General features: G+C 73.1%; 52 protein-coding genes and 3 pseudogenes (2 of these 55 running past the window's edge). 28 read left to right on the top strand and 27 right to left on the bottom strand.

Annotation, left to right across the window (positions count from 1 at the left end):
• From AB0472_RS25325 to AB0472_RS25310, 4 genes are all read right to left on the bottom strand, one after another.
• Window positions 1-645 carry the 5' portion of a hypothetical protein gene (locus AB0472_RS25325; RefSeq protein ID WP_366359233.1) on the bottom strand. It extends 159 nt beyond the left edge of the window, so the window shows 645 of its 804 coding nt (coding positions 1-645); it begins with the start codon at window positions 643-645; its stop codon lies beyond the left edge, outside the window.
• Between the two features lie 90 nt (window positions 646-735).
• Window positions 736-1896: an oxygenase MpaB family protein gene (locus AB0472_RS25320; protein ID WP_366359231.1), complete on the bottom strand. Its 1161-nt coding sequence runs from the start codon at window positions 1894-1896 to the stop codon at window positions 736-738.
• A gap of 106 nt (window positions 1897-2002) precedes the next feature.
• Window positions 2003-3055 carry a polyprenyl synthetase family protein gene (locus AB0472_RS25315; protein WP_366359229.1) on the bottom strand — a complete coding sequence of 351 codons (1053 nt, stop codon included), beginning with the start codon at window positions 3053-3055 and terminating at the stop codon, window positions 2003-2005.
• On the bottom strand, window positions 3048-3323 hold the full coding sequence (locus AB0472_RS25310; RefSeq protein WP_366359227.1) for a polyprenyl synthetase: 276 nt from the start codon (window positions 3321-3323) through the stop codon (window positions 3048-3050). Before AB0472_RS25310 ends, AB0472_RS25315 begins: the two co-directional genes overlap by 8 nt.
• A gap of 571 nt (window positions 3324-3894) precedes the next feature.
• On the opposite strand from AB0472_RS25310, the gene recA reads away from it, so the two are divergent.
• The 4 genes and pseudogenes from recA (at window position 3895) to AB0472_RS25290 (ending at window position 7154) form a co-directional block, all read left to right on the top strand.
• Window positions 3895-5028: a recombinase RecA gene (gene recA, locus AB0472_RS25305; RefSeq protein WP_366359225.1), complete on the top strand. Its 1134-nt coding sequence runs from the start codon at window positions 3895-3897 to the stop codon at window positions 5026-5028.
• A gap of 4 nt (window positions 5029-5032) precedes the next feature.
• Window positions 5033-5842 (top strand): recombination regulator RecX, encoded by an 810-nt coding sequence (gene recX, locus AB0472_RS25300; RefSeq protein WP_366359223.1) that lies wholly within the window; start codon window positions 5033-5035, stop codon window positions 5840-5842.
• 97 nt (window positions 5843-5939) lie between these two features.
• Window positions 5940-6221: pseudogene (locus AB0472_RS25295) on the top strand (ABC transporter permease); the annotation flags it as partial.
• Window positions 6222-6479: 258 nt separating this feature from the next.
• Entirely contained in the window at window positions 6480-7154 is a 675-nt protein-coding gene (locus tag AB0472_RS25290; protein WP_366359221.1) for a sugar ABC transporter substrate-binding protein, read from the top strand.
• Here AB0472_RS25290 and AB0472_RS25285 read toward each other — a convergent pair.
• From AB0472_RS25285 to AB0472_RS25250, 8 genes are all read right to left on the bottom strand, one after another.
• A complete protein-coding gene (locus AB0472_RS25285) occupies window positions 7151-7606 on the bottom strand; it encodes a rhodanese-like domain-containing protein (RefSeq protein ID WP_366359219.1) in 456 nt (151 codons plus the stop codon). The two genes, AB0472_RS25290 and AB0472_RS25285, sit on opposite strands and share 4 nt — an antisense overlap.
• Complete coding sequence (locus tag AB0472_RS25280; RefSeq protein WP_366359218.1) at window positions 7603-8151, bottom strand: cysteine dioxygenase; 549 nt, start codon at window positions 8149-8151, stop codon at window positions 7603-7605. Before AB0472_RS25280 ends, AB0472_RS25285 begins: the two co-directional genes overlap by 4 nt.
• A gap of 72 nt (window positions 8152-8223) precedes the next feature.
• On the bottom strand, window positions 8224-8295 hold the full coding sequence (locus tag AB0472_RS25275) for a putative leader peptide (protein WP_311737274.1): 72 nt from the start codon (window positions 8293-8295) through the stop codon (window positions 8224-8226).
• 93 nt (window positions 8296-8388) lie between these two features.
• On the bottom strand, window positions 8389-10032 hold the full coding sequence (locus AB0472_RS25270; RefSeq protein ID WP_366359216.1) for an FAD-dependent monooxygenase: 1644 nt from the start codon (window positions 10030-10032) through the stop codon (window positions 8389-8391).
• A 235-nt stretch (window positions 10033-10267) separates the two neighbouring features.
• A complete protein-coding gene (locus tag AB0472_RS25265; protein ID WP_366359214.1) occupies window positions 10268-11179 on the bottom strand; it encodes an amino acid ABC transporter permease in 912 nt (303 codons plus the stop codon).
• The gene (locus tag AB0472_RS25260; RefSeq protein WP_362598307.1) at window positions 11176-11841 is read right to left on the bottom strand and encodes an amino acid ABC transporter permease; all 666 of its coding nucleotides are present in this window, start codon (window positions 11839-11841) and stop codon (window positions 11176-11178) included. The genes AB0472_RS25265 and AB0472_RS25260 overlap by 4 nt, the downstream gene beginning before the upstream one ends.
• A gap of 168 nt (window positions 11842-12009) precedes the next feature.
• Window positions 12010-12846 carry a glutamate ABC transporter substrate-binding protein gene (locus AB0472_RS25255; RefSeq protein WP_366359212.1) on the bottom strand — a complete coding sequence of 279 codons (837 nt, stop codon included), beginning with the start codon at window positions 12844-12846 and terminating at the stop codon, window positions 12010-12012.
• Between the two features lie 132 nt (window positions 12847-12978).
• Window positions 12979-13755, bottom strand: a complete 777-nt coding sequence (locus tag AB0472_RS25250) for an amino acid ABC transporter ATP-binding protein (RefSeq protein ID WP_366359210.1) — start codon at window positions 13753-13755, stop codon at window positions 12979-12981.
• Window positions 13756-14070: 315 nt separating this feature from the next.
• On the opposite strand from AB0472_RS25250, the gene AB0472_RS25245 reads away from it, so the two are divergent.
• Window positions 14071-14757, top strand: a complete 687-nt coding sequence (locus AB0472_RS25245) for a response regulator transcription factor (protein ID WP_366359208.1) — start codon at window positions 14071-14073, stop codon at window positions 14755-14757.
• A 9-nt stretch (window positions 14758-14766) separates the two neighbouring features.
• Window positions 14767-16164, top strand: a complete 1398-nt coding sequence (locus tag AB0472_RS25240; RefSeq protein ID WP_366359206.1) for a HAMP domain-containing sensor histidine kinase — start codon at window positions 14767-14769, stop codon at window positions 16162-16164.
• A 129-nt stretch (window positions 16165-16293) separates the two neighbouring features.
• On the opposite strand, the gene AB0472_RS25235 is transcribed toward AB0472_RS25240, so the two are convergent.
• The gene (locus tag AB0472_RS25235; protein WP_366359205.1) at window positions 16294-17292 is read right to left on the bottom strand and encodes a TAXI family TRAP transporter solute-binding subunit; all 999 of its coding nucleotides are present in this window, start codon (window positions 17290-17292) and stop codon (window positions 16294-16296) included.
• 163 nt (window positions 17293-17455) lie between these two features.
• On the opposite strand from AB0472_RS25235, the gene AB0472_RS25230 reads away from it, so the two are divergent.
• Window positions 17456-17890: a MazG nucleotide pyrophosphohydrolase domain-containing protein gene (locus AB0472_RS25230; protein WP_366359203.1), complete on the top strand. Its 435-nt coding sequence runs from the start codon at window positions 17456-17458 to the stop codon at window positions 17888-17890.
• Between the two features lie 7 nt (window positions 17891-17897).
• Here the strand turns inward: AB0472_RS25230 and AB0472_RS25225 are convergent, their stop codons facing one another.
• The 4 genes and pseudogenes from AB0472_RS25225 to AB0472_RS25210 form a co-directional block, all read right to left on the bottom strand.
• Window positions 17898-19379, bottom strand: coding sequence for a hypothetical protein (locus tag AB0472_RS25225; RefSeq protein ID WP_366359201.1), 1482 nt, complete (start codon window positions 19377-19379; stop codon window positions 17898-17900).
• A 254-nt stretch (window positions 19380-19633) separates the two neighbouring features.
• Window positions 19634-19993: a DUF6204 family protein gene (locus AB0472_RS25220; RefSeq protein WP_366359199.1), complete on the bottom strand. Its 360-nt coding sequence runs from the start codon at window positions 19991-19993 to the stop codon at window positions 19634-19636.
• Between the two features lie 65 nt (window positions 19994-20058).
• Window positions 20059-20610, bottom strand: a complete 552-nt coding sequence (locus AB0472_RS25215; RefSeq protein WP_366359197.1) for a histidine phosphatase family protein — start codon at window positions 20608-20610, stop codon at window positions 20059-20061.
• 130 nt (window positions 20611-20740) lie between these two features.
• A pseudogene (locus AB0472_RS25210) lies at window positions 20741-20926 on the bottom strand (IclR family transcriptional regulator C-terminal domain-containing protein); the annotation flags it as partial.
• On the opposite strand from AB0472_RS25210, the pseudogene AB0472_RS25205 reads away from it, so the two are divergent.
• Together AB0472_RS25205 and AB0472_RS25200 are read left to right on the top strand one after the other, a co-directional pair.
• A pseudogene (locus AB0472_RS25205) lies at window positions 20903-21031 on the top strand (4-hydroxy-2-oxovalerate aldolase); the annotation flags it as partial. The pseudogenes AB0472_RS25210 and AB0472_RS25205 overlap by 24 nt on opposite strands.
• A 37-nt stretch (window positions 21032-21068) precedes the next feature.
• Window positions 21069-21902 (top strand): isocitrate lyase/phosphoenolpyruvate mutase family protein, encoded by an 834-nt coding sequence (locus AB0472_RS25200; RefSeq protein WP_366359195.1) that lies wholly within the window; start codon window positions 21069-21071, stop codon window positions 21900-21902.
• A 7-nt stretch (window positions 21903-21909) separates the two neighbouring features.
• Here the strand turns inward: AB0472_RS25200 and AB0472_RS25195 are convergent, their stop codons facing one another.
• Window positions 21910-23169, bottom strand: a complete 1260-nt coding sequence (locus tag AB0472_RS25195; protein ID WP_366359194.1) for an NADH:flavin oxidoreductase/NADH oxidase family protein — start codon at window positions 23167-23169, stop codon at window positions 21910-21912.
• Between the two features lie 108 nt (window positions 23170-23277).
• Between AB0472_RS25195 and AB0472_RS25190 the strand changes: the two genes are divergently transcribed.
• On the top strand, window positions 23278-23871 hold the full coding sequence (locus tag AB0472_RS25190; RefSeq protein WP_366359192.1) for a TetR/AcrR family transcriptional regulator: 594 nt from the start codon (window positions 23278-23280) through the stop codon (window positions 23869-23871).
• Window positions 23872-23901: 30 nt separating this feature from the next.
• On the opposite strand, the gene AB0472_RS25185 is transcribed toward AB0472_RS25190, so the two are convergent.
• Window positions 23902-25446: an NAD(P)/FAD-dependent oxidoreductase gene (locus AB0472_RS25185; protein WP_366359190.1), complete on the bottom strand. Its 1545-nt coding sequence runs from the start codon at window positions 25444-25446 to the stop codon at window positions 23902-23904.
• A gap of 297 nt (window positions 25447-25743) precedes the next feature.
• Between AB0472_RS25185 and AB0472_RS25180 the strand changes: the two genes are divergently transcribed.
• Window positions 25744-26496 (top strand): SDR family oxidoreductase, encoded by a 753-nt coding sequence (locus AB0472_RS25180; RefSeq protein WP_366359188.1) that lies wholly within the window; start codon window positions 25744-25746, stop codon window positions 26494-26496.
• A gap of 25 nt (window positions 26497-26521) precedes the next feature.
• On the opposite strand, the gene AB0472_RS25175 is transcribed toward AB0472_RS25180, so the two are convergent.
• The gene (locus AB0472_RS25175; RefSeq protein ID WP_366359186.1) at window positions 26522-27421 is read right to left on the bottom strand and encodes a LysR family transcriptional regulator; all 900 of its coding nucleotides are present in this window, start codon (window positions 27419-27421) and stop codon (window positions 26522-26524) included.
• Window positions 27422-27693: 272 nt separating this feature from the next.
• Here AB0472_RS25175 and AB0472_RS25170 point away from each other — a divergent pair, with 272 nt between their 5' ends.
• Window positions 27694-28392: a sigma-70 family RNA polymerase sigma factor gene (locus AB0472_RS25170; protein ID WP_366359184.1), complete on the top strand. Its 699-nt coding sequence runs from the start codon at window positions 27694-27696 to the stop codon at window positions 28390-28392.
• Window positions 28389-28622 carry a hypothetical protein gene (locus AB0472_RS25165; protein WP_366359182.1) on the top strand — a complete coding sequence of 78 codons (234 nt, stop codon included), beginning with the start codon at window positions 28389-28391 and terminating at the stop codon, window positions 28620-28622. Before AB0472_RS25170 ends, AB0472_RS25165 begins: the two co-directional genes overlap by 4 nt.
• Before the next feature lie 33 nt (window positions 28623-28655).
• On the opposite strand, the gene AB0472_RS25160 is transcribed toward AB0472_RS25165, so the two are convergent.
• A complete protein-coding gene (locus AB0472_RS25160) occupies window positions 28656-29792 on the bottom strand; it encodes a beta-propeller fold lactonase family protein (protein WP_366359180.1) in 1137 nt (378 codons plus the stop codon).
• Window positions 29793-30025: 233 nt separating this feature from the next.
• Between AB0472_RS25160 and AB0472_RS25155 the strand changes: the two genes are divergently transcribed.
• Window positions 30026-31543 carry an amidohydrolase gene (locus AB0472_RS25155; RefSeq protein WP_366359179.1) on the top strand — a complete coding sequence of 506 codons (1518 nt, stop codon included), beginning with the start codon at window positions 30026-30028 and terminating at the stop codon, window positions 31541-31543.
• A gap of 182 nt (window positions 31544-31725) precedes the next feature.
• Here AB0472_RS25155 and AB0472_RS25150 read toward each other — a convergent pair whose 3' ends face one another.
• The 3 genes from AB0472_RS25150 to AB0472_RS25140 all read right to left on the bottom strand — a co-directional run bounded on the left by AB0472_RS25150 (window position 31726) and on the right by AB0472_RS25140 (window position 34399).
• Window positions 31726-32457, bottom strand: coding sequence for a histidine phosphatase family protein (locus tag AB0472_RS25150; RefSeq protein ID WP_366359177.1), 732 nt, complete (start codon window positions 32455-32457; stop codon window positions 31726-31728).
• A 164-nt stretch (window positions 32458-32621) separates the two neighbouring features.
• Window positions 32622-33734, bottom strand: coding sequence for a histidine kinase (locus AB0472_RS25145; protein ID WP_366359175.1), 1113 nt, complete (start codon window positions 33732-33734; stop codon window positions 32622-32624).
• Window positions 33731-34399: a response regulator transcription factor gene (locus AB0472_RS25140; RefSeq protein WP_366359173.1), complete on the bottom strand. Its 669-nt coding sequence runs from the start codon at window positions 34397-34399 to the stop codon at window positions 33731-33733. The genes AB0472_RS25145 and AB0472_RS25140 overlap by 4 nt, the downstream gene beginning before the upstream one ends.
• Before the next feature lie 246 nt (window positions 34400-34645).
• Between AB0472_RS25140 and AB0472_RS25135 the strand changes: the two genes are divergently transcribed.
• From AB0472_RS25135 to AB0472_RS25120, 4 genes are all read left to right on the top strand, one after another.
• Window positions 34646-35662 carry a serine hydrolase domain-containing protein gene (locus AB0472_RS25135; protein WP_366359171.1) on the top strand — a complete coding sequence of 339 codons (1017 nt, stop codon included), beginning with the start codon at window positions 34646-34648 and terminating at the stop codon, window positions 35660-35662.
• Between the two features lie 62 nt (window positions 35663-35724).
• Complete coding sequence (gene miaB, locus AB0472_RS25130; protein WP_366359169.1) at window positions 35725-37251, top strand: tRNA (N6-isopentenyl adenosine(37)-C2)-methylthiotransferase MiaB; 1527 nt, start codon at window positions 35725-35727, stop codon at window positions 37249-37251.
• 43 nt (window positions 37252-37294) lie between these two features.
• Entirely contained in the window at window positions 37295-37585 is a 291-nt protein-coding gene (locus AB0472_RS25125) for a hypothetical protein (protein ID WP_366359167.1), read from the top strand.
• A 10-nt stretch (window positions 37586-37595) separates the two neighbouring features.
• On the top strand, window positions 37596-38309 hold the full coding sequence (locus AB0472_RS25120) for a class III extradiol dioxygenase subunit B-like domain-containing protein (RefSeq protein ID WP_366359165.1): 714 nt from the start codon (window positions 37596-37598) through the stop codon (window positions 38307-38309).
• A gap of 87 nt (window positions 38310-38396) precedes the next feature.
• Here AB0472_RS25120 and AB0472_RS25115 read toward each other — a convergent pair whose 3' ends face one another.
• Together AB0472_RS25115 and AB0472_RS25110 are read right to left on the bottom strand one after the other, a co-directional pair.
• Window positions 38397-38684 carry an antitoxin gene (locus AB0472_RS25115; RefSeq protein ID WP_366359163.1) on the bottom strand — a complete coding sequence of 96 codons (288 nt, stop codon included), beginning with the start codon at window positions 38682-38684 and terminating at the stop codon, window positions 38397-38399.
• A 34-nt stretch (window positions 38685-38718) separates the two neighbouring features.
• Window positions 38719-39030 carry a hypothetical protein gene (locus AB0472_RS25110; RefSeq protein ID WP_366359161.1) on the bottom strand — a complete coding sequence of 104 codons (312 nt, stop codon included), beginning with the start codon at window positions 39028-39030 and terminating at the stop codon, window positions 38719-38721.
• Window positions 39031-39213: 183 nt separating this feature from the next.
• Between AB0472_RS25110 and miaA the strand changes: the two genes are divergently transcribed.
• The 6 genes from miaA to hflX all read left to right on the top strand — a co-directional run bounded on the left by miaA (window position 39214) and on the right by hflX (window position 47553).
• On the top strand, window positions 39214-40152 hold the full coding sequence (gene miaA, locus AB0472_RS25105; RefSeq protein ID WP_366359159.1) for a tRNA (adenosine(37)-N6)-dimethylallyltransferase MiaA: 939 nt from the start codon (window positions 39214-39216) through the stop codon (window positions 40150-40152).
• A 107-nt stretch (window positions 40153-40259) separates the two neighbouring features.
• A complete protein-coding gene (locus AB0472_RS25100; RefSeq protein WP_366359269.1) occupies window positions 40260-40772 on the top strand; it encodes a hypothetical protein in 513 nt (170 codons plus the stop codon).
• Between the two features lie 167 nt (window positions 40773-40939).
• Entirely contained in the window at window positions 40940-41827 is an 888-nt protein-coding gene (gene dapF / locus AB0472_RS25095) for a diaminopimelate epimerase (protein ID WP_366359157.1), read from the top strand.
• 296 nt (window positions 41828-42123) lie between these two features.
• Window positions 42124-44271 (top strand): HD domain-containing protein, encoded by a 2148-nt coding sequence (locus AB0472_RS25090; protein WP_366359155.1) that lies wholly within the window; start codon window positions 42124-42126, stop codon window positions 44269-44271.
• Between the two features lie 69 nt (window positions 44272-44340).
• Window positions 44341-45846: a M1 family metallopeptidase gene (locus AB0472_RS25085; protein WP_366359154.1), complete on the top strand. Its 1506-nt coding sequence runs from the start codon at window positions 44341-44343 to the stop codon at window positions 45844-45846.
• A gap of 213 nt (window positions 45847-46059) precedes the next feature.
• Entirely contained in the window at window positions 46060-47553 is a 1494-nt protein-coding gene (gene hflX, locus AB0472_RS25080) for a GTPase HflX (RefSeq protein ID WP_366359152.1), read from the top strand.
• A 146-nt stretch (window positions 47554-47699) separates the two neighbouring features.
• On the opposite strand, the gene AB0472_RS25075 is transcribed toward hflX, so the two are convergent.
• Window positions 47700-48923 (bottom strand): hypothetical protein, encoded by a 1224-nt coding sequence (locus tag AB0472_RS25075; RefSeq protein ID WP_366359150.1) that lies wholly within the window; start codon window positions 48921-48923, stop codon window positions 47700-47702.
• A gap of 476 nt (window positions 48924-49399) precedes the next feature.
• Here AB0472_RS25075 and AB0472_RS25070 point away from each other — a divergent pair, with 476 nt between their 5' ends.
• The 4 genes from AB0472_RS25070 to AB0472_RS25055 form a co-directional block, all read left to right on the top strand.
• Entirely contained in the window at window positions 49400-51040 is a 1641-nt protein-coding gene (locus AB0472_RS25070; protein WP_366359149.1) for a diaminobutyrate--2-oxoglutarate transaminase family protein, read from the top strand.
• Between the two features lie 578 nt (window positions 51041-51618).
• Window positions 51619-53595, top strand: coding sequence for an IucA/IucC family protein (locus tag AB0472_RS25065; protein ID WP_366359147.1), 1977 nt, complete (start codon window positions 51619-51621; stop codon window positions 53593-53595).
• Window positions 53596-53672: 77 nt separating this feature from the next.
• Window positions 53673-54446: a GNAT family N-acetyltransferase gene (locus tag AB0472_RS25060; protein ID WP_366359145.1), complete on the top strand. Its 774-nt coding sequence runs from the start codon at window positions 53673-53675 to the stop codon at window positions 54444-54446.
• Between the two features lie 202 nt (window positions 54447-54648).
• Window positions 54649-55923, top strand: the 5' portion of a protein-coding gene (locus AB0472_RS25055) for an ATP-dependent DNA helicase (protein WP_366359143.1). The gene runs 714 nt beyond the window's last position; only the first 1275 of its 1989 coding nucleotides appear in the window; its start codon is at window positions 54649-54651; its stop codon lies beyond the right edge, outside the window.

Genomic DNA, 55923 nt, shown 5'->3' with positions numbered 1-55923 from the left:
CGCGTGCAGCGGCTTGAGCGGGGCCGTCGAGTCGTACGCCGCCTCCTGGTGGCCGGTCCGGACGAGCACCACCCCGCGCGCGATCATCGCCGCCCCCGAGGCCAGCGCCACCAGCAGGACCGCGAACCCGGAGCGCACCGCGAGCGCCATGCCCACGGGACCGGCCGGCCGGTGCCGGAAGGTCGCCACCGCGAAGACGGTGAGCAGCACCACCAGGACCCCGCCGCCCACCGCGAGCATCATGGACACCGCGGTGTCGAAGGGCGTCTCCATGTCGAGGTGCGAGGGCACCCGACGCCAGGCCTGCAGGGTGATCCCACCGACCTCCACCACACAGTCGGCGGCGAACACGAGCAGCAGGACGCTCCGCAGCCGCTCCCCGACCCGCAGGTAGGAGGTGACCCAGGTGACCGCCATCAGCGTCAGCCCGAAGGAGAGCCCGAAAGTGACGGGCTTGCGCCAGGAGACCGGCCCGTACCAGGGGCCGCCGTCGACCGCGAACACCACCAGATGCGCCAGGCCGGAGAGGACGAGGAGTACGCCGGTCGCGTGACAGAGGCGCTCGGCGGGGCGTACCCGGGCCAGGACCCCGGCCGGCGTGTTCGCCGGTGGCCCATGGGGCGGACTCTGCAGGGAGGAGGACATGCGCCCAGCCTCCCGGCGCCCGTCCGCCCGGTCGTCGTCCGGCCGAAGACACCCGCCGTACGCCTCGCGGAGTAGAGGACGCCGGGGCGATCAGGAGACCGTGGCGGCCGGCGGGGTCCACCGCCGGGTGCGCGGGACCGTGCCCGCGACGCCGTAGTCCTTCTTCAGGTGCTCGGGGATGGCGTAGTGCATGACGCGGCCACGGGTGAGCGAGGACAGTTCGAGGGCGGTGGTGAGGTGGCCGAGGCGGTCCAGGGCCCAGGCGCCCAGCGGGGAGCGGTCCTCGATGGTCTCCAGGACGCCGAGGAGGTGCGGTACGGCCTTGACGACGGTGTCCCACGGGGTGCGCGGCACCTCCAGCCAGTCGGCGCAGGTGTCGCCGACCAGGTGGCGGATCAGGGCGGAGACGATCGGGTCGAAGAAGGTGCCGGGGACCACCTCCTCGTACAGGTCGATGAGCTGCCGGGTCAGGACCGCGCCCTCCTCGGAGGGACCCATGTGCCGGACCATGTACAGGTCGAGGAAGGCGCGTGCCTCTTCGAGGGTCTTCGGGACGGCCTCCTGGTCGACGCCGAGCATGGCGCCCACCACCCGCCACGCGTAGTAGTACGCCTCGGCGCCCTCCGTGGACAGGTGGATGCCCAGCCGGTGCAGGCTGTCGAGGACCAGCATGGAGAAGAACATCTGGCCGCCGATCATGTCCTCCTGGCAGATCGGCGTGCCCAGCGTCTCGGTGTCCCAGCGGTTCTCGCGCTTGAGGTGGTGCCGGATCGAGGCGTGCAGCAGACGTACCTTCTGGGCGGCCGGGACGAAGCGGCTGCCGGCCTCGAAGGCGTCGGGGCGCATGAGGTAGACGGTGAACTGACCGGTCTCCGCCATGCGCTTGGACGGGTACTTCAGCCCGTGGGTGGCCGACAGCAGCCGCGCCACGCGCGGGACGACGTAACAGGCGGGCATGGCGGCGAAGGAGAGCGCGGTCGAGATGTGCACGTTGTTGTCGATGAAGAACAGCCGGGCCTTCTCCATCTCGCCCCAGTCCACCCAGGACGGCGGCACCCGGGTGGCCTCCAGGTACTCCCGCGCCACGTCGGGCAGCCCGTCCGGCAGGGGGGCGCCGGCGGTGGAGACATAGCGCATCAGGGTGTTGAAGGTGCCCACCTCCCCGCGCTCGAAGAGTGCGGCGACCGTGGCGTCGGCGAGTTCGTCACCGGCGTGCCGCAGGGTGTCCAGCGAGGCCTCGGTGTGGATCACGGCAGGGCTCCTTGTCGTCGCGGGTCGTCGCGGGTCGTGCGGGTGGCGCGGTTGGCGTGGGTGGCGTGGGTCCGCCACAGGCGTCGCGGGTGGGGTCCGGGGCGGGTCAGGACAGGCGGGTCGCGGCCGAGTGGGCCAGCGCGGTCAGGGCGCCGGCGGCGGGGGCCGGCGCGTTCAGTCCGTGGAGGGCGTCGAGCGCTTCCGCGACCCGCGCGCCGATCATGTGCTCGATCCGGTCGGGTGCCCCGAGCCGGCACATCACCTCGCGGACCGCGTCCAGGCCGTCCGCGTCCAGGTCACGGCGGCCGAGCAGCGCGCCCAGCCGCTCCCGGTCGTCGGCACGGGCGAGGCGCCAGGTCTCCGCGAGCAGGGCGGTGGGCCGGTGGCCGCGCACGTCGTCGGCGTTGGCCTTGCCGGTGTGCTCCGGTGCCCCGAACAGGCCGAGCAGGTCGTCGCGGAGCTGGAAGGCCTCGCCCAGCGGCAGTCCGTAGGCGGAGTACCCCTCGCGCAGCCGCTCGCCGGCCCCGGCCAGGGCGCCGCCGATCAACAAGGGCTGCTCGACGGTGTACTTGGCGGTCTTGTAGCGGATCACCTTCAGCGAGGCCGTGGTGTCCGGACCGGCTCCGGTGCGCAGGATCTCCAGGCACTCGCCCGCGATCAGCTCCCTGGCCAGCACCGACCACAGGGGGCGGGCCCGGGCGAGGTAGGCGGCGGGCAGCCCGCAGGTCGCGAACAGCTGCCCGGCCAGTGACATCAGCAGATCGCCCACGAGCATCGCCAGCGACCGCGCGGTGTCGTCGGCGCGCGGACGGTCCTGTACGGCGGCACGCAGGGCGATGTGCGGGGTGGGGCGGCCGTGCCGCAGGGGGCTGTCGTCGATGAGGTCGTCGTGGACGACGGCGGCGGCGTGCACCAGTTCCATGGAGGCCGCCGCCCGCACCAGCGCGTCGCTGTCCGGCTGGCCCGCCGCACGCCAGCCCCAGTAGCAGAACGCCGCCCGCAGCCGTTTGCCGTTCGCGGCCGCCCCCTCCAGCTGCTCCGCCACCGGGGCCAGCAGCGGGTCGACCGCCGTGAACAGGTCGGCCTCCTCGGCGACGAACCGGCGTAACACCTCGTCGACGCGGTTCTTGAAGGCGGGCGGATCCCAGCGGTCAGTCATCGCCGGCGGTCCGCCGGGCCAGGGCGTGCCGGGCGAGGATCTCCAGATGGGCCGGGGGCACGGCCGCGTACCGGTCCAGGACCAGGCGCCCCCGTGCGGTGAGGTCGTGCTCGGCCTCGGCCGCCAGCGCGCCGGCGTCCGATCGGCGCAGCAGCCCCCGTAGCGTCCCGAAGGCGGTGCCCACCGTGCTCACCGCCAGGTCGGCCAGTCCCGCCGCCAGCAGCACGGCCTGCTCGTCCAGACCGCGTCGTTCCGTTTCACGTGTCATGCGCTCTCCCACCCACGGCACCCAGGGGCGGCGCTCTCCTCGGCCGCCTCTTCGAGCATCGCGGCACGATGGGCGCGGGCAGGCGGGAACTCACGATCGGGTGAACGCCTCGCCGGGTGGTGCGGGGCTCCGTGGTGCGGTTCCGCTTCCGGCTGCCGCCCCCGGCGTGCCGCGAGCTCCGGCACGCGTGCCGCGTACGCGCCCGGAGGCCGTGGGGCAGCGGCGGAGGGGCAGCGGGGGGAGGGGGAGGAGGGGGAGGAGGGGGAGGAGGAGGAGGGAGCGGCGAGGAGTGGGTGAGGAGTCGGCGAGGAGCGGGTGAGCGGTGGGTGAGCACCCTGCGGGGAAGTGGCGGGAGCACCGCGTGGTGCGCTTGACACGAAAATCGAACATCCATTCTTATGGAGGCTCCGGAACGGCTCACGGTGGGGATCTCAGCGGCGATTCGGCGCGGTTTCGGCGGATATGTCCCCGAGTTGTCCACAGGTCGAACCGGCGTCGGGGCGCATTGTCAGTGGCAGGCGTTAGCGTCTTTGACGTGAAGCGATCGACTCAAGCAAACCGGGTGGAACCCATGGCAGGAACCGACCGCGAGAAGGCGCTCGACGCCGCGCTCGCACAGATTGAACGGCAATTCGGCAAGGGCGCGGTCATGCGCATGGGCGACCGGACGAAGGAGCCCATCGAGGTCATCTCGACCGGGTCGACCGCGCTCGACGTCGCCCTCGGTGTCGGTGGCCTGCCGCGCGGCCGCGTCGTGGAGATCTATGGCCCGGAGTCCTCCGGCAAGACGACCCTGACCCTGCACGCCGTGGCCAACGCGCAGAAGGCGGGCGGCCAGGTCGCGTTCGTGGACGCGGAGCACGCCCTCGACCCCGAGTACGCGCAGAAGCTCGGCGTCGACATCGACAACCTGATCCTCTCCCAGCCGGACAACGGCGAGCAGGCCCTGGAGATCGTGGACATGCTGGTCCGCTCCGGCGCCCTCGACCTCATCGTCATCGACTCCGTCGCCGCGCTCGTCCCGCGCGCGGAGATCGAGGGCGAGATGGGTGACAGTCACGTCGGTCTCCAGGCCCGTCTGATGAGCCAGGCGCTGCGGAAGATCACCAGTGCGCTCAACCAGTCCAAGACCACCGCGATCTTCATCAACCAGCTGCGCGAGAAGATCGGCGTGATGTTCGGCTCCCCGGAGACCACGACCGGTGGCCGCGCGCTGAAGTTCTACGCCTCGGTGCGACTCGACATCCGCCGCATCGAGACCCTGAAGGACGGCACCGAGGCAGTCGGCAACCGCACCCGGGTCAAGGTCGTCAAGAACAAGGTGGCTCCGCCCTTCAAGCAGGCCGAGTTCGACATCCTCTACGGCCAGGGCATCAGCCGCGAGGGCGGCCTGATCGACATGGGCGTGGAGAACGGCTTCGTCCGCAAGGCCGGCGCCTGGTACACGTACGAGGGCGACCAGCTGGGGCAGGGCAAGGAGAACGCGCGCAACTTCCTCAAGGACAACCCCGACCTGGCCAACGAGATCGAGAAGAAGATCAAGGAGAAGCTGGGCGTCGGCGTCCGTCCGGAGCAGCCCGCCGCCGAGCCGGGCGCGGACGCGGCGGTCACCGCCGCGGCGGCCACGGACGACGCGGCGAAGACGGTACCGGCCCCGGCCGCCGCCAAGGTCACCAAGCCCAAGGCCGCCACCGCCAAGAGCTGACGCCGTGACACGACGAACCGACTGGGCCGACCATGAGTACGCGTTCCCCGGTGTCCCCCGGGGGAGGGGCACCGGGGGCGACCCGGGCTCCGCCGGGGACGGTGACGAGGCCTACGGCACGGTCGGCGCCGACAAAGGGGGATACGGCAGGGACGGCACGTACGGCGACGGCCCGGACAGGCCCCGCGGGCACGGGTCACCCGGCCGTGGCTCGCGGAAGCCCGGGACGCGCCGCCGGCTTGGTTTCGGGGAGCCGTCCGGTGAGGACGGGGGTTCCTCCTCCTCGTCGAGGGCCGAGCAGGGGGAACCTCCAGCGGACCCGGCTGAGCGGGCGCGGGCGATCTGTCTGCGCCTGCTCACCGGGACCCCGCGCACCCGGAAGCAGCTCGCGGACGCCCTGCACAAGCGGGAGATCCCGGACGACGTCGTCGAGGAGGTGCTGTCCCGGTTCGAGGAGGTCGGGCTGATCAACGACAGTGCGTTCGCCGACGCCTGGGTGGAGTCCCGCCACCATGGCCGGGGACTGGCCCGGCGCGCGCTCGCCCAGGAACTGCGCACCAAGGGCGTCGACCCGGCGCTCATCGACGAGGCCGTCGCCCGGCTCGACTCCGAGCAGGAGGAGGAGACGGCCCGCGACCTCGTCGCCCGCAAACTCCGCTCCACCCGAGGCCTCGACCGCGACAAGCGGATCCGCCGCCTCGCCGGCATGCTCGCCCGCAAGGGGTACTCCGAGGGCATGGCCCTCCGGGTCGTCCGGCGGGCGCTGGAGGAAGAGGGCGAGGACACGGAGTTCCTGGAGAGCGGGGACTTCTGACGGGGCGACAGCCGCCACGGGAGTGGGGTTGACCTTCCGTCAGGACACCGGACCACCGCAGTGCCCCGGGCCCTGCGTGTCGACGACGGTGTACGTCATGACGCTGCTGCGCTACGCCCTCAAGACCGTCCGTGCCTGTAAGGCCGGTTTCCTCGGCGCCTTCCTCGCCCTGCTCTGCGCGGCCGCCCTGATCACGGCCTGCGGCACCCTCCTCGACACCGGCCCGCGCGGCACGATCCGCGCCGAGCGCTACGCGGCGACCCCGGTCGTGGTCTCCGCCGACCAGTACGTCCGCCGGACCACGGTCAAGCACCAGCACGGCAAGACCAAGGTCAAGCGCAAGGCGGAACCCATCGCCGAACGCGCCTGGCTGCCGGCCGACTTGGAGGCCGGACTCGCCCGTACGCCCGGTGCCGCCCGGGCGCGCGGCTCAGGCCGGCCGGTGCCACCCGCCGCCAGGTGCTTCGGATGCTGCGCACCGAGGTGCTGTCCGTGCTGACACTCGCCACGGCGCTGCTGCGCGTTCGACTCGACCCAGGCGAGCGGCGACGACGGCCCGCTGGTGATTCGGGTTCGTCAACGGGGGATCCACCCACTTCCACACCTGCCTGCAGCGGGCCGTGGTGAGAAGGTGGGCGTGATCATCATCCAGACGGTCAGTACCGATGCCCTGGAGAAGGGCATCGCCAAGGCCCGAAGCGCCCACATCCCCGTCTTCCTGACCTCGGTCGACGCCGATCCCTCCGCCATCCCGGGGGCGGTGGTCGTGGACCTGAAGGAGATGGGCGAGCTGGACGCCCGGTGGGTGGCCGACGACGCCGCCGGACGCCGGGTGCGGGTCGGAGTGGTCGCCGGGGCGCCCGGCGCGGCCTCCGACCTGCTCGTCGGCGGGTTCACCGAGGCGCTGCCGGCCAACGCGAAGGTGGTCGCCGACCAGCCTGGCATGTTCGACGCGGCCGAAGCGAAGAACGTCGCCGCGAGCATGATCAAGGCCCATCCCGACCTGGACTACGCGTTCGTCGCCAACGAGGAGATGGCCTTCGGTGTGCGCAAGGCGTTCGACGCGGCGGGGGCCACGGGTGTGCGGACAGTCACCGTCAACGGCACGGACGAGGGCCTGGCGGCCCTCAGGGACGGACGGTTCGTCGCCACGGTCTCCAACCCGGCCGCCGACATGGGGCAGTTGGCGGCGGGAAACACGATCGCCCTGCTGCGTGACGAGAAGGTGGACAAGATCGCCAAGGCGCGGATCCGGCTGGTCACCAAGGACAACGCGGATCTCGCGCCGCTGTACTGTCCCACGGACGACTAGGACGACGGCGAAGAGCTGGACGGCTCAGACGGCTCGGACGGCTGGGGTGTGACGGGCAGTCCCGCCGTCTTCCATGCCTGGAAGCCGCCGATCAGGTCCGTCGCCCGGTGCAGGCCCAGCTGATGCAGGGAGGCGGCGGCCAGGCTGGAGGCGTAGCCCTCGTTGCAGATCACCACGACCTGGAGGTCGTGGCCGGTGGCCTCCGGAGTCTTGTGGCTGCCCTGTGGGTCCAGGCGCCACTCCAGTTCGTTGCGCTCGATGACGAGCGCACCGGGTATCACCCCGTCCCGCTCGCGCAGCGCCGCGTAGCGGATGTCGACGAGCAGGGCCTCGCCGGTGTGCGCGGCGTCGTACGCCTCCTGCGCCTCGATGCGCCGGTAGCCCGCGCGCACCCGCTCCAGCAGCTCGTCGATCCCCACCGGACGCGGCTCCACGGGTTCGGTGCCGTTCACTGCCAGTCCTCGGGGCGCTCGACCTGCTCCAGGCGCAGCACCTGCCCGGCGCGGCTGTAGCGGCGGATCCGCGGCAGCGGCGGGTAGTAGGCGTGGACGGAGACCGCGTGGTGCTCGGTGGACTCGTTGAGCACCTCGTGGACGTGGTCGCGGCCGAAGGAGCGGCCCTTCCCGGCCGGCAGCCGGCGCTCGCGGTCGACGCCCTCGGAGAGTTCCAGGGTCTTCCAGCCGTCGGTGGGCAGCCGCGTGGCCAGCGAGTTCTCCTTCAGCTCACCGGCGGCGGTGAGGAAGGCGCCGACCGACTCGGCGTGATCGTGCCAGCCGGTGCCGGTGCCGGGCGGCCAGCCGATCAGCCACGCCTCGCTGCCGGCGGGGCCGTCGAGCCGTACCCAGGTGCGGCCCTCGGGGTCGAGCGGGAGCGAGGCGATCAGCTCGGCGTCGGCGGCCGTACGCCGGACGAAGTCGAGGAGGTCCGCCTGGGTGGGCGCGGCGCCGGGTGCGGGGGCGGACGAGGAAACGGAGGACGACGAGAGAGAGGCAGACACGTGCACCGATCCTGATGAGGGTTCGCAGAAGCGGGCGCAGACGGCGCCCGGAGAGAGAAGAGGAATGCGAAGTCAGCAGGACGGAAGACACACGCAGCCCGCATAGCGGACCAGGTCCACATGGACCTTCCGCCACAGGCGCACAGTGGTGTCGTTCACGATGCGGAGTACACCACGCCGGTGCGGGCCGGTCAACTCACCGTCAGCATGTGGACCGTCGGCACGCGGACCGCCCGGTCACCGCGTGGCGGAGCCGGCCTCCGCCCCCGCCTCCGCACCGGCCCTCGGTTCCGCCTGCTCGCTCCTCTCCCGGTCCTTGCCGCCCAGCGTCGCCTCGGCCGCCGCGTACAGGTCGGCCGGGCGGACCCCGTTGAGGGCGGTGACCAGGTGGCCGTCGGGGCGCACGAGCAGCACCGTGTGGGCCGGGGCGCCCGGGTAGGCCTCGGCGACCAGCAGCTCGGCGGGGTGCGGCAGCGCGGTCACGGCCGCCGCGAGCCGGGGCATGATCCCGGCGGAGACCCAGTGCTTGCGGTCCCACACCCCCGTACCGGGCGCGATCAGGACGACGAGCAGCGCGCCGCGGCCGAGGCGGGAGCGCAGCTGCACGAAGGTGCCGTCCTCCGCGGTGACCCGGACATCGGTGACCGGTGTTCCCGGCGGGGTGTCGACCGGGATCTCGTGCTCCAGGTGCCGGGGGGCGAGGGGTGAGTCGGCGTACGCCCCCGGCGCACCGAGCGGACCGTGCCCCAGGTGACCTTCGGTGAGGAGGGCGTCGTGCCCCCGGGACGCGCCGGGGACGAACCCGCGCAGCCCGCCACCGCCGCGCAGCACCGGCAGCGCCTGGTCGGCGGCGCGCAGCCGGGCGGCGACCACCGCGCGCCGCTCGGTCTGGTAGCTGTCGAGGAGCGCCTCGTGCGGGCCGTGGTGCCAGGCCGGGGCCAGTTTCCAGGCGAGGTTGTCGACGTCGCGCAGCCCCTCGTCGAGGCCGTGCGTCCCCAGCGCGCCGAGCAGGTGCGCGGCGTCCCCGGCGACGAACACCCGGCCCACCCGCCACCTGCGGGCGAGGCGGTGGTGCACGGTGTGGACGCCGGTGTCGAGCAGGTCGTACGGCGGTGTGGTGCCGCCCGTCCAGCCCGCGAGGGTCTCGCGGATCCGGGCCACCAGCAGCTCGGGCGTGACGAGGTCCTTGCCGGGCGGCAGCAGCCAGTCCAGGCGCCACACGCCGTCCGGGAGCGGGCGGGCGGTCACCTCCCCGGCCGAGGGCCCGGACGTCCGCCACGGCGGGGTCCGATGGAGCAACGCCTGACCGGGCCAGGGAAGTTCCGTGCGCAGCGCGGCGACCGCGTGCCGTTCCACCGCGGTGCGGCCCGGGAAGCGGATGTCCAGGAGCTTGCGCACGGTCGAGCGGGGTCCGTCGCAGCCCACCAGGTAACTGCCACGCCACCAGGTGGCCCTGGGGCCGCGGGTGTGCGCGGTGACTCCGGAGCGCTCCTGTTCGACGGCGTCCAGGCGGCTGTCGGTGGCGATCCCGACCAGCGGTTCGTCGGCGATCGCGGCGCGCAGGGCGTTGGTCAGCACGTGCTGCGCGAGGTGCAGCGGGGACGGCTCGTCGGCGTCGTCGAAGACGACCTCGCGCAGCACCTGGCGGCGCCGCATCGACCGCCAGCCGGTCCAGCGGGTGCCCAGCTCCTCCAGCGGGGCGCCGGACAGGCGTGTCACCAGGGCGGCGGTGTCCTCGCGGAGCACCACCGTGCGCGCCGGGCGCGGCTCGTCGTTGCCCGGGCCCTCGTCCAGGACGACGGACGGCACCTCCTGGCGGGCCAGCGCCAGGGCGAGCGTGAGCCCGACGGGCCCCGCTCCGACGATGATCACCGGGTCCACGGCGCGGCGCCCCCTGCCCGTACGTACGTCCCGACGGACACAGTTGAACAGATTGTTGGAGCAGGGTGCACGATCACAGAACGTATGCAACAGACTGGGCGGCAGCGGGTCAAGCGGCGCACCCGGGGACACGTCAGCATGGCGGGCGCGCGGAGGTCGTGATGCGGGCGAAAACGGTGGAGGCAGCGGTCGTGGGACCGCTGCCTCCGTGTGGGTCGTTCGGGTCGACCGGGAGTCAGGCGTCGGCTCCGCCCGCCCCGGACGCGACGGTGCCGCCGATCTCCGCCGCGTTCAGGTCGTTGACGTCCTCGGCGCCCAGCACCGCGCCGGTGCCCCGCTTGCTGCGCCGCAGCCGCTTCTCCAGCCAGGAGGCGAACGTGGTGAGCGCGAGGTTCAGCACGATGAAGATGACCCCGACGACGACGAAGCTGGGGATGACGTTGGCGTAGTTGGCGGCCAGCGTGCCGCGTGCCGTGAGCAACTCCGTGAACTGCAGCATCACACCGCCCAGCGCGGTGTCCTTCACGACCACCACGAGCTGGCTGACGATGGCCGGCAGCATCACGGTGACCGCCTGCGGCAGCAGGATGCCGGTCATCGTCTGCCCCTTGCGCAGCCCGATCGCGTACGCCGCCTCCGTCTGCCCCTTGGGGAGCGCGAGGACGCCGGCCCGCACCACCTCGGCGAGCACCGAGGCGTTGTAGAGCACCAGGCCGGTGACGACCGCGTACAGCGGCCGTTCGTCGCTGCCGACGTCGGTGGAGCGGACGTAGAACTCGTTGGCGAACAGCATCAGCAGCAGGACCGGGATCGCGCGGAAGAACTCCACGACCCAGGCGGCCGGTATCCGCACCCAGGCGTGGTCGGACATGCGGGCGATGCCGAAGACCGCGCCCAGCGGGAGGGCGATGACCATGGCGAGCGCCGCGGCCTTGAGCGTGTTGCCGAGGCCCGGCAGCAGGTACGTGGTCCACGCCTCGGAGGTGGTGAACGGCTGCCAAAGGTCCCACTTGAGCTGGCCCTTGTCGTCCATCTTCTGCCAGACCCACCAGACCGCGAGGGCGAGGAGCAGGACGAAGGCGACGGACAGGACCACGTTGCGCCGCTTGGCGCGGGGCCCGGGGGTGTCGTACAGGACGGAGCTCATCGCTTCACCGCCAGGCGCTTGGCGAGCCAGCCGAGGAACAGGCCGGTCGGGAGGGTCAGGACGACGAAGCCGAAGGCGAAGACCGCGCCGATGGCCAGCGTCTGGGCCTCGTTCTCGATCATCGTCTTCATCAGGGCGGCGGCCTCGGCGACGCCGATCGCGGCCGCCACCGTGGTGTTCTTCGTCAGCGCGATCAGGACGTTGGCCAGCGGGCCGATCACCGCGCGGAAGGCCTGTGGCAGCACGATCAGCCGCAGGCTCTGCGAGAAGTTCAGCCCGATCGCGCGGGCCGCCTCGGCCTGCCCGACGGGCACGGTGTTGATGCCCGAGCGGATCGCCTCGCAGACGAAGGCCGCGGTGTAGGCGGTCAGGCCGAGCACCGCGAGGCGGAAGCCCTGGACCTTGAAGTCGGAGGCGCCCAGCGTCATGCCGAAGATGTCGGCGAGGCCGAGCGAGGTGAAGATGATGATGACGGTCAGGGGGATGTTCCGGACGATGTTGACGTAGGCGGTGCCGAATCCGCGCATCAGCGGGACCGGACTGACCCGCATCGCGGCCAGCAGGGTGCCCCAGACCAGGGAGCCGACGGCCGAGAGGACGGTCAGTTCCACCGTCGTCCAGAACGCCCCTAGGACGTCGTAGCCTTGAAGAAAGTCGAACACGATTTCCCGCGCTTCCGGGTGTGTGGCGTACGTGGAGGGCATGGCGCGCCGCCGCCGGGGAAGCGGTGGCGGCGGCGCGCGCGAGGAACCGCGCGATGGGCTGCCGGGTCCCTGCGTCGGCGGATCCCCGCACCCGATGCGGGGGCGGGTTCCGCTGTGCGCGAAGCCTTACTTGACGATCACGCCGATCTTCGGGGCGGGCTCGTTCTTGTAGTCGGCCGGCCCGAAGTTCTTGGTGACGGCCTTGTCCCAGGAGCCGTCGCCGACCATCTTCTCCAGCGCCTTGTTGATCTTGTCGACGGTGGTGGAGTCGCCCTTCTTGACGCCGATGCCGTAGTTCTCGTTGCTCAGCTTCAGACCGGCGAGCTTGAACTGGCCCTTGTACTTGTCCTGCGCGGCGAAGCCCGCGAGGATCGAGTCGTCCGTGGTCACCGCGTCGACGGAGCCGCTCTGCAGGCCGGCGATGCACTCCGAGTAGGTGCCGACCTCCTTGAGGTTGGCCTTCGGGGCGATCGTCTGCTGGATGTTCTGCGCCGAGGTCGAACCCGTCACGGAACACAGCTTCTTGCCGTTGAGGTCCTCGCCCTTGGCGATGGTCGAGTCCTTCTTGACCAGCAGGTCCTGGTGGGCCAGCAGGTACGGGCCGGCGAAGTCCACCTTCGCCTTGCGCTCGTCGGTGATCGAGTAGGTGGCCGCGATGAACTTCACGTCGCCGCGCGCCAGGGCGTTCTCCCGGTCGGCGCTCTTGGTCTGCACGAACTCGATCTGGTTCGGCTTGTAACCGAGCTGGCCGGCGACATAGGTGGCCACGTCGACGTCGAAGCCGGAGAAGGAACCGTCGGGCTCCTGGAGGCCGAGACCGGGCTGGTCGAACTTGATGCCGACCTTGATCTTGCCGCCGCCCGAGGAACCGCTGTCGTCCTTGTCGCCGCTGCCGCACGCCGTGGCGGACAGGGCGAGCGCGAGCACGGCGGCCGAGGCGGCGGTGACCTTGCGGAGCTGCATGATGAACATCCCTCGTTTTGGTGAAGACGGCTGTGGAGACGGCCGTGGAGACGGCTGTGCGGACGGCTGTGCGGGCGTCAGCGGGGACGTCCGTGGAGACGTCGGTGAAAAAGAAGCGGGGCCTGCCGTGCCTCAGTGGTGCAGGATCTTCGACAGGAAGTCCTTGGCCCGGTCGCTGCTCGGGTTGCTGAAGAACTGGTCCGGGGTGGCCTGCTCGACGATCCGGCCGTCGGCCATGAAGACCACCCGGTTCGCGGCCGAGCGGGCGAAGCCCATCTCGTGGGTGACCACGATCATCGTCATGCCGTCCCTGGCCAGCTGCTGCATGACCTCCAGGACCTCGTTGATCATCTCCGGGTCGAGAGCCGAGGTCGGCTCGTCGAAGAGCATGACCTTCGGGTCCATGGCCAGCGCCCGTGCGATGGCGACGCGCTGCTGCTGGCCGCCGGAGAGCTGCGCGGGGTACTTGTCGGCCTGGGCGCCCACGCCGACCCGGTCGAGCAGGGCGCGGGCCTTCTCCTCGGCCTGCTTCCGGTCCGCCTTGCGGACCTTGACCTGCCCGAGCACCACGTTCTCCAGCACCGTCTTGTGCGCGAAGAGATTGAAGGACTGGAAGACCATGCCGACGTCGGCGCGCAGCCGGGCCAGCTCCCTGCCCTCCTGGGGCAGTGGCCTGCCGTCGATGGTGATCGATCCTGAGTCGATGGTCTCCAGGCGGTTGACGGTGCGGCACAGCGTGGACTTGCCGGACCCGGAGGGCCCGATCACCACCACGACCTCACCGCGGGCGATCGTCAGGTCGATGTCCTGGAGCACGTGCAACGCCCCGAAGTGCTTGTTGACGTTCTTCAGGACGACCAGTTCGCCGGTCGCGGCCACGTCCTGCTCGGCCACCGATACTTCGGTCATCGCTTTCGGGCTCCGTCCTCCTCGGTTTCGGAGGAATGTATTGAGAGCGGATGACCAGCGTCATTACATCTGAGCGAGATCTGAGCATCACGATCCGGTAGCAGCCGGACACGGGTCGTAGCTCGGGCCGTGGCCCGGGTATCGGCCGCGTAACGGAACCCGCCCGTCACCGGAACCCACTTGACGCCGTCGGCGTCCATCAGCGTGACTGCTCCTCGTGCACGCGCGTGCACGCTTTCTACAACGCGTGGGTTCAGCGCAGGCGAGCCGACGACGAACCACGACCGTACGACCGCTGAACCGGAGGGGGCCGGGATGAGACTGCTGCTCGTCGAGGACGACAACCACGTCGCCGCCGCGCTCTCCGCTGTCCTGGCCCGGCACGGGTTCTCCGTCACCCACGCCCGCAGCGGCGAGGAGGCACTCCGCGCCCTCGTCCCCGAGAGCGACGGCTACGACGTCGTCCTGCTCGACCTCGGCCTGCCCGACCAGGACGGCTACGAGGTGTGCGGCAAGATCCGCAAGCGCACCAGCACCCCGGTCATCATGGTGACGGCCCGCTCCGACGTCCGCTCCCGCATCCACGGCCTCAACCTCGGCGCCGACGACTACGTGGTGAAGCCGTACGACACCGGGGAACTGCTCGCCCGGATCCACGCCGTCAGCCGGCGCACCCACCACGAGGACGGCCAGGGCGGCGGCGACAGCGCGCTGCGGCTCGGCGCCGTCCGCATCGAACTGCCCACCCGTCAGGTCAGCGTGGACGGCAAGGTCGTCCAGCTCACCCGCAAGGAGTTCGACCTGCTGGCGCTGCTCGCCCAGCGGCCCGGCGTGGTCTTCCGCCGGGAGCAGATCATCAGCGAGGTCTGGCGCACCAGCTGGGAGGGGACCGGCCGCACCCTGGAGGTGCACGTCGCCTCCCTGCGCGCCAAGCTGCGCATGCCCGCGCTCATAGAGACCGTACGTGGCGTGGGCTACCGGCTCGTCGCCCCGGCCGGGTAGCGGGGACGGGTGCGCACCCGCCTCCTTCCGCTGCTCATCGTCCTGATGGCGGCCGTGCTGCTCGCGCTCGGCGTTCCGCTCGCCGTCAGCACGGCCTCCGCGCAGCAGCAGCGGGTCGTCGTCGACCGCATCGACGACACCGCGCGGTTCGCCGCCCTCGCCCAGTTCGTGACCGACACCCCCACCACCGCGCGCCCCACGAGCACGGACGACCGCCTGGAGACCCTCCGCCGCGAACTCGCCAGCTACTACGGCGTCTACGGCATCCGTGCGGGCGTCTTCTACCGGAACGCGTCCTCCATGGCCAACGCGCCCGACGACTGGGTGCTGCCGACGACCGGAGAGGTCCGGGAGGCCTTCGACGAGGCCCTGCTCAGCCGTCGCAGCCACGATCCCGCGCAGGTGTGGCCCTGGCAGCGCAGCCGGCTGGTGGTGGCCTCACCGGTGATCCGGGACGGCGACGTCGTCGCCGTGGTGGTCACCGACTCGCCCACCGGCCCGATGCGTTCCCGCACCCTGCGCGACTGGCTGGTCATCGGCGCGGGCGAGTGCACGGCGATGCTGCTCGCCGTCGGCGCGGCGCTGCGGCTGACCGGGTGGGTGCTGCGGCCGGTAAGGGTGCTCGACGCCACCACGCACGCGATCGCCAGCGGCCGCCTCAAGTCCCGGGTTGCGGCGGCCGGCGGCCCGCCGGAACTCAGACGGCTGGCCCGGGCGTTCAACGAGATGGCGGACAACGTCGAGGACGTGCTGGAGCAGCAGCGGGCCTTCGTCGCGGACGCCTCCCACCAGCTGCGCAACCCCCTGTCCGCGCTGCTGCTGCGCATCGAGCTGCTCGCCCTCGAACTGCCCGAGGACAACGAGGAGATCGCCTCGGTCCGTACCGAGGGCAAGCGGCTCGCACAGGTCCTGGACGACCTGCTCGACCTGGCGCTGGCCGAGCACGCGGAGGCGGAGCTGATGACGACCGACCTCGGCAGGCTGGCCGAGGAGCGGATCGCCGCGTGGGCGCCGGCCGCCGCGGCGAAGGGGGTCCGGCTGACCGGGGACTGCACGCCGACCACCGGGTGGGCCGACCCGGTCACACTGTCCAGCGCACTGGACGCGGTGATCGACAACGCGGTGAAGTTCACGCCGGAGGGGGGTGCGGTGGAGGTGACCGTGAGTGCCGCGGGTGGCGTGTCGACGATCGTGGTGACCGATACCGGGCCGGGGCTGACGGACGAGGAACTCGCGCGCGTGGGGGACCGGTTCTGGCGGAGCGGGCGGCATCAGAACGTGAAGGGGTCGGGGCTGGGGCTGTCGATCACGCGGGCGTTGCTGGCTACGGGAGGAGGGGCGATCGGTTACGAGCACCGTGAGCCGCAGGGGTTGCGGGTGACTGTGTCCGTGCCGCGAGGCCGGTGAGAGACGGGTGGGCGCGGTGGTGTCTCGGGTGCCGGTGCGTGGGGGTTGCTCGCACAGTTCCTCCCCAGCCTTCGGCCGGGGGTACCCCCAGCGCCCCTTTCGGGGCGCTGCGGTCGGGGTGCTGCACAGCTATGGCTTCACCGAGCGGTAGTAGCGGCGCGCGCCCTCCTGCAACGGCAGCGGGTCCGTGTAGATCGCCGTGCGCAGGTCCACCAGCTGGGCCGAGTGGACGTGGTTGCCGATGTCGTCGCGGCTCTTGATGACCGTGCGGGTCACCCACTCGGTGAGCCGCGGGTCGACGTCCTTGCGCGTGATCAGGACATTGGACACCGCGATCGTGGGCACCGTCGTGCCCTGCTGCACGGACGGGTACGCCGACTCCGGCATGTTGGTCGCCCGGTAGTACAGCGAGGCCGCGCCCTCCGTGTGCAGCCTGCCGACGAGGCTCTCGCCGATCGGGACGAACGTGAAGCTGAACTGCTTCGCCAGGTCCAGCAGCCCCTTGGTCGGCAGGCCGCCCGACCAGAAGAACGCGTCGATCTTGCCGCGCCGCAACTGGTCGGGGCCGGTGTCTATGCCGTCGGACACCGGTGTGATGTCCTTCGCCGGGTCCACCCCTGCGGCCCTGAGCACCCGGTCGGCGATCAGCCGCACCCCCGAGTTGGGCAGCCCGATCGCCACCCGCTTGTGGCGCAGCTGTGCGACACCGGTGATGCCCGAGTCGCCGGGCACCACGAGCTGGACGTAGTCGTCGTAGAGCCGGGCCACCCCGCGCAGCCGGCCGGCGTCCTGGCCGCCGTTCAGTTCGTACGTCTCCACCGCGTCGGCCGCCGCGATGGTGAAGTCGGCGTGGCCGGTCGCCACCCGCCGTACGTTCTCGTACGACCCGTTGCTCTGCACCAGCTTCACCTTCAGGCCGGGCATGTCCTTGCGCAGCTCGGTGCGCAGCCGTTCGCCGTACTCCTGGTAGACGCCGCGCAGCGTCCCGGTGCTGAAGACGATCGTCCCGGTCGGCGGCTTCTCGCCGAGCGGCAGCAGCCACCACAGCAGCAGGCCGAACGCGACGACGCCGGCGGTCGCGCACTGGAGGGCGCGGCGTCTGCCGATACGCGGGAGCAGCTTGGACATGCGCGCGATCCTGCCAGCCGGTCACCGTCCTGACCAGGGCCGGGGTCGGGTCCTGGGCCGGGGTGGAGTCGTGACCAGGGCCGGGGCGGGGCCGGGACCGGGGAAGGGGCGGGGGCCCGGCGGCGGACCGGGGTTGTCAGTGGCGGGCGCTAGAGTCGTTCGCATGACCAGTTCCGTCCCCGGTGCCCCGGCCGGCACCTCGCCCGCCCGGCTCGTCCGGGAGTTCCACCACGCCTTCGGCCTGGCCGCCCGCACCACGCCGGCCGAGGTCTCTCCCGAACTGGCCGCGCACCGCGGGGAGCTGCTCGCCGAGGAGGCCGCGGAGGTCGCCGAGGTCGCGGTCGAGGGGCCTCTGGACCGGCTCGCGCACGAACTGGCGGATGTGGTCTACGTGGCGTACGGCACCGCGCTGGTGCACGGGATCGACCTCGACGAGGTGCTCGCCGAGATCCACCGGTCCAACATGAGCAAGCTGGGGCCCGACGGGCAGGTGGCCCGCCGGGCCGACGGCAAGGTGCTCAAGGGGGAGCACTACCGGGCGCCGGACGTCTCGGCGGTGCTGCGCGGCCAGGGCTGGATACCGGGCGGCACGGCCTGACCCGAGGTCAGAGGGTGCCGCCCGCCAGCTTCCACTCGCGGTGCAGGGTGCCCAGCGGGATGCCCCGCTCCAGTACCGGTGTGCCGAAGACCGACAGCTGGAGACGGAGGGTGCCGGAGAGGTCGACACCGCCGTACAGGTTCCAGACGCCCTCGGCATCCGCACCCGGGGTCGCGGAGGTGGCGGTGACCGTGCCGGTGGCCTCACCGCGCAGGTACGGCGCCAGGTCGGCGGTGACGCCCACGCTGCCGTAGAGGCCGACGGAGGCCTCGGCGCCCAGCGTGGTCCGGACCCTTCCCGACGTGGCCACCGAGGTGCGCACCGGCGTGCTCGTCATGGTCGAGCTGCTGACCGGCGTCCAGCCCTGGGCCGTACCGAAGGTGCCGCCCGCCTTGAAGCCGCCCTTCAGGTTCTGCTCCACGTCGACCGTGATCCTGCCGTCGCCGCTCACCTGGAGATAGCAGGTCAGGTCGAGGTTGACGACGACGGGGACCGCGCCGACCTGGAGGACGGGGTCGGCGTGCAGTTTGGCGAACGGGATGCGCAGGGGGGTGGCGGTGGCCCCGGCCCGCCCCTTCACCGCCCAGCCGGAGGTCCAGTCGCCGGAGACGCCGAGGTAGGCGGAGCCGGGCGCGGTGCCGGTGCCCGCGCCGCCGTAGGCGAAGTCGACCTGCGGGGAGACCTGGACGAAGCCGGAGACCGAGGCCGCGGCAGAGGCCGGCGCACCGTCGGCGGCCGGCACCTCGGTGCTGACGTCCAGGCGGAGGCTGCCGAGCGGCACGGTGGCACCCTCGGGGCCGACGTGCACGTCACCGGTCCCGGACCAGGAGACCTTGACGTCCGGCAGCAGCTTGTCGACTTCGAAGGCGGCCGGGTCGACGGGCACGGTGCCCTTCGCGGTGTCGTCGCCGAGCAGCGCGTCGAGGGTCGCGGGCTCGGTCTGCACCTCGGTGCCGGCGTCGGTCTCGCCGAGCACCTTCGTCACCCTGGCGAGCAGCCCGTCCGGGGCACCGGGCGCCGGGGCGCTGGCGATGACGTCACCGACGGCGGCCTGCTGCGCGGAGGCCGAGGCCGAGGCCGATGCCGATGCGGTGGCCGACGGCGACGGCGCCGAGGGGCTCGGGGAGACGACGGGCGCGCCCGTCCTCCCCCGGCCCGTCGAACCCCCCTTCCCCGCCGGGGATATGACGGCACGTCGGGTCTTGCTGTCGTACGAGGTGACGGCGAGCGTGGTGCGGTGCGCCGGGCGGCCCGCACCCGCCGAGCCCGCGGCCGTGGTCGCGGCGGCGGCCGGTGCGGCGGCGACGGCAAGCGTCCTGCCGTCCGTGCGGGCGGGGGCGTCGGCGCCGTCGGAGACCTGGGCGGCCTCCCGTGCGCGGCCGTCGGCGGCGGCCTGGTGCGGTGGCGAGGAGCAGCCGGTGGCGAGCAGGAGGGCGGTCACGGCGAAGCCGGGCAGGAGGGCGTGCCCGAGCCTTGTGCGTCTGCGCAAGGTCAGTCCTGAGGGTGGGGGGTGACGAAGAGACACCGATCGTGGTTACCGACGGGTAGAACCGGCCGGTAACTCGGTGTGGCCCCGAGCATGCCACGCCCACGGCACAGGCTCCCCACGATTCGGCCACACCTCGACGTGACCTGAACCACGGCGACTTCAGGCCGCCGTGGCCGTATCCACCGACGCCGGCGACAGACCCTGAGACGGGCCAGGAGCAGGACCAGGACCAGGACCAGGTGCCGGACCCGGTGTCAGTCCTGGCGCTGCGCGGCCGCCCGGCGCTGCCGCTTGCTCAGAGGTGCGTGGGAGAGGTCCTCCGCGCTGGACCTGAGGTTCTTGTGGCCGTACCCGCGCTCGGTGAGCCATGCGCGGGCCGCCTCCTCGGCGCGCTCGGTCGCCGCCAGGATGTCCTCCTCTTCCTCCCCGGTGTCCTGGAAGCGGAAGGTGAAGGCGGGGCGGGCGGTGATGTCGTAGCTGAGGTGGCCCCCGGGCGTGAAGGCCGCGCGCAGCACGTCGTGCTCGGCGGCGCGGGAGAGCAGCTCGGCGCGTTGCCCGGCGCTGAGTCCGTCGAAGACGCCGCGGACGGTGATGCGGAAGGTGCGGGTGGTCATGGCGCGACCCTAGGCAGGACGGAGCGCACCGCTCCACCGCATTTCCGGCGGCCGCCGGACAGCCCCTAGCCGCCGACCTGCCCGAGCCGGAGGTTCCAGCGGCCGGGTCCGCCGGTGATCTCCGTCGCCGACAGGGGCGGGACGTCCACGCGCCAGAACGCGGCCTCGGGCGCCCCCAGCGCGTGCAGCACCATGGCCCGCACCACCTCCGGCTCCACCACGGCGATCGTCCTGCCGACGGTCAGTCCGGTCCGGCCCAGCCAGCCGGTGACCCGCGCGCACAACTCCCGTACCGATTCCCCGCCGTGCGGGGCGGCCCCCGGGTCGGTCAGCCACTGGAGCAGCGCGTCGGGCTCGGCGGTGCCGACCTCCTCCAGCGTCCGCCCCCGCCAGCGCCCCGCGTCCAGACCCGCCAACTCGGGCTCCACCGAGGTGTCGAGGCCCAGCGCGGCCGCCGTCTCCCGGCAGCGCACGCCCGGCGAGCTGACCTCCGCGCCCGCGGCGGGCAGGGACAGCGCCACCGCCTCGGGCTTCTCGATCGAGTCGCCGTCGTCGAAGCGGGCCCGCCGCAGCGAGGGCGTGATGGCGGGGGCCACGAGGATGACTCGGCAGGTCACGGGGGAAGTTCCTCCTCGGTCGTTCGACGTGCGCGGGCGACGGCGGGTACCGGACGGGCATGACGGTACGCCGTTCGCCGCCCACGCCAGGAGCCGACCAAGGCTTCGCGCACACCGGACATCGCGGTGTTCACGCCGTTCCCGCCGGGTGCCTGGCGCCGCGCAGGGCCCGGGAGAGGCCCAGGGCCGCGGTCCGTACGGCGGGGGCCAGTTGTGCCGGGCGGAAGCGACCGCAGGGCACGGCCACCGAGAGCGCCGCGACCGCGGTGGGACCGGCGAAGACGGGGGCCGCGATGCAGCTGACCCCCGGCGCGGCCCGGACACCCGGGCGATCCTGGTCGAGGTGGGGCGCCGCAAGCTGGTCGGCTGGCAGGGGGACATGATCACCGACATCGCCCTGGACCTCGCCGGGAGCCGCTGACGCCCGATTGCCGGTGCCGGCTGACAGACTGCTCGACGTGGACACTGAACGCCGAGAACGGGCCGCACGCTTCGTGGAGTTGCACCGGGAGGGCTGCTTCCTGCTCCCCAACGCCTGGGACGCGGGGAGCGCCCGCGTCCTGGAGTCGGCCGGTTTCCCGGCCGTGGCCACCACCAGCGCGGGCATCGCCTTCTCCCTGGGCCGCGCGGACCACGACTACGGCGGCGGCCGGGTCGACCGCGCCACGATGGTGGACCGGATCCGGGAGATCGCCGCGGAGCTGCGCGTCCCGGTCAGCGCCGATCTGGAGGACGGGTTCGGCGAGGCGCCCAGGACCGTGGCCGAGACGATCTCGATGACGCTCGCGGCGGGAGCGGCGGGCGGCAACATCGAGGACTTCACGGGCGACCGCTCCCGGCCGCTGTACGACCCGGAGCTCGCCGCCGACCGGATCCGTGCCGCGCGCGAGGCGGTCGACGCGGCGGGCGAGCCGTTCGTCCTGGTCGGCCGGACCGACGTGCTGCTCACCGGCGGCCCGCTCGACGAGGCGGTGCGGCGGGCCAACGCGTATCTGGCCGCGGGCGCCGACTGCGCGTTCGTGCCGGGCGCGGCCGACGCGGTGACGATCGGCACGCTGGTGCGGGAGATCGACGGCCCGCTGAACGTGGTGATGGGCCTGACCGGCGGCGCGCTGTCCCTGGCCGACCTCCGCGGACTCGGCGTACGCCGGGTCACGGTGGGCGGCAGCATCGCCCGCGCGATGTACGCGCATCTGCTCGCCGCGGCCCGGGAGCTGGCGGAGCGTGGGACCTTCTCCTATGCCGAGGGCCAGATCGCGCAGTCCGACCTGAACGAGCTCTTCCACCGATGACGGTCCGTCAGCGGTGGGCGGGCCGGCGGTGTGCGGCCGCCTCCGGCAGCCAGGAGCGGTAGCGGCGCAGCTGGCGGCGGGCCACCAGTTGCTCGGAGACGAGGGCGCAGGCCGGGCGGGTGGTGAGCCTCGGTTCGGCGCCGCGGGCGATGCGGCGCAGTTGACGGCGGACCAGGGCCATCCCGGCCGCGGAGGCGAGGATCTTGTCCGACCAGGCCACCGGCGGCAGCTGCCCGTCCGCCTCCCGGCCCTGCCGCCAGCGGCCGGGCAGGTCCGGGGTCACCGCCAGCGCGGTGCCGATCCCGACCAGGTCGACGCCGTCGGCCAGCACCCGCTCGGCCGTCTCCCGCCGCGTGATGCCGCCCGTGAGCATGAGCGGGAGCGGGCTGCCGGCGGCCAGGTCCCGTGCCAGGTCCAGGAAGTAGGCCTCGCGGGCCCGGGTGCGGGCGTCGGCCGGGCGGCCCGACATGGCGGGGCTCTCGTAGCTGCCGCCCGAGAGCTCCACCAGGTCCACGCCGAGCGGTTCGAGTAGTGCGATCACCCGGCGGGCGTCGTCGACGCCGAAGCCGCCGCGCTGGAAGTCGGCCGAGTTCAATTTCACCGCGACCGCGAACCCCGGCTCCACCGCGGCCCGTACCGCGCGCACCACGTCCAGCAGCAGTCGCGCCCGGTTCTCCAGCGGGCCGCCCCACCGGTCCGTGCGCCGGTTGACCAGCGGGGACAGGAACTGGGAGAGCAGGTAACCGTGTGCCGCGTGGATCTGCACCCCGTCGAACCCGGCCCGCGCGGCCCGTTCCGCGGTGACCGCGAACCGCCGCACGGTGGCCTCGATCTGCTCCGGTGTCATGGCGCTCGGGCGGCCGAACCGCTTGCTGTGCCGGCCCGCCTCGACGCCGATGTCCGACGGCCCCCACACCACGCCGGGCATCCCGGCCTGGACCTGACGGCCGGGATGGTTGATCTGCATCCACATCGCCGCGCCCCCGGCCCGGCCGGCCTTTGCCCACTCGGCGAACGGCTCCAGCGGAGCGGTCCCGTCGAGGACGACGCCGCCCGGGCCGGTCAGCGCCTCGGCGTGCACCATCACGTTGCCGGTGACCAGCAGTCCGGCGCCGCCGGTGCCCCAGCGCCGGTACAGCGCGAGGAGCCGCTCGTCCGGGACCTGGCCCGGTCCGGCCATCCCCTCCTCCATGGCCGCCTTCGCGATTCGGTTGCGCAGCACCGGTCCGGACCGCAGCCGCAGGGGCTCGAACAGGGGGCTTGTCATCCGGGGTCTCCTCTCCACCGCCGTAGAATGTGCACGGCGCCAACAATGTGTACGGCGCTCACATTAGGCACGCGATGTCAGCGCCGTAAACATTTCTGAGGGTGACCCATGCCACCACCGAGCGACTCGTACCATCATGGCGACCTGCGGGCCGCGTGCCTGCGGGCGGCCCGGGAACTGCTGGAGGAGGACGGCAGCGGGGCGCTGTCGCTGCGGGCGGTGGCCCGGCGGGCCGGGGTCTCGCCCACGGCCCCCTACCGCCACTACGCGGACCGTGACGCGCTGGTCTCCGCCGTCGCCGCGGAGGGCTACCGCGAACTCGCCAGGAATCTCGCGGCCGCCCGTCCGGCGCCGCCCTCGACCCCCGACGACCTGGTCGACGTCGCCGTGGCCTACGTCCGGTTCGCCCTCGACCACCCCGCGCTCTTCCGGGCGATGTTCGCCGAGCCCTGCGATCCCGGCAGCGCCGAACGCACCGAGGCGGCCGCCGTGCTCTCCGCCTACGTCGACACGCTGGTGCGGAGTGCCTTTCCCGGCGGGGCCGGGGCCCGGGAGGGCCTGACGACCGCGGCGTGGGCACTGGTCCACGGCCTGGCGTTCCTGCACCTCGACGGCAAGCTCGACGCGTCCAGCCCCGAGACGGTCGCCGAGCGGGTCGGTACCGCCGTCCGTGCGATGGTCGGCTCCGGCCAGCCGCGCTGAGCGCTTCACCGGAGGTGCCGCGAGGCGGCGTCAGCCGGGTGCCGCGCCGTCGTGGCCGGTCGCGCGGTGCCCCGCGCCCTTTCGGAGCGCTGCCGCGACGAGGAACACCCAGATCTCGCTGACCGTGGGGAACGGGGCGATCGCGTGCCGGAGGCGTTTCAGGGGGACCTCGCCGGCGACCGCGACGGTGGCCGCGTGCAGCATTTCGCTGACCCCGGACCCGACCATCGTCACCCCGAGCAGAACGCCCCGGTCGGCGTCGACGACCAGCCGGGCGTGGCCGGTGTAGCCGTCGGCGTAGAGGTTGGCGCCCTGGGCGGCGTTCAGGTCGAGGTCGACCGTCTCGACGCGGTGCCCGGCGGCGGCCGCTCGCTCGGCGGTCAGGCCCACCGCGCCCGCCTCCGGGTCGGTGAAGAAGACCTGGGCCACGGCGTGCCGGTCGGCGGTCGTGGCGTGGTCGCCCCAGTCCCCGTCGTCCAGCGGCAGGCCCGCGGCGCGGGCGCCGATGGCGTCACCGGCCGTCCGCCCCTGGTACTTGCCCTGGTGGGTGAGGAGCGCGCGGTGGTTGACGTCCCCGAGGCCGTACAGCCACGCCCCCTCGACCCCGTCGACCAGGCAGGTGGTGTCCGCCTCCAGCCAGGAGCCGGGGGCCAGGCCCACGGTCTCCAGGCCGATGTCGTCGGTGTTGGGCGTGCGTCCGGTGGCGAACAGGACCTCGTCGGCCTCCAGTTCGCTGCCGTCGTCGAGCGTGAGCGTCACCGGCCCCGCCGGGTCCGGGCGGCGCAGCGCGGTCACCTGGACGCCGGTCCGCACGTCCGCGCCGGCCTCGGCCAGCCCCTGGGCGACCAGTTCCCCGGCGAAGGCCTCCATGCGGGGCAGCAGCCGCCGCCGGACGAGCAGCGTGACCCGCGATCCGAGCCCCTGCCACAGCGTCGCCATCTCCACGCCGACCCCGCCGCCGCCGACCACGACCAGCCGTCCCGGCACCGTGCTGGAGTCGGTGCCGTGCCGGTTCGTCCACGGCCGGGCCTCCTCGATCCCCGGGATGTCCGGCAGCGCGGGCCGGCTGCCGGTGGCGAGGGCCACCGCGTGCCGGGCGACGAGGGTCTGCCGGGCGCCGTCGTCCCGCTCGACGGTGACCCGGCGCGGTCCGTCGAGCCGGCCCTGGCCGCGGAACAGGTCGGCCCCGATGGACTTGACCCACTGCGCCTGCCCGCTGTCGTCCCAGCCGGTGACGTAACGGTCGCGGCGGGCGAAGACCGCGGCGTCGTCGAGTCGTCCGGTGACGGCCTGCCGGGCGCCGTCCACGCGGCGCGCCTCGGCTACGGCGAGGACCGGCCGCAGCAGCGCCTTGCTCGGGACGCAGGCCCAGTAGGAGCACTCGCCGCCGACGAGTTCCCGCTCCACGACGGCCACGGAGAGCCCGGCGGCCCTGGCCCGGTCGGCGACGTTCTGCCCGACCGGTCCCGCGCCCAGGACGATCACGTCGTACGTGCGGTTCTCCCCGGACGCGTCCGGTGCCGCGCTCGTGTCCGCGTCCGGTTCCGCGTGCGGTTCTGCGTTCGGTTCGCTCATTGCTGCCTCACCTGACGATCGGTGCCGGTCCGCACCGTTCCGGGCCGCCGGGGCCCCGAGCCGTACGGGTCATGTAACCGCGGGACGTGTCCAGTTGGTCGCGCCACGGCCATTCGGGCGGCGAAGGGCCGCCATAAGCGCCGCCTCTGGAGGGGGGCGCTTATGGCGGGCATCGGATCCGCTGATGGGGAGAACGGAATCCCGGGGACGCCGCAGCCGCTGTGGACTCCCGTCGCCTCACGGACGAGACGGCGGGACGATGGATTCGCCCCACTTTCCACACTTTAAGGACACCTCATGAGTTCTGCTGACCTGACCGGACGCGTGGCCCTGCTGACCGGTGCGACCAGCGGCATCGGCGCGGCGACCGCGACGCTGCTCGCCGAGCGCGGTGCGCACGTCCTGGTCGCGGGGCGCGACGCGGACCGCGGCGAGCGGGTGGTCGGCGCCGTCCGGGAACGCGGCGGCAAGGCGGACTTCCTCGCGGCCGACCTGCGGGACGCCGACTCGGTGCGGCGCCTGGCCCGCGAGGCCACCGCACTGGGCGGCGGCCGCGTCGACATCCTCGTCAACAACGCCGGCATCTTCCCGTTCGGGCCGACGGCACAGACGCCCGCCGACCAGGTGGACGCCGTCTACGACCTGAACGTGAAGGCGCCGTTCTACCTGGTGGGCGAACTCGCCCCGGGCATGGCCGAGCGCGGGCAGGGCGCCATCGTCAACATCAGCACCATGGTCGCCGAGTACGGAGTGGCCGGGATGGCGCTGTACGCGTCGAGCAAGGCCGCGATCAACCTGCTGACCAAGTCCTGGGCCGCCGAGTTCGGCGCGCAGGGGGTGCGGGTCAACGCCGTGGAGCCCGGCCCCACCCGTACCGAAGGCACGGCCGTCATGGGCGACGCCCTGGACGCCCTGGCCGCCCAGGCCCCCGTCGGCCGGCCCGGTGAGGCGCGCGAGATCGCCGAGGCGATCGCCTACCTGGTCAGCGACGCGGCGAGCTTCGTCCAGGGTGCGATCCTGCCGGTCGACGGCGGCCGTACCGCCGTCTGACGGACCCCGTGGGCGTGGGCCCCCGCTACTCCCGCACCGACCGGTCCAGGGCGGCGACGAACCGGCCCAGGTCCCGGCGGCGGGAGTCGGCCGGCCACACCACCCAGGTGCGCCGCACCAGCGGCGTGCCGGCCAGCGGTGACCACGTCACGTGGTCGGGGAGCGGCTGCTGCCAGCCCGGCGGGGCCAGTGCGAAGGCCTGCCCGGAGGCGACCGCGGCCAGTTTCACGTCGGCGATCAGCGCCTGGCCCTCCGGGGCCTCGGGGCCGAGATCCAGGCCGTGGCCGCGCAGGACCGCCGTCAGCTCGTCGTACCAGGCGGGACTGCCGGCGCGCGGGAACCCGACCCACCGCAGGGTCCCCAGCGCGTCGAGCGGGATGCCGTCGGGTCCGGCGAGCTCGGCGGCCTGCGCGGCGGCGACCAGCACGCCGAGCTTCTCCCGGGCGACGAGCAGCGCGTCGAACTCCGGCCCGTGCGGCCGTTCCCGCAGCAAGCCGAGGTCGAGCTCACCGGCCCGCAACGCGGCCAGCTGCTCCGCCGTGGACAGGTGCCGGGCCTGCACCCGGGTCTCCGGATACGCCTCGGCGAGCTCGGCCAGCGCCGGGTCGAGCAGCCCGGACGGCAGCTCCAGGGGGATCCCGATACGCAGCGCCCCGCCGCCCGGACCGGCGAACCCGGCCATCACCCGCACCGCCTGGTCGTGCCGGGCGAGCACCGCCCGCGCCTCGCCCAGCAGCGCGGCCCCGGCCTCGGTGGCCTTCGCCCCGCTGCTCCCGCGCATCAGCAGCCGCACCCCCAGCTGCCGCTCCAGCCCGCTGATCGTCTGGGACAGCGCGGGCTGGCTCACATGCAGCCGCCGGGCAGCGGCCGACAGCCCGCCCTCCTCCACCACCGCGACGAACGCCCGCAACTCCCGCAACTCCATGCCGACATGCCATCACGCCCGCGGACCTGAGTCACGCCGGGCGCGGCCGGCACCGCGAGCGGCCCCTCTCCTGCGGCGGCAACCCACATCTGTGACGTTCCGCGGCAGGCAGAGAGCAGCGGACTCCTCGGGCGGTGCCGTGTACGACGGTGAACAACCGAGGAGGAGACGAGTCGGGGACCGCCGCCATGGGCGGCCTGTGCGACACCGGCACCGGAGTCGCCCGGGAGCCCCCGCCGGGGGCCCGGGGCGGCGCGTCTACGATGAGGCGCATGGCGTCTGCGGTCGGACACGAACAGGACGAGCCCGCGCGGACCGCCACCGTGACGCCTGCCGGCGGTGCGCATGACCTCGATCCCGTCTCGGCGTCCTGGGTGCGGGACCTGTCCTCGGCCGGCACGGTCTACGAGGCGGCCTGCGCCCGGCTGCACGGCGATCTGCTGCGGATCGCCAAGCGTGAACTGGCCCGACGGCGTTCCCGGTTCGGCTTCGACGGTCCCGAGGCCGACGACCTCGCCCACCAGGCCGCCGCGGACGCCCTCCTCGCCATCACCCGGAAGATCGGTGACTTCCGCGGGGAGAGCCGCTTCACCACCTGGGCGTACCGGTTCGTCGTCCTGGAGGTGTCGGCGAAGACCGGCCGTCACTTCTGGAGCACGCGGCGGGTCGAACTCGACGGCGAGGACTGGGACCGGCTGCCCGACCGGCTCGGGGCCGGCCCCGCGGAGTCGTCCGAGGCGCGCGCCCTGGCCGCCGCCGTGCGCACGGCGGCGGCCGAGGTGCTGACCGACCACCAGCGCAGGGTCTTCGTGGCGCTGGTCCTGGACGCCGTGCCGCTGGACGCCCTGGCCCTGGAACTGGGGAGCAGCCGGAACGCCGTCTACAAGACGATGTTCGACGCCCGGCGCAGACTGCGCGACCACCTCGTGGCCCACGGCTACCTGGACGTGATCCCCGGGAGGCGGTCATGACGAACCCGGACCGGCTCTCCGCACGGGCGGCGCTGGAGCGGTTCCTGACCACGGACCCGGAGGACGTGGGGTGCGCGGAGGCCCTGCGCCTGCTGCACGTGTACGCGGACCTGAAGGCCTCCGGGGACGATCCCGGGCGGCGCTGGCCGGGGGTCGCCGCGCACCTGCGCGCCTGCGGCCCGTGCGACGAGGACTACGAGGGCCTGCTCGCCGCCGTCCTGGAGACCTGACCGGCTCCTGGGGCAGCGGCGAGCGGCAGGCCGTCAGGAGGCGGCGATGCCCTCGCCGCCGACCGCGCCGGGGACGACGACCGAACCCAGCCGGGTCAGGGAGCCGTCGTGGTCGACGCGGAACTCGTCGACGCCGCCCTCCTTGCCGGTCTGCGCGTACAGGAAGCGGCCGTCCGAGGAGACGTCGGCGTCCACCGTCCCGGCCCCGGTCGCGGTGGTGCCGACCGTGGTGAGCGCCCCGTCCGCGCCGACCCGCAGGCCGGACAGGGTGCCGCTGCCCGCGTTGGAGGCGTAGACGTGCGCGCCGTCGCGGACGATCCAGCAGGTCGCCGCCTGGCCGGTCGCCACCTCGGAGACCTTGGTCAGCCGCAGGTCAGCGCCGACCCGGAAGGTGGCGACCGAGTTGGTGCCCGCCTCGGTCACCACCAGCCGCCCGCGGGCGTCGAAGGTGAAGCCGAAGGGCACCGCGCCGGGGGTCGAGGTGACCACGGGCCGGGCGGCGATGCCGGACCGGCCCACCGGGAACACGGCTATGGTGTCGGCGCCGGCCTTCGTGGTCACCACCAGCGCACGGCCGTCCGGCGTGAACGCGAGCTGTCCCGGCGTGTGGGTGAACTGGGGCGTGGCGGCCGGGTCCAGGCCGAGGGAGCGGTGCCAGTCGGGCACCTTCACGAGCGAGCCGTGCTCGGCGCGGAAGCCCTGGACGGAGCCGCCGCCGAGCGCGTTGAGCACGTACACCAGGTCGCCGTGGACGGCCACGCCGACCGGGAAGTCGCCTCCCGACGGGACGACCTGACGGCGCACCAGCCGGTCGCCGCGGACCGCGAACACCGTGACCGTGTCGCTGCCGGCGTTCACGGCGTAGAGCAGGCCGTGCGCCCTGTCGTACGTCAGCGACCCCTGCGAGGCGAGGTGGTCGACCGCCGACCCGTCGAGGACACCGCCCAGCCCACCGGTCCCGTACACGCCGCTCGGGTGCAGCGTTCCGTCCGCGCTGCGGCCGTAGGCCACCACGGCGTTGCCGTTCACCCCGTCCGTCTGGACGAACACGGCACCGTGGGCAGCGCCGGAGTATGCCGACGCCGGCCCGGTGCTCAGCGCGAGGGACGCGGCGGCGGCCACGACCACGGCGACCGACGCGGCGGCCTTCGACTTCTTACCCATCGTCATTTCCCTTGTGCTCCTGTCGACACGGCGGCAACGTCCGCCGGTGATGACGCGGGACCAGGTCCGGTCCCACACCGGATCTGCGTCGCCGGCGGCGCGGTCCTTTCCTCGCCGGCCGGTCACGAAAGATCTCCGTAAGAACTCGGCGTGCCCGGGAGCCGCCGACATCGGTGGAGGCCCAGTAAGGTAAACCTAAGTCGGTGGTGCTGTCGTTGTTGAGGGCGGACGGAGGCTCGATGACGGAGGTCGCAGGCGCACCGCGCAGGCCGGCGCTGACGCTTGGCCGGGTGCGGTTGGGGGCGGGCGGACCGCTGGTCGGGGTGCGGGTGGCGGACGGCAGGGTCACCCATGTGGTCCCGGACCCGGGGACCGTGGCGCCCGCCGGTCCAGTCGCGGGCGAGCGGGTCCTCGACCTGGACGGGCGCGTCCTGCTGCCCGGCCTGTGGGACGCCCATGTCCACCTCGCCGAGTGGGCGAGCGCGCGCCGCCGGCTCGACCTCGCCGGTACCGCCTCCGCGCGGGAGGTGGCCGACCGGGTGCGCGCGCACGGCCGTACGGCGCCCGGCGCGACAACCGTCCTGTTCGGGTACGGCTTCCGGGACGGCCTCTGGCCCGACGCCCCGGACCGGCGGCTCCTCGACGCGGTCCTGCCGGACCGGCCGGTCGCCCTGGTCAGCGCCGACCTGCACGCCGTGTGGCTGAACTCCGCCTGCCTGGCGCTGGTCGGCCGCGGTGACCACCCGACCGGGCTGATCCGGGAGGCGGAGGGTCACGAGGTCCTCTCGGCCCTGCCCGAGGTGCCGGCCGACACGCTGGACGACTGGATCGCCGACGCCTGCCGGGCCGCCGCCGCCCGCGGGGTCACCGGGGTCATCGACTTCCAGTACGGGGACACCGTGGGCGCCTGGGAACGGCGCTCGGCACAGGCCCCGCCCGCCGTACGGGTGTCCGCCGCCGTCTACCCGGGCCACCTGGACGCGGCCGTGGCCCGCGGGCTGCGCACCGGGTCCGGGATCGGCGAGCCGGGCGGCCCGGTGCGGGTCGGCCCGCTCAAGCTGTTCACCGACGGCTCCCTCAACACCCGTACCGCGCTGTGCTGCGACCCCTACCCCGGTCTCGAGAACACGGACGGCGCGCACGGCATCGAGCAGACGGCACCGGACGAGCTGGTCCGGCTCATGCGCCGGGCCGCCGCCCACGGCATCGAACCGGCGGTGCACGCCATCGGCGACCGGGCCAACACCCTCGCCCTGGACGCCTTCGAGGCGGTGCGCTGCCGCGGCCGGATCGAGCACGCGCAGCTGCTCAGCCCCGAGGACCTCCCGCGCTTCGCCGAGTTGGGGGTCACGGCGGGGGTGCAGCCGCGGCACGCGACGGACGACCGGGACGTGGCGGACCGGTACTGGGCCGGACGCACCTCACGCGCCTTCGCCTATGCCGACCTGCTGGCCGCCGGGGCACGGCTGGAGTTCGGCTCCGACGCCCCCGTCTCGCCGCTGGACCCCTGGCTCGCCGTCGCGTCGGCCGTCACCCGGACCGACGACGACCGCCCCGCCTGGCACCCGGAGCAGCGCCTGCCGGTGCGGGACGCGCTGGCCGCGGCGGCCCGCGGACGCCGGCTCATCAGGGTCGGGGACCCCGCGGACCTGGTGGTCGTGGACGTGGATCCGCTGACGGCGGATCCGGACACGCTGCGCGCGATGCCGGTGCACGCCACGATGACGGCCGGGCGCTGGACCCACGGGCCGTACTGACACCGCCCGCTCTCCGGGGAGCCGGGCGGACCCCGTGGCCCGGACGGGACCGTACCGTCCCGGCCACGGGAGTGCGGGGGCGGCTAAATGCCGTCCCGTCAGTCCCCGCCCCGGGATCGGGAGTCGGCCCGCCGGGGCCAGGCAGCCCCTGCGCGGCGGGCGATCGGCCGGTCAGGTCCGGGTCAGGCCCGGAGCGGGTCCGACGAAGCCCGCTGCGGTCGAAGGGGGCCCCGAAGAGGTGCGGGGAGCTGCGCGACCGGCCACGACGCTGCCGCATCCGACCGACGGCGTTCCCTCCGGTCGCCCGGGCGGAGGGCCGTCGGAGGCGAGAGCAGCCGTCGCCGTGACTCCGGGAGGGAGTCGTGCCCGAACCGGACGTCCCACCAGCCGTCCCGCCAGGTGAGGAGGACCGTGCCCAGGGGCGGCACGGAGAGGTGCCAGAACGATCTCGCCGGCATGCCCAGGGCTTGGACGAGCGCGGCCCGGACGACCGCCGCCTCGGTGATCGCCACCGTGTGCCCCGTGCCGGACGCCATGCTGCCCAGCCAGTCCGCCGCCCGGCGGCACAGCCCGCGTACGGACTCCCCGCCGTGGGGTGCGGCATCCGGATCCGTGAGCCAGGCGCTGAACCCGTCGGGGTCGGCCGCGGCGATCTCACCGACCGAGCGGCCGCGCCAGCCGCCCACGTCGAGATCGCGCAGCATGGGTTCGGGTGCCGCCACCAGGCCGACGGCGGCGGCGGTCTGCGAACAACGGACCGTGGGCGTCCGGACCGCCCGCCCACGGAGGGAGAGCACTGCTCTCGCGGCGCCTGCCAGGCGCAGGTCGCGCTCGTCCAGGGGGGCGTCACCGAGGAGCGGGACCTTGGCGGCGTCGCCGCCGGGCGCGCACAGAAGCGTCAGGTGGATCGACATGGGACCGGCCTCCTTCTTGGCCCGACACGGCTTCGGACGGTGCGAGGCGGTGCCTCACGTACTCCAGAGTCGGTGCAGGCCCCCCGGCCGGACCATCCGCCAGGTGGCCGGAACCACCCCGCCGACTGGCCGGCCCGCCCACCGCCCGGCCGCACCGGCACCGGTCACCGGTTGCGTTCGACGGGCAGTTCGAGGCGGAGCTCGTAGCCCCCCTGGGCGGTGGGGCCGGACGTGACCGTGCCGCCGAGCAGCTCCGCGCGCTGGGCCAGGCCGACCAGGCCGTTCTGGGCGCTCGGCAGGGCGACGGCGGGCCGGGTGGGGGCGGTGTTGGCGACGGTGGCGCACAGGACGCCGTCCCGGTGCCCGACGCGGACGGTCGCCGCGGCGCCGGGGGCGTGCTTGCGGACGTTGGTCAGCGCTTCCTGGACGGTGCGGTAGACGGCGCGCTGCACGGTGGGCGGAAGCTCCTCCGGCAGGTCGGTCTCCAGCTTCGCCTCGATGCCGCTGGCCTCGACCAGGTGGTCCAGGTCGGCGAGCGAGGGCTGCGGGGTGAGCTCCGTCGGCCTGCTGCCGGAGGCCCGCAGCACCCCGACCATGTGCCGCAGCTCCTCCAGGGTCTGCACGCTCAGGCGGCGGATCGTGGCCGCGGCCTGTCTCGTCTCGGCGTCCCGGCCGCTCACCTGGAGCGCCCCGGCCTGGACGGCGATGAGGCTGACCTGGTGGGAGACCACGTCGTGCATCTCCCGGGCCAGCTGGGCGCGCTCCTTCGCCAGCACGCTCTGGGCGGTCAGCAGCCGCTCCTGCTCACGGGCCTCGGAGATGTCGGCGAGCCGCAGCGACAGCTCGCGCCGGGCCTGGACGAGCTGGCCGAGGAAGACGGGAGCGGCCGCGGTGGCCAGTGTGTAGCTGAGGTGGAACAGGTTGTTCGTCTGGGACAGCTCGGTGGCGTCCAGGGACGACCATGGCCAGGGCAGGTAGTCGATGATCGCGTAGGCCAGCGCGCAGCCGCCCAGCAGGGACCGGTGGCGGTTGAGGGAGGAGAGCGTGTACAGCGCGGCCATGGGGGCGAACACCGCGTCGGTGACCAGGGCGGTGGGGAGGGTGAGCACGAAGGTCGTCAGGGGCAGCCGGTGCCGCAGCATCAGGGCGACGGCGCCGAGCAGCGCGCAGAAGGCCGTCGGCCGGTCCTCGAATCCGACGTGTGCCCAGCCGTCCGCCAGCGCGATCACGACGAAGCCGATCTCGAGGAGCAGGGCCGACGGCTGCCGGGCCCTCACCGGACGCCCTCGTCCTGCGAGGTGGTGAGCAGGCCCGCGCGCTCGGCGATGAGGGCGGCCTGGACACGGCTGCCCACCCGCAGTTTGCCGAGCACGTTGGTGACGTGGCCCTTGATGGTGCCGGTGCTCAGGTGCAGCCGTTCGCCGATCTCGGTGTTGGCGAGACCTTCGGCCATGAGGACGAGCACCGCACGTTCCCGCTCGGTGAGCCGGGCGGTGAGCCGGACCGCGGCGGGCTCGCGCACGCTGTTGTCGAGGTAGCCGCCCACCACCAGGCGGGTGACCCTGGACGACAGCACGGTCCCGCCCTCGGCCAGGGTGCGCACCAGATGCGGCAGCTGCTCGGGGTCGGTGTCCTTGAGCAGGAACCCGGCGGCGCCCGAGCGCAGCGCGGTCGCCACGTATTCGTCGGTGTCGAACGTGGTGAGCATGGCGACCACCGGGGCCTCGGGCATGCGGCGGAGGTCAGCCAGGATCGTGAGCCCGTCCACGTCCGGCATCCGGATGTCGAGCAGGACGACGTCGGGCCGCAGCTCCCGCACCGTGTGCAGGGCCTGGCCACCCGCCACCGCCGCGACGACCTCGATGTCGTCCGCCGTATCGAGGATGTGCGTGAAACCCGTGCGGATCAGGGCTTCGTCATCGACCACCAGTACCCGGATCACGTGCGCTCCGCTCGTCGCATGCCCGCTCGATGCGTACCCCGTGGGCGCCTTCCGCCCGGCGGCCGGCCCGGAGAACCCGCCGGTTGGCCGTGCGGCCTCAGCCGGTCGGCGGGGCGCCCGCCGGTCGGCGGTGCGCGCGCCACCCGGCGAACCGTGTCGCCGGCCCGCCCGTGGCGCAGCCGGGACCTGCGCATCCGCCTGACTACGCTGAGCGACGGGAGACCACACAGGACAGATCGGGAGACCATGGCCCTCGACCTAGACATCGACCGCATCCGCGAGGTCGTCGACGAAGGCGTCCGCGACAAGGTCTACCCCGGCGCCGTCTGGGCCGTCGGTGACCGCTCGAACATGGCCATCGGCATGCCGGGCGTCCTCGATCCCGACCGGCCCGACGAACCGATGCGGCACGACACCGTCTTCGACGTCGGCGCCCTCACGGAGGTCCTCGCGGTGTGGCCGGTCATCGGGTCCCTCGTCGAGGACGGCACGCTGGGGCTCGACGAGAAACTGGACGGCTTCTGGTCCCAGGCCTACGGCCATCCCCTGGGCCGGGCGACCATCCGCCACCTGCTCACCCACACCGCCGGCGTTCCGCTCCGCGCCGAGCAGCCCCGGGACATCCGCGACGGCGTCCTCCACGAAGCGGTACACCGTCCGCCGGGGGAGGCGGTGGAGTACACCGACCGTGACGCCGTCGTCCTCGGTCAGCTCGCCGAGGACCTCTGCGGCCGGAGCCTCGACGTCCTCGCGGCCACCCGCGTCTGGCAGCCCCTCGGCATGACACGCACCTGCTACGGCCCCCTGCCCGGCGAAACGGCCGCCCGCTGTGCGCCGACCGAACTCGACGACGCCACCGGCTCCCGCCTGCGAGGCACCGCACACGACTCACCGGCGCACCTGCCGGGCGGAGTCCGCGGCAGCTCCGGGGTGTTCTCCGTCCTCCCCGACCTGGCCGCCTTCCTCCGTCACCTGCTCCAGCCGGGACACGGCGGCGCACGACCGGGCTTCGGCCCCGCCTGGGTCCAGGAGTCGCTGCGCATCCGGACCGGCGACCTCACACCCCCCGGCGGCCTGTTCTGGCACCCGGCCCCGGAGACCGACGGCATCTGGACGCCCCACGGCTCCCCGGGAGCGGGCGTGTGGCTCTCTCCACAGCAGGGCCGCTGGGCGGTGCTGCTGACCAACGAGCTCTACTACACCAGGGACCCCGCCCCCATCGGCCACATCCGCGACGCCTTCCGCTCCCGCGCCTTCGCCTGACGGCGCCGCCCTCGCCGGAAGGGCCGGGGCGGCGGTCTCCGGGGACCGCCTACCCTTGACCCATGACCAGCAGCAGCGACCGGAGCCCGGTAGTGGACGTTCAGGCACCCAGGACCTACGAAGTGCGCACTTACGGGTGCCAGATGAACGTCCACGACTCCGAGCGATTGTCCGGGCTGCTGGAGGACGCCGGGTACGTGCGCGCTCCCGAGGGGGCGGACGGGGACGCCGACGTGGTCGTGTTCAACACCTGCGCAGTCCGGGAGAACGCCGACAACCGGCTCTACGGCAACCTCGGCCGGCTCGCGCCGAGGAAGGCGTCCCGTCCCGGCATGCAGATCGCGGTCGGCGGCTGCCTGGCGCAGAAGGACCGCGACACCATCGTGAAGAAGGCGCCCTGGGTCGACGTCGTCTTCGGTACGCACAACATCGGCAAGCTGCCGGTCCTGCTGGAGCGCGCCCGCGTCCAGGAAGAGGCCCAGGTGGAGATCGCGGAGTCGCTGGAGGCGTTCCCCTCCACCCTGCCGACCCGCCGCGAGAGCGCCTACGCGGCCTGGGTGTCGATCTCCGTCGGCTGCAACAACACCTGCACCTTCTGCATCGTCCCGGCCCTGCGCGGCAAGGAGAAGGACCGCCGCACCGGCGACATCCTCGCCGAGATCGAGGCCCTGGTCGCCGAGGGCGTCTCCGAGATCACCCTGCTCGGCCAGAACGTCAACGCCTACGGCTCCGACATCGGCGACCGCGAGGCCTTCAGCAAGCTGCTGCGGGCCTGCGGGAGCATCGAGGGCCTGGAGCGGGTCCGGTTCACCTCCCCGCACCCCCGTGACTTCACCGACGACGTGATCGCGGCCATGGCCGAGACCCCGAACGTGATGCCGCAGCTGCACATGCCGCTCCAGTCCGGGTCGGACACCGTCCTGAAGGCGATGCGCCGCTCGTACCGGCAGGAGCGTTACCTCGGGATCATCGAGAAGGTGCGGGCGGCGATCCCGCACGCGGCGATCACCACCGACATCATCGTGGGCTTCCCCGGCGAGACCGAGGCGGACTTCGAGCAGACGATGGACGTCGTACGCGAGGCACGCTTCACGCAGGCCTTCACCTTCCAGTACTCCAAGCGGCCCGGCACCCCCGCCGCGACCATGGACAACCAGATCCCCAAGGAGGTCGTCCAGGCGCGCTACGAGCGACTCGTCGCCCTCCAGGAGGAGATCTCCTGGGACGAGAACAAGAAGCAGGTCGGCCGCACGCTCGACCTGATGGTCGCGGAGGGCGAGGGCCGCAAGGACGGTGCCACCCACCGCCTCTCCGGCCGCGCCCCCGACAACCGCCTGGTCCACTTCACCAAGCCCGACCAGGACGTCCGCCCCGGCGACGTCGTCACGGTCGAGATCACCTACGCTGCCCCGCACCACCTCCTCGCCGAGGGCCCGGTGCTCGGCGTACGGCGCACCCGTGCCGGCGACGCCTGGGAGAAGCGGAACGCGGCCGAGGCGGCCAAGCCGGCGGGCGTCCTGCTGGGCCTGCCGAAGGTCGGCGCCCCGGAGCCGCTGCCGGTGGCGACCGGAGGCTGCGCGGCGCACTGAAACCCGTCATACTCCTCGCGTCGATCAGGAGCCGGGGGGGAGCATGGCGCGCTGGGTGGTTGTCGTGCAGTTCGGGAACGGGGAGCACTACAGGGTCGAGGAGGTCACCCGCTTCGAGAGCACCCCGGAACAGGCCCGGGCCACCCTGTACGAGGTCGCCTGCACCCACCGGCCGCGTGCGGGCCTGCGCCAGCAACGCCGTGAGGTGTTCCGGGTGGGGGACGGGGACGCGTACTACGTGCACATCGACGGCTGGATGTCCACGCACCGCGTCTTCTACCGGCTGGCGGAACTGGCGTGGAGCAGCGGTCCCGCGCCCGTGTACCAGCAGTAGGCTGCCGATCATGCTTGTCGCAGCCGCAGTCTGTCCCTGTCCGCCCGTCCTCGTCCCCGAGGTTGCCGCGGGAGCCGCGCCCGAGCTGGACGCGGCGCGTGCCGCCTGTGCCGACGCGCTCGGGGTGCTCGCCGCCGCCCGGCCCGACCTGCTCGTGGTGGTGGGGCCCGCCGAGCAGCCGGGGCGGGGCACGTTCCCGCAGGGCAGCAGGGGCACCTTCCGGGGCTTCGGCGCCGAGGTCGACGTACGGCTGGGCGACGGACCGGACGTGGCGGGCGGGCGCGAGCTGCCGCCCTCGCTCACCGTCGGCGCCTGGCTGCTGGAGCGCACCGGGTGGGCCGACGCCCCCATCGAGGGGCTCGGCGTCGGCGAGCCGCTGGAGGCCGAACGCTGTGTCCGGGCCGGCCGGGAGATCGCCGGCCGGGCCGCACGGGTGGCGATGCTGGTCATGGGCGACGCCAGCGCCTGCCGCACCCTCAAGGCGCCCGGCTACCTCGACGAGCGGGCGGCCCCGTTCGACGCCGAGGCCGCCCGGGCGCTCGGCGCGGCCGACGTCGAGGCGCTCAAGGCCCTCGACGCCGACCTGGCGTACCAGCTCAAGGCCGCCGGCCGGGCCCCCTGGCAGGTCCTGGCCGGCGCGGCCGAGGACACGGACCTCGCCGGGGCGCTCCTCTACGACGACGCACCGTACGGTGTCTGCTACCTGGTGGCGACCTGGTCCTGAACGCGCGGAACGCCTGCCGGAACGGCGGACGGCCGGGAGTCAGGTGACTCTCGGCCGTCCGCCGATCTGCTCCGGGACCCGCCCGGCTCAGGAAGCCTGCGGCGGCCCCTCCGGCCGGGTCGGCGCGGTGGGGTCGGGCGTCGTGCCGCCCTCGGCCCCCGGGTGTACGAACCGGTCCATGGCGCCCTTGGCCCTGCCGGTACCCGTCTGGATCTTGTCGCTGTACTTGCCCTTGGTCTTCTCGTCGACGACCCGCGCGGCCTTGTCGATGCCGTGCTGGAGCTTGTCGACCTTGTCCTCGTGCTGCTGCGCGAAGTGAGAGGCCGCGTCCTTGGCCGGGGCGAGCTTGGCCTTCAAATTGTCCAAGAGACCCATGGTTACCTTCCCTATGGCTTCCCCTCGCGGGCCGCTATGTCCGGGCGCCCTCGCCGGCCTCGTTGTCGGCGGCCTCCTTGGCGGACTGCTGCTTGGGGATCTCGGTGTTGTCGGCGGCGGCCACGGCGCGCTCCGGCTCCGTCCTCGCCTCCGCGCCCGGGCCGTCGTCCTCGCCGGCACCCTTCGGCGCAGCCTCGGCTCCGGCCGCCGCCTCGTCCGTGGCGTCCTCCGGCCCGGGCCCCTCGGGCTCGGCACCGGCCGACGCCTCGACCTCCGGCTCTTCCGGCGTCCTCGGCTCTTCCGACGCCTTCTGCTTCTTCCCAAAGAACCGTGCAAAAACGCCCATACCCACTCCATACGTTACTCGTGCGAGCGAAATCCCGCGTGACCCCGGTGCGTCCGATTGCGCCGGACCGGTCGCGGCCTCTCGGCGGCGCTGGCGGGAGCCTCGCAACGGGCAACGAAGCCGGACACGCTCCGTCACGTAACTCGTTCGAGACCCGCCTCCGAGGTTTGCGAGACTGGTGCCGTGAGCAGCGCACCCCTCGCCCCCCGTGTCATCGCCGTCGTCGGCCCCACCGCGGCCGGAAAGTCCGACCTCGGCGTCTTCCTGGCCCAGCGACTCGGCGGCGAGGTCGTCAACGCCGACTCCATGCAGCTGTACCGGGGGATGGACATCGGCACCGCCAAGCTGACGCCCGGGGAGCGCGCCGGCGTCCCGCACCACCTGCTCGACATCTGGGACGTGACCGTCACCGCCTCCGTCGCCGAGTACCAGCGGCTCGCCCGCGCCCGCATCGACGCCCTGCTCGCCGAGGGCCGCTGGCCGATCCTGGTCGGCGGCAGCGGGCTGTACGTCCGCGGCGCCGTCGACAACCTGGAGTTCCCCGGCACCGACCCCGAGGTGCGGGCCCGTCTGGAGGACGAGCTCGCCCTGCGCGGCTCCGGCGCCCTGCACGCCCGGCTGTCCGCCGCCGACCCCGACGCGGGCCGCGCGATCCTGCCCAGCAACGGCCGCCGGATCGTCCGCGCACTGGAGGTGATCGAGATCACCGGACGCCCCTTCACCGCCAACCTGCCCGGCCACGACTCGGTCTACGACACCGTCCAGATCGGCGTCGACGTGGCCCGCCCCGAACTCGACGAGCGGATCGCGCTGCGCGTCGACCGGATGTGGGAGGCCGGACTCGTGGCCGAGGTGCGCGCACTGGAGGCGCACGGGCTGCGCGAGGGACGCACGGCGTCGCGCGCCCTCGGCTACCAGCAGGTCCTGGCGGCGCTCGCCGGCGAGTGCACCGAAGCGGAAGCCCGGGCGGAGACCGTCCGTGCCACCAAGCGCTTCGCGCGCCGCCAGGATTCATGGTTCAGGCGCGACCCGCGGGTGCACTGGTTGAGTGGGGCCGCGGCGGACCGCGAAGAACTTCCGCGGCAGGCCCTGGCGTTGGTCGAGCGACCGGTCACAGCCTGATCACGTCATGGCATCGGGATGCGCCACCGGTCATCGGGGCCTGCGCCGCCGTGCCATCATCGAGCTTCGATCGCAAGTGGAGTCCTAGGTTGGGAGGGCGCGTGGCGATGGAGGCCGGCCCTCGCGACACCGCACACGACACCGAGCACGTCGCCGTCGAGGCCCTGGAACCGGGTGCCGACGACGAGGGCGAGGGGCGACTCTCGCCGGACGGTCCGGACGACACCGTGGGCGGCGTCACCGCCGACGGTCCCGAGCCGGAGGAGATGTTCGCGAGCGGCCCCGAGGTCGAGGTCGAGCTCCGCCCGCAGCGCCGCCTGCGCCTGTGGCAGCTGGCCCCCATCGTCGGCCTGGCAGCGGTCGGCTCCCTGATGTTCGCCTTCCCGCTGGCCTTCGACTTCGGCGACAGCGGTGCGGTGATCGCCATGCTGGGCCTGCTGATCTGCTCCTGCGCGGCCGGCTGGGGAATGATGGCCGCGAGGAAGGTCGGTTACACGTGGCCCGGCCTCCCGGCCCGGGGTTCGGGCCGTCGGCCCGACTGGCGCGTGGTCATCGGCTACGTGATCCTGGTGGCGATCGTGGTCGTCCTGGCGGTGTGGCGCGTGGCGCGCCTGCGCTGACGTACGCCTTCAGCCGACGTACACCTTCACCGGAGACGTCCCGTACCGGAGCGCCCCGCAAGGGGCGCTGGGGGTACCCCCGGCCGAAGGCTGGGGGAGGACCTGCGCGAGAGGCCCCCGTCGGCCCGCAGCCACAGCACCACGCACCCCTCCCTTACCCTCGAAGAATGAGCATCCCCTTCCTCAAGGGCCACGGCACCGAGAACGACTTCGTGATCGTCCCGGACCCCGACAACGCCCTGGACCTCACCCCGGCCGCCGTGGCCGCCCTCTGCGACCGCCGCGCCGGCATCGGCGCCGACGGCGTGCTGCACGTCGTGCGGTCCGCCGCGCACCCCGAGGCCAAGGGGATGGCCGCCGACGCCGAGTGGTTCATGGACTACCGCAACGGCGACGGCTCGATCGCCGAGATGTGCGGCAACGGCGTCCGCGTCTTCGCCCGCTACCTCCAGCACGCCGGCCACGTCACGGAGGGCGACCTCACCGTCGCCACCCGCGGTGGCGTCAAGACCGTGCACATCGCGAAGACCGCCTCCGACAGCGGCTCCGCCGCGGGCGACATCACCGTCGGCATGGGCAGCGCCCGCCTCCCCGAGGGCGACGTGACCGTGAGCGTCGGCGACCGCACCTGGCCCGCGCGGAACGTGAACATGGGCAACCCGCACGCCGTCGCCTTCGTCGCGGACCTCGCCGACGCCGGCGACCTCCACACCCCGCCCCCCTTCAGCCCCCTGTCGGCCTACCCCGAAGGGGTCAACGTCGAGTTCGTCGCCGACCGCGGCCCCCGCCACGTCGCGATGCGCGTGCACGAGCGCGGCTCCGGCGAGACCCGCTCCTGCGGCACCGGCGCCTGCGCCGTCGCGGTGGCCGCCGCCCGCCGCGACGGCGCCGACCCCTCGGTCACCGGCACCCCGGCGACGTACACCGTGGACGTGCCCGGCGGACGGCTCGTCATCACCGAGCGGCCCGACGGCGAGATCGAGATGACCGGCCCCGCAGTGATTGTCGCCACGGGCGAGATCGACACCGAGTGGCTGGAAAACGCCGTCCGCTGAGCCGACCGCACGCCGGGAACCGAGGTCAGGACCGTCCTCCAACACCTGGATCCACGGCCCGCGTTGCCACTCCTGGCGAGAAACGTCGGCCACCCCCCGAACAGGTGGCGCAAAATCGTAAACCTCGAAATCGTCGCTCGATTGGGTGATCCGTTTCACGCTCGGCGGGAGCCGGTCAATCGGGCGCGATGGGCTCGATAGCATCAAGCACCGGCACGGACGGGGGAACGTCGCCAATCCCTGAGCCTCGTATGCCCTGGGGGCCCCGTCCACCGGTCCACGAGCCGGAGGTGCCCATGAGTGCGGAGGCCACGAACCCTGCGACGCCCGGTCCCGCAGCGCCCGCGGCGGCGGTCCGCAGGAAGGCCCGCCCCCGGATCGACCTGCGCCGGCTCGGCCGGGCCGCGCTGCTCGGCAACGCCGCCCGCGGCAGACTCCCCGACGCCATCGGGCACGTCGCCGAGGCGCACCGGGCCCACTACCCCGACGCCGACCTCGAACCCCTGCGCCGGGCCTACGTCCTGGCCGAGTCCTCGCACCGCGGCCAGATGCGCAAGAGCGGCGAGCCGTACATCACCCACCCCCTCGCGGTCACCCTCATCCTCGCCGAACTCGGTGCCGAGACCACGACCCTGACGGCCTCTCTGCTCCACGACACCGTCGAGGACACCGACGTGACGCTCGACCAGGTGCGGGAACAGTTCGGCGAGGAGGTCCGCTACCTGGTCGACGGGGTGACGAAGCTCGAGAAGGTCGACTACGGGGCCGCCGCCGAACCCGAGACCTTCCGGAAGATGCTCGTCGCCACCGGCAGCGACGTGCGGGTGATGTCCATCAAGCTCGCCGACCGGCTGCACAACATGCGCACCCTCGGCGTGATGCGCCGCGAGAAACAGGAGCGCATCGCCAAGGTCACCCGGGACGTCCTCATCCCGCTGGCCGAACGGCTCGGCGTGCAGGCGCTCAAGACCGAGCTGGAGGACCTGGTCTTCGCCATCCTGCACCCCGAGGAGTACGAGCACACCCGGGAGCTGATCGCCGAGAACGCGGCGCGCGCCGACGACCCCCTCGCGGGCATCGCCGAGGAGGTGCGCGGGGTCCTGCGCGAGGCCGACATCCCGGCCGAAGTCCTCATCCGGCCCCGGCACTTCGTCTCCGTCCACCGCGTCAGCCGCAAACGCGGCGAGCTGCGCGGCGCCGACTTCGGCCGGCTCCTGGTGCTGGTCAACGAGGACGCGGACTGTTACGCCGTCCTCGGCGAACTGCACACCTGCCTGACCCCGGTGGTCTCGGAGTTCAAGGACTTCATCGCGGTACCGAAGTTCAACCTGTACCAGTCGCTCCACACCGCGGTCGCCCGCACCGACGGACAGGTCGCCGAAGTCCTCATCCGCACCCACCAGATGCACAAGGTCGCCGAGGCCGGCGTGGTCGCCCTCGGCAACCCGTACGCCCCGGCCGCCGACGCGTCCCCCGCCGCCGACGTGGCCGGGACCGCGGGCGGGGCCGCCCTGGCCGACGGCGAGCGCGCCGACCCCACCCGCCCCGGCTGGCTCTCCCGCCTCCTCGACTGGCAGAAGGCCGCTCCGGACACCGACACCTTCTGGTCCACCCTGCGCGAGGACCTCGCCCAGGACCGCGAGATCACCGTCTTCCGCCCCGACGGCGGCACCCTCGGCCTCCCCGAGGGCGCCACCTGCGTCGACGCCGCCTACGCCCAGTACGGCGAGGACGCCCACGCCTGCATCGGCGCCCGCGTCAACGGCCGCCTCGCGACCCTCAGCACCGTCCTCAAGGACGGCGACACCGTCCAGCTCCTGATGGGCCAGGACCCGGCCTCCGAGCCGTCCCGGGAGTGGCTGGAGCACGCCCACACCCCGGCGGCCCGGATCGCCATCCAGCGCTGGCTCGCAGCCCACCCGGACAGCGCGGAGGAGCCACCGGCGCCCGCCCCCAGCCGCCCGGTACCCGACTTCCCCGCCTCCGGCACCGTCCCCAGGACCGCCACCGCGGTGGTCGCCGACCGCCCGGACGCGACCGTACGGCTCGCCGGCTGCTGCACCCCCGTACCGCCCGACGAGGTCACCGGCTTCGCCGTGCGCGGGGGAGTGGTCACCGTGCACCGCGTGGAGTGCGCCTCGGTGGCACACATGAAGGGCACCGGGCGCCCCGAGACCGCCGTGAGCTGGGGCGACAGCACCGGCTGCCGGGTCACCCTGGTCGCCGAATCGTTCGGCCGGCCGCACCTGCTCGCCGACCTCACCGAGGCGATGGCCCAGGAGGGCGCCGAGATCGTCTCGGCGACCGTGGAACCTCCCAGCCAGCAGCGCGTCCGCCACACGTACACCGTGGAGCTTCCCGACGCCGCCCACCTGCCCGCCCTGATGCGCGCGATGCGCAATGTGCCCGGTGTGTACGACGTCGGCCGAGCGCAACACCAGTGACCAACTCGTTCGGGTGGATCGGACGCGAGTCGGCGGCGTGAGCACGGGGTGTGCTGGTAGCGGTGGTCCATGCCGCTCACCCTCCGCACCCGCGCGTCACGGCGTGCCACCCGACCGCTCCGGCACCGGCGGGCCGCCGCCCTCCTCGCCTCCGCCGTCTCCGTCGCCCTCCTCGGCGCGAGCGCCCCGCCGACCCCGCTCGGCGTCGGCGACCGGCTCTTCCCCTACCTGGGGAACCCGGGCTACGACGTGGCGTCGTACGACCTCTCCTTCACCTATCCGGGCAGCAACGACAAACCGCTGCAGGCCGTGACCACCATCGACGCCTGGACCACCACCGACCTGGACCGCCTCAACCTCGACTTCGCGCACGGCAAGGTCGAGTCCGTCGAGGTCGACGGCCGGCCCGCCGCCTTCGCCGGCGCCGGAGAGGACCTGGTCGTCACGCCGGACACTCCGCTGCGCCGGGGCGACTGGACGCGGATCACGGTGAAGCACACCAGCGACCCGGTCTCCGCCAAGGGCCAGGACGGCGGCTGGGTGCGCACCACCGACGGGCTCGCCATGGCCAACCAGGCCGACGCCGCCCACCTGGTCTTCCCGTGCAACGACCACCCGTCCGACAAGGCGATGTTCACCTTCCACGTGACCGCCCCGAACGGCTACACCGTCGTCGCCAACGGCCTGCCGACCGGCACCGTCCGGACCGGCGGCCGGACCACCTGGACCTACCGCACCCAGCACCCCATGGCCACCGAGCTGGCCCAGGTCTCCATCGGCCGCTCCGCCGTGCTGCACCGCGCCGGACCGCACGGACTGCCCGTCCGGGACGTCGTCCCCAGCGCCGACGCGAAGAAGCTCGAACCCTGGCTGGCCAAGACCCCGGACCAGATCGCCTGGCTGGAGAGCAAGGTCGGCACGTACCCGTTCGAGACGTATGGCGTGCTCATGGCCCAGGCGTCCACCGGCTTCGAGCTGGAGACCCAGACCCTCTCCCTCTTCGAGAAGAACCTGTTCACCGAGCCCGTCTACCCCAAGTGGTACGTCGAATCGGTCATGGTGCACGAGCTGTCCCACCAGTGGTTCGGCGACAGCGTCAGCCCGCGCGTCTGGTCCGACGTGTGGCTGAACGAGGGCCACGCCACCTGGTACGAGGAGCTGTACGCGGAGGAGAAGGGCCACCAGCCCATGATCAACCGCATGAAGCTCGCCTACGGCGCCTCCGACCGCTGGCGCACCGCCGACGGACCGCCCGGCCTGCCCAAGGCCCCCGCCCCCGGCCAGAAGATCAGCATCTTCCGCCCCAACATCTACGACGGCGCCGCCCTCGCCCTCTACGCCCTGCGCCAGGAGATCGGCAAGCCCGCCTTCGAACGCCTGGAGCGGATCTGGGTCCAGCGGCACAGGGACGCCACCGCCACCACCGCCGACTTCGTCCGCCTCGCCTCCGCGGTCGCGGGCCGCGACCTCACCGGCTTCTTCGACGCCTGGCTGTACGGCCGGAAGACCCCGCCGATGCCCGGCCACCCGGACTGGAAGCAGGTCCCGGCCCCGAAGAAGCAGACCAAGAAGTGACGGCGGGGCGGCCCCCGGATGCGGGGCCGCCCCCGGAATAACACGGTGCCGTGACCGGGCGTACCGTGCGACCATCATGGGGCCGGCACGGGCCGGCACGGGCCGGCACCGCCGGCAGGTCGGCACGGTACGGGTCGCGGGGAATCTCCCGGGGTACTCGTACGTTGAGAAGTCGAAGGCCGGCTTCGGCACTCCCATCGACGTAAGGACCCAATGACCTCCTCTTCTTCCCCTTCCCAGGACACCAGGCGCCTCGCGCAGGACTACCCCGACGGTCTTCGGGCCGATGCCCTGATGGAAGAGGACGTCGCCTGGAGCCACGAGATCGACGGAGACCGGGACGGCGACCAGTTCGACCGCTCCGAGCGCGCGGCCCTGCGCCGCGTCGTGGGCCTCTCCACCGAGCTCGAGGACGTCACCGAGGTCGAGTACCGACAGCTCCGCCTGGAGCGAGTCGTACTGGTCGGGGTCTGGACCTCGGGCACCGTGCAGGACGCGGACAACTCCCTCGCGGAGCTGGCCGCCCTCGCCGAGACCGCGGGCGCGCTCGTCCTCGACGGCGTCATCCAGCGCCGCGACAAGCCCGACGCGGCCACCTACATCGGCTCCGGCAAGGCCCTGGAGCTGCGCGACATCGTCGTCGAGACCGGCGCCGACACCGTCATCTGCGACGGTGAGCTCAGCCCCGGCCAGCTGATCCAGCTCGAGGACGTCGTCAAGGTCAAGGTCATCGACCGGACCGCCCTGATCCTGGACATCTTCGCCCAGCACGCCAAGTCCCGCGAGGGCAAGGCGCAGGTCTCGCTCGCGCAGATGCAGTACATGCTGCCGAGGCTGCGAGGCTGGGGTCAGTCGCTGTCCCGTCAGATGGGCGGCGGCAAGGGCGGCGGCCTCGCCACCCGTGGTCCCGGTGAGACCAAGATCGAGACGGACCGGCGGCGGATCCGCGAGAAGATGGCGAAGATGCGCCGGGAGATCGCGGAGATGAAGACCGGCCGCGAGATCAAGCGCCAGGAGCGCCGCCGCAACAAGGTGCCGTCCGTCGCCATCGCGGGCTACACCAACGCCGGCAAGTCCTCCCTGCTCAACCGCCTCACCGGCGCCGGCGTCCTGGTCGAGAACGCCCTGTTCGCGACCCTGGACCCGACCGTCCGCCGCGCGGAGACGCCCAGTGGCCGTCTCTACACCCTGGCGGACACCGTCGGCTTCGTCCGCCACCTGCCCCACCACCTGGTCGAGGCGTTCCGCTCCACCATGGAGGAGGTCGGCGACTCCGACCTGATCCTGCACGTGGTGGACGGCGCACACCCGACCCCGGAGGAGCAGCTGGCCGCCGTGCGCGAAGTGATCAGGGAGGTCGGCGCCACCGACGTACCCGAGATCGTCGTGATCAACAAGGCCGACGCGGCCGACCCGCTGGTCCTCCAGCGCCTGCTGCGCAACGAGAAGCGCTCGATCGCGGTCTCGGCCCGCACCGGCCTGGGCATCGACGAACTCCTGGCCCTCATCGACGACGAGCTGCCCCGCCCGGCGGTCGAGATCGAGGCCCTGGTCCCGTACACCCACGGCAAGCTGGTCGCGCGCGCCCACGACGAGGGCGAGGTCCTCTCGGAGGAACACACCGCGGAGGGCACCCTCCTCAAGGTCCGCGTCCACGAGGAACTGGCGGCGGAACTCACCCCGTACGTCCCGGCTCCGGCTGCGTGACAGCGTAAGCAAATGGGCCGCCCCTTTTTTCAGGGGCGGCCCATTTGCCTACCTGGGGGCGCGGGGAACTGCGCGATCAACCACGACGGCGAGTCACCCGCCCACGCACCTGTCGCCCCACGGCGCGCAGGCGCCACCCACCCCCCTCACTGATCAGCGAACTCCTTGCTGACCCCTTCATAGACGCCCTTGGCGACATCCCCGAATCGGGGCCCGGCCAGCCACCCCGAACTGACCGGCCCGATCGACGTGTTGGACACCAGCGCCGGCTTGCCGTCGGCACCCGTCTCCACCCAGCCGCCACCCGACGCCCCGCCGGTCATCGTGCACCCGATCCGGTACATCGTCGGCGCCGACGCGTCCACCGACAGCCGCCCGGGCTTGTCGGCGCACCGGTACAGCAACGACCCGTCGTACGGCTTGGCCGCCGGGTACCCCGTGGCGGTGATGCTCGACACCTTCGGCACCGCGGGGGCGTCGAAGTTCACCGGCAACGCCGAACCGACGGTCTCCTCGAGCGACTTGCCGCCACTGCCCTGCTCGGGCGTCACATGGATCACGGCGTAGTCGTAGGACGCACCGTCGCCGCCCGTCTCCCCGCCCTGGTCGATCCACTGCTGCGAGGTCTGCGCCCCGTCGCCCCACCAGACACCGTACGGCGCGACCTGCGAACGGGTCGCCGCCGCCAGCGCCGAACCGGTCAGCCCCCTGTCGTTGTACGACGGCACGAACGCGATGTTGCGGTACCAGCCGCCGTTCTTGCCGGCGTGCACGCAGTGCCCCGCCGTCCACACCAGGTTGGACTTGCCCGGGTGCGCCGGGTCCTCGACGACCGTCGCCGAACAGACCATCGTGCCCTCGGGGGAGTCGAAGAAGACCTTCCCGGCCGTGGCCGCGTTCGCGTGGTAAGCCGGCCGCACCGCCCGCGCCCGGACCGGCTCCGGCGTGGGGTCGGTCACTCCCTGGTCACCCGAGAGGTCGTTGGCGTCGACGCCCTTGTCCTTGTCGGGGTCGTTGGCGTCCCGCATCCGGTCGGAGTCCCACAGACCCTTGATGATGGGGTTGACGAAGTCGTTGGCCTCGCGCAGCCAGTCGTCCTTGTCCCAGTTCTTCCAGGCGCCGTGCTTCCACTTGTCGATGTCGATCCCGTGTTCCTTGAGCTTGTTCCTGATGTCGTCCGGGATCTTGATCTTGCCGTCACCGGTGTCGGCCGTGGCGGACGCGGACGCCGGCCCACCGGCGTTGTCGTCGCCGGAGCCGCTGCAGGCGGTGGCGGTCAGGGCCAGCGCCGAGGCGAGAGCGACGGCCGCCAGCGCACGGGGCGCGCCCCCTCCACCTCGACGGGCGCACGACGGCCGGATGGATCGCATGGTGGTGACTCCCCCTGTTGGTAAGGAACTTCAGCGCCACACACTATGCGCTCGCTGTGCGGCGCTCCCGATGGCTGCGCAACGGTTCTGCTACGGGCCGCACCGGCGGGGCAACCGCTGTTCCGGAGCGGGATCGACGCGTCGCAGGCAACCGGTGTCGTGCGTGCTCCAGGGGTGGTCCGGGTGAGGGCCGGGACCGGTGGGGGCTTTGGGCTTTCCGGCCTGGCGTTCCGACGCCGGCGTTCCAGTCCCGGCGTTCCGGCCCCGGTGTTCCAGTCCCGGCGTTCCGGCCCCGGTGTTCCAGTCCCGGCGTGCCGGGCGCCGGCCGTGCCGTCCACGGCAAGGTCACGGCAAGGATCTTGCGGTGACCCGTAACCCGCCGGACGGTCCGCTGTTGGTAGCGGTGGGGGTCCGGCTGCCTGTGCCCGGTGCCCGCCGACCAAGTCGCCTCTGGACAGCGGGGAGGACAGCGAGCCGTGGCCGTGACGGAGCCGGTGACCGGGGAGACGTTCGGGGGAGCGCGCGCGGCACAGGAGGGGATCCTGAGGCGCCAGTCGGCGCGTGAGTCGCGGGCGCGCACCTACGCGCGCGCCCTGCCCATCGTGCCGGTGCGGGCCCGCGGCCTCACCATCGAGGGCGCCGACGGGCGCCGCTACCTGGACTGCCTCTCCGGTGCGGGCACCCTCGCCCTCGGCCACAACCACCCCGTCGTGCTGGAAGCGATCCGCAAGGTCCTCGACTCCGGTGCGCCGCTCTCCGTCCTCGACCTGGCGACCCCCGTCAAGGACGCCTTCATCACCGAACTGTTCCGGACCCTGCCGAGCGGCCTCGCCGACCACGCCCGCGTCCAGTTCTGCGGGCCGGCCGGCACGGACGCCGTCGAGGCCGCCTTCAAACTCGTCCGGGCCGCGACCGGCCGCACCGGCATCCTCGCCTTCACCGGCGCCTACCACGGGATGACCAGCGGCGCCCTGGCCGCCTCCGGCGGAGCCGGCGACGTCCGCGTGGCACGGCTGCCCTACCCCCAGGACTACCGCTGCCCGTTCGGCGTCGGCGGCCCCCGCGGCGCCGAACTCGCCGCCCGCTGGACCGAGACCGTCCTCGACGACCCCAAGTCCGGTGTCCCCCTCCCCGCCGGGATGATCCTCGAACCCGTGCAGGGCGAGGGCGGGGTGATCCCGGCGCCGGACGACTGGCTCCGCCGGATGCGCCGGCTCACCGCCGACCGCTCCGTCCCCCTGATCGCCGACGAGATCCAGACCGGCGTGGGCAGGACCGGTGCCTTCTGGGCCGTCGAGCACAGCGGCATCACCCCCGACGTGATGGTCCTGTCCAAGGCCATCGGCGGCAGTCTCCCCCTCGCCGTCGTCGTCTACCGCGACGACCTCGACGTCTGGGAACCCGGCGCCCACGCCGGCACCTTCCGCGGCAACCAGCTCGCCATGGCCGCCGGGACCGCCACCCTCGCCCACGTCCGCGAGAACGGCCTCGCCGAACGAGCGGGCCTCCTCGGCGCGCGGATGCTCGCCCAACTGCGTCGCCTCCAGGACGACGTCGCGTGCGTGGGAGACGTGCGGGGGCGGGGGCTGATGATCGGGGTGGAGCTGGTGGACCCGGAGGGCGAGGAGCCCACGACAGAGGCGGAGGACCACGCGAGGCAGCCGGCCGCGCGGGGGGCCCGTGCTGCGCGCGCGGCGTCGGAGGGCAGCGCGGAGAGCGGCGCGGGGCGTGGTGCGGCGAGCGGTGCGGGGGGTGGCGCGGCGAGCGGTGTGGGGGGTGGCGCGGCGAGCGGTGTGGAAAGGGGTGCGGTGGGCGGTACGGACAGGGGTGCGGCGGGCGGGTGGGACGGTGAAGAAGCCCGGCCCGGGCCGAGCCCCGCCGCTCCCGAACTGGCCTCGGCCGTGCAGCGCGCCTGCCTGGAACGCGGCCTGATCGTCGAACTCGGCGGCCGCCACGCCGGTGTCGTACGGCTGCTGCCGCCGCTGACCATCACCGACGAACAGGCGGACGCCGTGCTGGACCGCCTCGCCGACGCGATCACGGCCGTGGCCCGCGATCCGGCCGCCCACGGTGCCAGGCGCCGACGACCCGAGGGCCGCAGGGAACCGGACGACTGACCGGCGCACCGGGAAGCCTCCGCCCGGCCGGTGTACCGGGAAGGTCCGGTCCGGCCGGTGTACCGGGAAGGTCCGGTCCGGGCGGCCCACCCGACACGAAGCCGCCGACCGAACCGTCCGGAAGGAGCCCGTCGCCGGGATCGCCAACTCGGCCAGGGCGGCCCGCTCCGCCGGTCCGGCCGCCACCGCCGGGGCCGGCCGGACCACTCCGACCGGTCGGACGGCCTGGGCCCTCCGGATGGCTCGGAGCATCCCGGGCGCCCGGAGCATCCGGGCCGCCGGGAGCGTCCCGGCCGTCCAGATGATCCGGAACTCCCGGGTGATCCGCGGAGGACCTGTCGGCCGCCGACCGGTCGACAGCGGCCCGACCGGCCCGCGCACGCCGGACGAACCGTCCGGCCGATGGCCCCGGAGCGGGGCGACCGCCCCCCCCGAAACCGACCACCCCACATCATCCGCACCCCTCTCATCAGGACACTCCGCACCCCATCCGCACCCCACTCGCCACCCGACCAGCCCGGCCCGGTTCACCGGCACGACGCCGAACACCGCACCGCCCGAGCCCCGAGGAACCCTCCTTGAACGCCACCCCCGCGCCCGACGACAACGGAGACCAAGGCCCACCGGGACGCCCCGTTCCGCTCGCCGAGTCGGTCCCCCCGCAACGAGGCCGTACCTCCCGGCCCGAGCGGCCACGCGACGACACGGGAGACCTCCTCGAACACCCCGACCCGCACGTCGCCGCCCAGGCCGCCGCCGTGGAGAACCTCCTGCGCTGCTGGGTACGCGAGACCGACCTGCCCGCACCCGACACCGGCACCCTCCGCATCCCGCTCCCCGCCAGCGGCACCGCACTGGTCACCCCGGTCCGCCACTGGTCCCCGACCGGCTGGCACCGCTTCGGGCCACCCCGCCTGGCCGGCGCTCCCGGCACCGCCCCCACCGTCGACGCGGTCACCCTCGCCGCCCTGCTCGCCCGCGAGACGCCCCCGGGACCAGCCGGCACGACGGACCGAGCCGGGGGCAGCACCGGTCACGCCGAAGGCAGCACCGGTCACACCGTCGCCCGGGCCGCCGCCGACGACGGTGACCTCGTGGCCCGGGTCGCCGACTCCCTGCGCCGCACCGTCACCTTCATCGCGGACCGGCGCGCCCACCCCTCCGACGGCCCCGACCGCTTCCTCGCGGCCGAACAGGCACTCCTGTTCGGGCACCCGCTGCACCCGGCCCCGAAGAGCCGCGAGGGCCTGACGGAGTCCGAAGCCCGTTTCTACTCACCGGAGTTGCGCGGCTCCTTCCCTCTGCACTGGATCGCGGTCGCCTCCTCCCTGCTCGTCACCGACTCCGCCTGGACGGAACGGGGCCGTCCCGTCCCCGCATCGCAGCTCATGGAGCGCCTGGCCGGAACGCCCCTGCCCCTGCCCCACGGCTGCGCCGCCGCCCTGCCTCTGCACCCCTGGCAGGCCCGCGAGATCGGGCGCCGCGAGGAGACCGCCGCCCTCCTCGACGCCGGGCTCCTGCGCGACCTGGGCCCGCTCGGCGCCCCCTGGCATCCCACCTCCTCCGTACGAACCGTCCACCGCACCGGTGCCCCCGCCATGCTCAAGCTGTCGCTCGGCCTGCGCATCACCAACTCCCGCCGGGAGAACCTCCGCAAGGAACTCCACCGGGGCGTCGAGGTGCACCGCCTGCTGCGCACCGGCCTCGCCAAGCAGTGGCAGGCCGCCCACCCCGGCTTCGACATCGTGCGAGACCCGGCCTGGCTGGCCGTCGACGGCCTGGACGGCCGGCCCGTACCCGGACTCGACGTGGTGGTCCGGCACAACCCGTTCACCCCCACCGACGACGTGTCCTGCGTCGCCGGGCTGGTCACGCCCCGGCCCCACGACGTGCCGGCGGCGAACGGCAGGCCCCGCCCGTACCGCTCCCGGCTGGCCCGGGTGGTCTCCCGGCTCGCCGAACGCACCGGCCGGCCCGTGGGTGCCGTCAGCGCCGAGTGGTTCCTGCGCTACCTGGAGCAGGTCGTCCGCCCGGTGCTCTGGCTCGACGGGGAGGCGGGCATCGCCCTGGAGGCGCACCAGCAGAACACCCTCCTTGTGCTCGACGCCGACGGCTGGCCGGCCGGCGGACGCTACCGCGACAACCAGGGCTACTACTTCCGCGAGTCCCGACGCGGCGACCTCGACAGCAGGCTGCCCGGAATCGGCGAGCACAGCGACACCTTCGTCTCCGACGAGGTCGCCGACGAACGCTTCGCCTACTACCTCGGCATCAACAACGTGCTCGGCCTGATCGGCGCGTTCGGCTCCCAGCGGCTCGCCGACGAGCGGCTGCTGCTCGCGGCGTTCCGCCGGTTCCTCACCGACGCGGCCACCGGACCGGCCCGGCTGCGCAGCCCCCTGCCCGGCCGTCTGCTGGACTCACCCGTCCTGCGCTGCAAGGCCAACCTGCTGACCCGGCTGCACGGTCTCGACGAACTCGTGGGCCCGGTCGACGTCCAATCCGTCTACGTCACCATCACCAACCCCCTCCACTCCTCGTCGTCGCCTTCCTGACCCCGACGACACCGTCACCGCCTTTCATCCAGCAACCGAGGAACATGACCCACCTCGTCTCCTGAGAGGAGCGCACCATGCCTCCCACCGACGCGAGCGCCAACACAGGTGCCGTCCCGGTCCACCCCGGCCGTCCCGGGCCCGCCGAACACAGCAGGGACTGCGAGGACACCCTGGACCTCCGCCTGCCCGACGACTTCCTCGCCCTCGTCGCCGGGCCGACACCCGGCTCGTCCGGCTCGTACCGCCCCCCGGGCGCGCTCGACGTGCTCGACGGGCGTGATCTGCTCGACCAGGTCGGGACCTGGGGTCCCACCAAGACCCCGGTCGGTCTCTTCCACCTGCTGCCGGTTCAGGTGGACCGCGACCTGCCGATCATCAGCGGCTGGATGAACGACCCCGGCGTCGCCGCGTTCTGGCAGCTGGCCGGCTCACGGGCGCACACGGAGGACCATCTGCGGGCCCAGCTCGCGGGGGACGGGCGCAGCGTGCCGTGCCTGGGCGTGCTCGACGGCACCCCGATGAGCTATTGGGAGATCTACCGGGCCGACCTGGACCCGCTGGCCCGGCACTATCCGGCCCGTCCGCACGACACCGGAGTACACCTCCTCGTCGGCGAGGTCGCCGACCGGAGACGGGGACTGGGGTCCGCCCTGCTCAGAGCCGTGGCCGACCTCGTACTCGACCATCGCCCTGCCTGTGCGCGCGTCGTCGCCGAACCCGACCTTCACAACACCCCCTCCGTGGCCGCCTTCCTCAACGCGGGCTTCCGCTACGCCTCCGAGGTCGACCTGCCTGCCAAACGGGCCGCCCTCATGATCCGGGACCGGTCCCTACGTCATCTGATGTAGCGCTGAGTGATCGCGTGTACACATGTAGTACGAAGCGGCGACCGATCGAGTTCCCGGTCGTCCTAAAAAATCCCGAGCACGTCGGCCTCCGGTCAGCCCCTGTCCCCCGGCCCGCCGGTCGAGGAGCTCCAGGCCTGATCGCACCCCTCGTCCCCGCCTTGACCACCCGGTTGTCGGTGCCGGGTCGTAGGGTGGTCGCGCTATGACGAAGCCCTCACTCCCCGAACTCCTGCATGCCGCTGTCACAGCTGTCGGCGGTACGGAGCGCCCCGGCCAGGTGACCATGGCCGAATCGGTCGCCGAAGCGATCGACGACGGATCCCATCTGCTGGTCCAGGCCGGCACCGGCACCGGAAAGTCGCTCGGCTACCTGGTGCCCGCGCTCGCCCACGGAGAGCGGGTGGTCGTCGCGACGGCGACCCTCGCCCTGCAGAGACAGCTGGTGGAGCGGGATCTGCCACGCACCGTCGACGCCCTGCACCCGCTGCTCCGCCGGCGCCCGGAGTTCGCCATGCTCAAGGGCAGGTCGAACTATCTGTGCCTGCACCGGCTGCACGAGGGCATGCCGCAGGACGAGGAGGAGGGCCTCTTCGACCAGTTCGAGGCGGCCGCGCCCACCAGCAAGCTCGGTCAGGACCTGCTGCGCCTGCGCGACTGGGCCGACGAGACCGAGAACGGCGACCGCGACGACCTCACCCCGGGTGTCTCGGACAAGGCCTGGGCGCAGGTCTCGGTCTCTTCCCGGGAGTGCCTCGGCGCGTCCAAGTGCGCCTACGGCGCCGAGTGCTTCGCCGAGATGGCCCGTGAGCGCGCGAAGCTCGCCGAGGTGGTCGTGACCAACCACGCACTGCTCGCGATCGACGCCATCGAGGGCGCCCCGGTGCTCCCGCAGCACGAGGTGCTGATCGTGGACGAGGCGCACGAGTTGGTCTCCCGCGTCACCGGCGTCGCCACCGGCGAGCTCACCCCGGGCCAGGTCAACCGCGCGGTCCGGCGCGCCGCCAAGCTGGTCGACGAGAAGGCCGCCGACCAGCTCCAGACCGCCGCCGAGGGCTTCGAGCGGCTGATGGAGCTGGCCCTGCCGGGCCGCCTTGAGGAGATCCCGGAGGATCTGGGATACGCCCTGGCGGCGCTCCGGGACGCGGCCCGCACCGTGATCTCCGCGCTCGGCACCACCCGCGACAAGTCGGTCCAGGACGAGGACGCGGTCCGCAAGCAGGCGCTGGCCTCCGTGGAGACCGTGCACGACGTGGCGGAGCGGATCGTGAACGGCTCCGAATGGGATGTCGTCTGGTACGAACGCCACGACCGCTTCGGCGCCTCCCTCCGGGTCGCCCCGATGTCGGTGTCCGGCCTGCTCAGGGAGAAGCTCTTCGCGGACCGCTCGGTCGTCCTCACCTCGGCGACCCTCAAGCTCGGCGGCGACTTCAACGGTGTCGGCGCGTCCCTGGGCCTCGCCCCGGAGGGCACCGAGGGC

The organism is Streptomyces sp. NPDC086777, assembly GCF_040702065.1.
Lineage (GTDB): Bacteria > Actinomycetota > Actinomycetes > Streptomycetales > Streptomycetaceae > Streptomyces.
Note: the sequence above shows the minus strand (reverse complement) of the source record. Positions and strands in the feature narration are given on the sequence as shown.

What these genes read in the sequence shown, in the direction of transcription:
- AB0472_RS25150 (WP_366359177.1), bottom strand. Translation starts at nt 32,457, where the DNA reads ATGTCGATCCACCTGACGCTTCTGTGCGCGCCCGGCGGCGACGCCGCC.
- AB0472_RS25120 (WP_366359165.1), top strand. Translation starts at nt 37,596, where the DNA reads ATGCTTGTCGCAGCCGCAGTCTGTCCCTGTCCGCCCGTCCTCGTCCCC.
- AB0472_RS25135 (WP_366359171.1), top strand. Translation starts at nt 34,646, where the DNA reads ATGGCCCTCGACCTAGACATCGACCGCATCCGCGAGGTCGTCGACGAA.
- AB0472_RS25090 (WP_366359155.1), top strand. Translation starts at nt 42,124, where the DNA reads ATGAGTGCGGAGGCCACGAACCCTGCGACGCCCGGTCCCGCAGCGCCC.
- AB0472_RS25230 (WP_366359203.1), top strand. Translation starts at nt 17,456, where the DNA reads ATGACCAGTTCCGTCCCCGGTGCCCCGGCCGGCACCTCGCCCGCCCGG.
- AB0472_RS25190 (WP_366359192.1), top strand. Translation starts at nt 23,278, where the DNA reads ATGCCACCACCGAGCGACTCGTACCATCATGGCGACCTGCGGGCCGCG.
- AB0472_RS25075 (WP_366359150.1), bottom strand. Translation starts at nt 48,923, where the DNA reads ATGCGATCCATCCGGCCGTCGTGCGCCCGTCGAGGTGGAGGGGGCGCG.
- AB0472_RS25250 (WP_366359210.1), bottom strand. Translation starts at nt 13,755, where the DNA reads ATGACCGAAGTATCGGTGGCCGAGCAGGACGTGGCCGCGACCGGCGAA.
- AB0472_RS25155 (WP_366359179.1), top strand. Translation starts at nt 30,026, where the DNA reads ATGACGGAGGTCGCAGGCGCACCGCGCAGGCCGGCGCTGACGCTTGGC.
- hflX (WP_366359152.1), top strand. Translation starts at nt 46,060, where the DNA reads ATGACCTCCTCTTCTTCCCCTTCCCAGGACACCAGGCGCCTCGCGCAG.
- AB0472_RS25235 (WP_366359205.1), bottom strand. Translation starts at nt 17,292, where the DNA reads ATGTCCAAGCTGCTCCCGCGTATCGGCAGACGCCGCGCCCTCCAGTGC.
- AB0472_RS25115 (WP_366359163.1), bottom strand. Translation starts at nt 38,684, where the DNA reads ATGGGTCTCTTGGACAATTTGAAGGCCAAGCTCGCCCCGGCCAAGGAC.
- AB0472_RS25220 (WP_366359199.1), bottom strand. Translation starts at nt 19,993, where the DNA reads ATGACCACCCGCACCTTCCGCATCACCGTCCGCGGCGTCTTCGACGGA.
- AB0472_RS25085 (WP_366359154.1), top strand. Translation starts at nt 44,341, where the DNA reads ATGCCGCTCACCCTCCGCACCCGCGCGTCACGGCGTGCCACCCGACCG.
- AB0472_RS25315 (WP_366359229.1), bottom strand. Translation starts at nt 3,055, where the DNA reads ATGACTGACCGCTGGGATCCGCCCGCCTTCAAGAACCGCGTCGACGAG.
- AB0472_RS25245 (WP_366359208.1), top strand. Translation starts at nt 14,071, where the DNA reads ATGAGACTGCTGCTCGTCGAGGACGACAACCACGTCGCCGCCGCGCTC.
- AB0472_RS25310 (WP_366359227.1), bottom strand. Translation starts at nt 3,323, where the DNA reads ATGACACGTGAAACGGAACGACGCGGTCTGGACGAGCAGGCCGTGCTG.
- AB0472_RS25265 (WP_366359214.1), bottom strand. Translation starts at nt 11,179, where the DNA reads ATGAGCTCCGTCCTGTACGACACCCCCGGGCCCCGCGCCAAGCGGCGC.
- AB0472_RS25165 (WP_366359182.1), top strand. Translation starts at nt 28,389, where the DNA reads ATGACGAACCCGGACCGGCTCTCCGCACGGGCGGCGCTGGAGCGGTTC.
- miaB (WP_366359169.1), top strand. Translation starts at nt 35,725, where the DNA reads ATGACCAGCAGCAGCGACCGGAGCCCGGTAGTGGACGTTCAGGCACCC.
- AB0472_RS25100 (WP_366359269.1), top strand. Translation starts at nt 40,260, where the DNA reads ATGGAGGCCGGCCCTCGCGACACCGCACACGACACCGAGCACGTCGCC.
- AB0472_RS25175 (WP_366359186.1), bottom strand. Translation starts at nt 27,421, where the DNA reads ATGGAGTTGCGGGAGTTGCGGGCGTTCGTCGCGGTGGTGGAGGAGGGC.
- AB0472_RS25180 (WP_366359188.1), top strand. Translation starts at nt 25,744, where the DNA reads ATGAGTTCTGCTGACCTGACCGGACGCGTGGCCCTGCTGACCGGTGCG.
- AB0472_RS25125 (WP_366359167.1), top strand. Translation starts at nt 37,295, where the DNA reads ATGGCGCGCTGGGTGGTTGTCGTGCAGTTCGGGAACGGGGAGCACTAC.
- AB0472_RS25110 (WP_366359161.1), bottom strand. Translation starts at nt 39,030, where the DNA reads ATGGGCGTTTTTGCACGGTTCTTTGGGAAGAAGCAGAAGGCGTCGGAA.
- AB0472_RS25060 (WP_366359145.1), top strand. Translation starts at nt 53,673, where the DNA reads ATGCCTCCCACCGACGCGAGCGCCAACACAGGTGCCGTCCCGGTCCAC.
- AB0472_RS25185 (WP_366359190.1), bottom strand. Translation starts at nt 25,446, where the DNA reads ATGAGCGAACCGAACGCAGAACCGCACGCGGAACCGGACGCGGACACG.
- AB0472_RS25255 (WP_366359212.1), bottom strand. Translation starts at nt 12,846, where the DNA reads ATGCAGCTCCGCAAGGTCACCGCCGCCTCGGCCGCCGTGCTCGCGCTC.
- AB0472_RS25170 (WP_366359184.1), top strand. Translation starts at nt 27,694, where the DNA reads ATGGCGTCTGCGGTCGGACACGAACAGGACGAGCCCGCGCGGACCGCC.
- dapF (WP_366359157.1), top strand. Translation starts at nt 40,940, where the DNA reads ATGAGCATCCCCTTCCTCAAGGGCCACGGCACCGAGAACGACTTCGTG.
- recA (WP_366359225.1), top strand. Translation starts at nt 3,895, where the DNA reads ATGGCAGGAACCGACCGCGAGAAGGCGCTCGACGCCGCGCTCGCACAG.
- AB0472_RS25160 (WP_366359180.1), bottom strand. Translation starts at nt 29,792, where the DNA reads ATGACGATGGGTAAGAAGTCGAAGGCCGCCGCGTCGGTCGCCGTGGTC.
- AB0472_RS25195 (WP_366359194.1), bottom strand. Translation starts at nt 23,169, where the DNA reads ATGACAAGCCCCCTGTTCGAGCCCCTGCGGCTGCGGTCCGGACCGGTG.